The organism is Ottowia sp. oral taxon 894 (assembly GCF_001262075.1).
GTDB lineage: Bacteria > Pseudomonadota > Gammaproteobacteria > Burkholderiales > Burkholderiaceae_C > Ottowia > Ottowia massiliensis.
This window is the reverse complement of the sequence record NZ_CP012073.1, coordinates 845,783-903,288: the sequence shown is the minus strand read 5'-3', so window position 1 is coordinate 903,288 and position 57,506 is coordinate 845,783. Positions and strand designations below refer to the sequence as shown.

The 57,506-nt window shown below is 63.9% G+C and carries 47 protein-coding genes, 1 tRNA gene and 1 pseudogene (2 of these 49 running past the window's edge); 16 read left to right on the top strand and 33 right to left on the bottom strand.

The features are described from left to right. A protein-coding gene (locus ADJ79_RS15560; protein WP_050714866.1) for a translocation/assembly module TamB domain-containing protein crosses the window boundary here: on the top strand, positions 1–2,650 show its 3' portion. Its footprint begins 1,853 nt before the window's first position; only the last 2,650 of its 4,503 coding nucleotides appear in the window; its start codon lies off the left edge, out of view; it ends in the stop codon at positions 2,648–2,650. 1,346 nt (positions 2,651–3,996) lie between these two features. Here the strand turns inward: ADJ79_RS15560 and ADJ79_RS13980 are convergent. From ADJ79_RS13980 to ADJ79_RS03810, 6 genes are all read right to left on the bottom strand, one after another. Further along, positions 3,997–4,749 (bottom strand): hypothetical protein, encoded by a 753-nt coding sequence (locus ADJ79_RS13980; RefSeq protein ID WP_156304011.1) that lies wholly within the window; start codon positions 4,747–4,749, stop codon positions 3,997–3,999. Between the two features lie 457 nt (positions 4,750–5,206). Then, positions 5,207–5,902: a hypothetical protein gene (locus tag ADJ79_RS13975; protein WP_156304010.1), complete on the bottom strand. Its 696-nt coding sequence runs from the start codon at positions 5,900–5,902 to the stop codon at positions 5,207–5,209. A 293-nt stretch (positions 5,903–6,195) separates the two neighbouring features. Continuing rightward, positions 6,196–6,783, bottom strand: a complete 588-nt coding sequence (locus ADJ79_RS03825; RefSeq protein ID WP_156304009.1) for a hypothetical protein — start codon at positions 6,781–6,783, stop codon at positions 6,196–6,198. Continuing rightward, the gene (locus tag ADJ79_RS03820; RefSeq protein ID WP_050714864.1) at positions 6,774–14,252 is read right to left on the bottom strand and encodes a putative Ig domain-containing protein; all 7,479 of its coding nucleotides are present in this window, start codon (positions 14,250–14,252) and stop codon (positions 6,774–6,776) included. Before ADJ79_RS03820 ends, ADJ79_RS03825 begins: the two co-directional genes overlap by 10 nt. After that, positions 14,141–15,103 carry a hypothetical protein gene (locus ADJ79_RS03815; protein WP_050714863.1) on the bottom strand — a complete coding sequence of 321 codons (963 nt, stop codon included), beginning with the start codon at positions 15,101–15,103 and terminating at the stop codon, positions 14,141–14,143. Before ADJ79_RS03815 ends, ADJ79_RS03820 begins: the two co-directional genes overlap by 112 nt. Positions 15,104–15,376: 273 nt before the next feature. Beyond that, positions 15,377–16,873: a helicase HerA-like C-terminal domain-containing protein gene (locus tag ADJ79_RS03810; protein WP_050714862.1), complete on the bottom strand. Its 1,497-nt coding sequence runs from the start codon at positions 16,871–16,873 to the stop codon at positions 15,377–15,379. A 113-nt stretch (positions 16,874–16,986) separates the two neighbouring features. Between ADJ79_RS03810 and ADJ79_RS03805 the strand changes: the two genes are divergently transcribed. From ADJ79_RS03805 to purD, 4 genes are all read left to right on the top strand, one after another. Further along, positions 16,987–17,712 (top strand): YebC/PmpR family DNA-binding transcriptional regulator, encoded by a 726-nt coding sequence (locus ADJ79_RS03805; protein WP_050714861.1) that lies wholly within the window; start codon positions 16,987–16,989, stop codon positions 17,710–17,712. 104 nt (positions 17,713–17,816) lie between these two features. Continuing rightward, positions 17,817–18,389, top strand: coding sequence for a hypothetical protein (locus tag ADJ79_RS03800; protein ID WP_050714860.1), 573 nt, complete (start codon positions 17,817–17,819; stop codon positions 18,387–18,389). Next, positions 18,386–18,664, top strand: a complete 279-nt coding sequence (locus ADJ79_RS03795) for a hypothetical protein (RefSeq protein ID WP_050714859.1) — start codon at positions 18,386–18,388, stop codon at positions 18,662–18,664. The genes ADJ79_RS03800 and ADJ79_RS03795 overlap by 4 nt, the downstream gene beginning before the upstream one ends. Beyond that, positions 18,661–19,965: a phosphoribosylamine--glycine ligase gene (gene purD, locus ADJ79_RS03790; RefSeq protein ID WP_050714858.1), complete on the top strand. Its 1,305-nt coding sequence runs from the start codon at positions 18,661–18,663 to the stop codon at positions 19,963–19,965. Before ADJ79_RS03795 ends, purD begins: the two co-directional genes overlap by 4 nt. Positions 19,966–20,236: 271 nt before the next feature. Here purD and ADJ79_RS03785 read toward each other — a convergent pair whose 3' ends face one another. From ADJ79_RS03785 to efp, 5 genes are all read right to left on the bottom strand, one after another. Further along, positions 20,237–21,244: a L,D-transpeptidase family protein gene (locus tag ADJ79_RS03785; protein WP_050714857.1), complete on the bottom strand. Its 1,008-nt coding sequence runs from the start codon at positions 21,242–21,244 to the stop codon at positions 20,237–20,239. A gap of 2 nt (positions 21,245–21,246) precedes the next feature. Next, positions 21,247–22,680 (bottom strand): bifunctional UDP-N-acetylglucosamine diphosphorylase/glucosamine-1-phosphate N-acetyltransferase GlmU, encoded by a 1,434-nt coding sequence (gene glmU, locus ADJ79_RS03780; RefSeq protein ID WP_050714856.1) that lies wholly within the window; start codon positions 22,678–22,680, stop codon positions 21,247–21,249. A gap of 71 nt (positions 22,681–22,751) precedes the next feature. Continuing rightward, a tRNA-Pro gene (locus tag ADJ79_RS03775) sits at positions 22,752–22,828 on the bottom strand. A gap of 44 nt (positions 22,829–22,872) precedes the next feature. After that, positions 22,873–23,727 (bottom strand): TIGR00730 family Rossman fold protein, encoded by an 855-nt coding sequence (locus ADJ79_RS03770; RefSeq protein WP_050716383.1) that lies wholly within the window; start codon positions 23,725–23,727, stop codon positions 22,873–22,875. A 132-nt stretch (positions 23,728–23,859) separates the two neighbouring features. Continuing rightward, on the bottom strand, positions 23,860–24,414 hold the full coding sequence (gene efp / locus ADJ79_RS03765; RefSeq protein ID WP_050714855.1) for an elongation factor P: 555 nt from the start codon (positions 24,412–24,414) through the stop codon (positions 23,860–23,862). Between the two features lie 222 nt (positions 24,415–24,636). On the opposite strand from efp, the gene ADJ79_RS03760 reads away from it, so the two are divergent. Beyond that, complete coding sequence (locus ADJ79_RS03760; RefSeq protein ID WP_050714854.1) at positions 24,637–25,653, top strand: cell division protein ZipA C-terminal FtsZ-binding domain-containing protein; 1,017 nt, start codon at positions 24,637–24,639, stop codon at positions 25,651–25,653. Positions 25,654–25,976: 323 nt separating this feature from the next. Here ADJ79_RS03760 and ADJ79_RS03755 read toward each other — a convergent pair whose 3' ends face one another. The 10 genes and pseudogenes from ADJ79_RS03755 to lysM all read right to left on the bottom strand — a co-directional run bounded on the left by ADJ79_RS03755 (position 25,977) and on the right by lysM (position 33,464). Beyond that, the gene (locus ADJ79_RS03755) at positions 25,977–27,260 is read right to left on the bottom strand and encodes a hypothetical protein (RefSeq protein WP_050714853.1); all 1,284 of its coding nucleotides are present in this window, start codon (positions 27,258–27,260) and stop codon (positions 25,977–25,979) included. A 13-nt stretch (positions 27,261–27,273) separates the two neighbouring features. Then, on the bottom strand, positions 27,274–28,038 hold the full coding sequence (locus ADJ79_RS03750; protein WP_253273863.1) for a TIGR02391 family protein: 765 nt from the start codon (positions 28,036–28,038) through the stop codon (positions 27,274–27,276). Positions 28,039–28,114: 76 nt separating this feature from the next. Further along, positions 28,115–28,417, bottom strand: a complete 303-nt coding sequence (locus ADJ79_RS03745; RefSeq protein ID WP_050714851.1) for a DNA-binding transcriptional regulator — start codon at positions 28,415–28,417, stop codon at positions 28,115–28,117. After that, positions 28,401–28,784 carry a type II toxin-antitoxin system RelE/ParE family toxin gene (locus tag ADJ79_RS03740; RefSeq protein ID WP_050716382.1) on the bottom strand — a complete coding sequence of 128 codons (384 nt, stop codon included), beginning with the start codon at positions 28,782–28,784 and terminating at the stop codon, positions 28,401–28,403. Before ADJ79_RS03740 ends, ADJ79_RS03745 begins: the two co-directional genes overlap by 17 nt. 139 nt (positions 28,785–28,923) lie before the next feature. Next, entirely contained in the window at positions 28,924–30,138 is a 1,215-nt protein-coding gene (locus tag ADJ79_RS03735; RefSeq protein ID WP_050714850.1) for a site-specific integrase, read from the bottom strand. Between the two features lie 225 nt (positions 30,139–30,363). Further along, positions 30,364–30,645, bottom strand: coding sequence for a DUF3567 domain-containing protein (locus ADJ79_RS03730; protein ID WP_050714849.1), 282 nt, complete (start codon positions 30,643–30,645; stop codon positions 30,364–30,366). 134 nt (positions 30,646–30,779) lie between these two features. Further along, positions 30,780–32,000, bottom strand: a complete 1,221-nt coding sequence (locus tag ADJ79_RS03725; protein ID WP_050714848.1) for a hypothetical protein — start codon at positions 31,998–32,000, stop codon at positions 30,780–30,782. Positions 32,001–32,377: 377 nt separating this feature from the next. Then, entirely contained in the window at positions 32,378–32,722 is a 345-nt protein-coding gene (locus tag ADJ79_RS13025) for a transposase (RefSeq protein ID WP_082202887.1), read from the bottom strand. After that, positions 32,689–32,859, bottom strand: a pseudogene (locus ADJ79_RS13020) (transposase); the annotation flags it as partial. The pseudogene ADJ79_RS13020 and the gene ADJ79_RS13025, both read right to left, overlap by 34 nt. A 119-nt stretch (positions 32,860–32,978) precedes the next feature. After that, positions 32,979–33,464 (bottom strand): peptidoglycan-binding protein LysM, encoded by a 486-nt coding sequence (gene lysM / locus ADJ79_RS03715; protein WP_050714846.1) that lies wholly within the window; start codon positions 33,462–33,464, stop codon positions 32,979–32,981. A gap of 67 nt (positions 33,465–33,531) precedes the next feature. Between lysM and ADJ79_RS03710 the strand changes: the two genes are divergently transcribed. Further along, positions 33,532–34,338: a type III pantothenate kinase gene (locus tag ADJ79_RS03710; protein WP_050714845.1), complete on the top strand. Its 807-nt coding sequence runs from the start codon at positions 33,532–33,534 to the stop codon at positions 34,336–34,338. Positions 34,339–34,445: 107 nt separating this feature from the next. Here the strand turns inward: ADJ79_RS03710 and bamE are convergent, their stop codons facing one another. Next, positions 34,446–35,024, bottom strand: coding sequence for an outer membrane protein assembly factor BamE (gene bamE / locus ADJ79_RS03705; protein ID WP_050714844.1), 579 nt, complete (start codon positions 35,022–35,024; stop codon positions 34,446–34,448). A gap of 86 nt (positions 35,025–35,110) precedes the next feature. On the opposite strand from bamE, the gene ADJ79_RS03700 reads away from it, so the two are divergent. The 5 genes from ADJ79_RS03700 (at position 35,111) to lspA (ending at position 41,680) form a co-directional block, all read left to right on the top strand. Further along, on the top strand, positions 35,111–36,058 hold the full coding sequence (locus tag ADJ79_RS03700; protein WP_050716381.1) for an alpha/beta fold hydrolase: 948 nt from the start codon (positions 35,111–35,113) through the stop codon (positions 36,056–36,058). After that, positions 36,055–37,110 carry a bifunctional riboflavin kinase/FAD synthetase gene (locus tag ADJ79_RS03695; RefSeq protein WP_050714843.1) on the top strand — a complete coding sequence of 352 codons (1,056 nt, stop codon included), beginning with the start codon at positions 36,055–36,057 and terminating at the stop codon, positions 37,108–37,110. Before ADJ79_RS03700 ends, ADJ79_RS03695 begins: the two co-directional genes overlap by 4 nt. A 162-nt stretch (positions 37,111–37,272) precedes the next feature. Next, positions 37,273–40,155 (top strand): isoleucine--tRNA ligase, encoded by a 2,883-nt coding sequence (ileS, locus tag ADJ79_RS03690; RefSeq protein WP_050716380.1) that lies wholly within the window; start codon positions 37,273–37,275, stop codon positions 40,153–40,155. A 308-nt stretch (positions 40,156–40,463) separates the two neighbouring features. Continuing rightward, positions 40,464–41,174 carry a DUF3800 domain-containing protein gene (locus ADJ79_RS03685; RefSeq protein WP_050714842.1) on the top strand — a complete coding sequence of 237 codons (711 nt, stop codon included), beginning with the start codon at positions 40,464–40,466 and terminating at the stop codon, positions 41,172–41,174. Further along, a complete protein-coding gene (lspA, locus tag ADJ79_RS03680; protein ID WP_050714841.1) occupies positions 41,171–41,680 on the top strand; it encodes a signal peptidase II in 510 nt (169 codons plus the stop codon). The genes ADJ79_RS03685 and lspA overlap by 4 nt, the downstream gene beginning before the upstream one ends. Positions 41,681–41,698: 18 nt before the next feature. On the opposite strand, the gene ADJ79_RS03675 is transcribed toward lspA, so the two are convergent. Beyond that, the gene (locus tag ADJ79_RS03675) at positions 41,699–42,415 is read right to left on the bottom strand and encodes a TetR/AcrR family transcriptional regulator (protein ID WP_050714840.1); all 717 of its coding nucleotides are present in this window, start codon (positions 42,413–42,415) and stop codon (positions 41,699–41,701) included. 251 nt (positions 42,416–42,666) lie between these two features. Between ADJ79_RS03675 and ADJ79_RS03670 the strand changes: the two genes are divergently transcribed. Beyond that, entirely contained in the window at positions 42,667–44,865 is a 2,199-nt protein-coding gene (locus tag ADJ79_RS03670) for a TonB-dependent siderophore receptor (RefSeq protein WP_050714839.1), read from the top strand. Positions 44,866–45,140: 275 nt separating this feature from the next. On the opposite strand, the gene ADJ79_RS03665 is transcribed toward ADJ79_RS03670, so the two are convergent. From ADJ79_RS03665 to ADJ79_RS03625, 10 genes are all read right to left on the bottom strand, one after another. Further along, positions 45,141–45,413 (bottom strand): hypothetical protein, encoded by a 273-nt coding sequence (locus tag ADJ79_RS03665; protein ID WP_156304008.1) that lies wholly within the window; start codon positions 45,411–45,413, stop codon positions 45,141–45,143. Then, on the bottom strand, positions 45,389–45,808 hold the full coding sequence (locus ADJ79_RS13970) for a hypothetical protein (protein ID WP_156304007.1): 420 nt from the start codon (positions 45,806–45,808) through the stop codon (positions 45,389–45,391). Before ADJ79_RS13970 ends, ADJ79_RS03665 begins: the two co-directional genes overlap by 25 nt. Further along, the gene (locus ADJ79_RS03660) at positions 45,809–46,378 is read right to left on the bottom strand and encodes a pesticin C-terminus-like muramidase (RefSeq protein WP_050714837.1); all 570 of its coding nucleotides are present in this window, start codon (positions 46,376–46,378) and stop codon (positions 45,809–45,811) included. 441 nt (positions 46,379–46,819) lie between these two features. Next, on the bottom strand, positions 46,820–48,133 hold the full coding sequence (locus ADJ79_RS03655; RefSeq protein WP_050714836.1) for a dihydroorotase: 1,314 nt from the start codon (positions 48,131–48,133) through the stop codon (positions 46,820–46,822). Positions 48,134–48,194: 61 nt separating this feature from the next. Continuing rightward, positions 48,195–49,157, bottom strand: a complete 963-nt coding sequence (locus tag ADJ79_RS03650; RefSeq protein ID WP_050714835.1) for an aspartate carbamoyltransferase catalytic subunit — start codon at positions 49,155–49,157, stop codon at positions 48,195–48,197. A 46-nt stretch (positions 49,158–49,203) separates the two neighbouring features. After that, the gene (gene pyrR / locus ADJ79_RS03645; protein WP_050714834.1) at positions 49,204–49,704 is read right to left on the bottom strand and encodes a bifunctional pyr operon transcriptional regulator/uracil phosphoribosyltransferase PyrR; all 501 of its coding nucleotides are present in this window, start codon (positions 49,702–49,704) and stop codon (positions 49,204–49,206) included. Next, positions 49,701–50,129, bottom strand: a complete 429-nt coding sequence (ruvX, locus tag ADJ79_RS03640) for a Holliday junction resolvase RuvX (protein WP_050714833.1) — start codon at positions 50,127–50,129, stop codon at positions 49,701–49,703. Before ruvX ends, pyrR begins: the two co-directional genes overlap by 4 nt. Further along, complete coding sequence (locus tag ADJ79_RS03635) at positions 50,126–50,728, bottom strand: YqgE/AlgH family protein (protein ID WP_050714832.1); 603 nt, start codon at positions 50,726–50,728, stop codon at positions 50,126–50,128. The genes ruvX and ADJ79_RS03635 overlap by 4 nt, the downstream gene beginning before the upstream one ends. Before the next feature lie 352 nt (positions 50,729–51,080). Further along, positions 51,081–52,217 carry a PilT/PilU family type 4a pilus ATPase gene (locus ADJ79_RS03630; protein ID WP_050714831.1) on the bottom strand — a complete coding sequence of 379 codons (1,137 nt, stop codon included), beginning with the start codon at positions 52,215–52,217 and terminating at the stop codon, positions 51,081–51,083. A 47-nt stretch (positions 52,218–52,264) separates the two neighbouring features. Next, a complete protein-coding gene (locus tag ADJ79_RS03625; RefSeq protein WP_050714830.1) occupies positions 52,265–53,308 on the bottom strand; it encodes a type IV pilus twitching motility protein PilT in 1,044 nt (347 codons plus the stop codon). 588 nt (positions 53,309–53,896) lie between these two features. Here ADJ79_RS03625 and ADJ79_RS03620 point away from each other — a divergent pair. The 3 genes from ADJ79_RS03620 to ADJ79_RS03610 all read left to right on the top strand — a co-directional run. Beyond that, on the top strand, positions 53,897–55,087 hold the full coding sequence (locus tag ADJ79_RS03620) for a porin (RefSeq protein ID WP_156304006.1): 1,191 nt from the start codon (positions 53,897–53,899) through the stop codon (positions 55,085–55,087). A 582-nt stretch (positions 55,088–55,669) separates the two neighbouring features. Next, positions 55,670–57,121, top strand: a complete 1,452-nt coding sequence (locus ADJ79_RS03615) for an NAD-dependent succinate-semialdehyde dehydrogenase (protein ID WP_253273862.1) — start codon at positions 55,670–55,672, stop codon at positions 57,119–57,121. 48 nt (positions 57,122–57,169) lie between these two features. After that, a protein-coding gene (locus tag ADJ79_RS03610) for a Fur family transcriptional regulator (protein ID WP_050714827.1) crosses the window boundary here: on the top strand, positions 57,170–57,506 show its 5' portion. Its footprint extends 179 nt past the window's final position; only the first 337 of its 516 coding nucleotides appear in the window; it begins with the start codon at positions 57,170–57,172; its stop codon lies off the right edge, out of view.

The following is a 57,506-nucleotide window of genomic DNA, read 5'->3' as shown; positions in this document are numbered from 1 at the left end:
GCGCCAGCTCACCGCCCAGGGCACATGGCAAGCCGGCCCGCAAGGCCAGGCCAGTGCAGGCCGGCTGGAGCTGCCCACGCTCACGCTGCACGCCGCCGATGCGCAGCTGCACGCCAGCGGCGTGCAAGTGCGCCTGGCCGATCAGTCCGGCCAGGGCCAGCTGGCGCTCACGGCCCCCGGCCTGAAACTGGCGCTGCAAGGCAGCGCCGCCCCGGCCAGCGGCAAAGGCCAGGCCGAAGTGCAAGCGGCCAGCCTCGCGCAAACCCTGCAATGGCTGCAAACCCTGCCCGCGCTGCCCGCCAGCGTGCGGCAGGCGCTGGCAGACACGCTGCTCACAGGCCGCGCCAGCCTGCAAGGCCAGTGGCAAGGCGGCTGGCGCGACCCGGCCGTGAAACTCACGCTCGCCGCGCCTGAGCTGGAGTGGCGCGCCAGCGCTGACGCCGCCCCGCTCAAGCTGCAAGGGGCCGAAGCGCGCGCCACGGGCCGCCTGCAAGACGCCAGCGTCTTTCTCAAAGGCGCGGCGCGGCAGGCGGACCGCCGCGCCACTTTGCAAACGCAGGCGCGCGTGCGCTCCGTGCCATCCCAATCTGCCTCCAAAGCTGTTTCAGGCTGGCAGGCCGCCTTCAGCCAGCTTGACATCACGGCGCAAGACCCCGATTACGCCCCCGCCGCATGGCGCGCCGCGCTGAAGTCGCCTTTCACACTCACGCTTGAAAACGGCCCGGCGGGCGGCCAGCCCAACGCCGGAAAAGAGGCAGGAAAAACCGCCCCGCTGTCCGTGGCCGCCAGCGCGGGCGCGCTCGCGCTCTCGCCCGCCAGCGCGGCGCAGCCCGCCACGCTCTCGTGGGATCACCTGAAATGGGCCGATGCGCGCTGGAGCGCCAAGGGCAAGCTGCAAAACGTGCCGCTCGCCTGGGCCGCGCTCATCCCGGGCGCAGAGCTGCAAAAAAGCCTGGAGCCGGTGCTCGACATCGCTGGCAGCGCCATCCTGGCCGCCGAATGGGACGCCGAATGGGCGCGCGGGCAGCCCTTGCGCCTGCAAGCGGCCGTGGAGCGCACGCAAGGCGACCTCATCCTGCCGCCGCTGCCCGGCGCGCCCCAGCGCCAAAGCGCGGGCCTGCAAGCCGCCCGCGTGTCGCTCAACGTGCAAGGCCAGGACGCCACCGCCCGCCTGCTGTGGCAAACCCGCCAGATCGGCCAGGCCGAAGGCCAGCTGCAAACCCGGCTGGCCGCAGGCGACGCCCCCTGGAGCGCGCCCGAGCCGTGGCCCGCCGATGCACCCCTGCAAGGGCATCTGAGCGCCAAACTGCCCCGCGTGGCCGCCTGGTCGCTGCTGGCGCCGCCCGGCTGGCGGCTGCGCGGCGCGCTTGATGCCGACTTGCGCATCAGCGGCACCCGCAGCGCCCCGCAATGGAGCGGCCAGATCGGCGCAGACGGCCTGGCCCTGCGCTCCGTGGCCGACGGCTTTGAACTCAAAAACGGCGAACTGCGCGCGCGCCTGCAAGGCGAGCAGCTCGTCATCGAGCGCCTCACCCTCCAAGGCGGCGGCAAGGCCCCCGGCAAAAAAGCCGCCGAAAACCAAACCGCCCAGCTCGCCAGCGCCTTGGCGGACGGCGGCTCCGTCACCGCCAGCGGCCAGGCCGGCTGGGCGGGCGGGCAATGGAGCGCCCGCATCGACGCCACATTAAGCGGCCTGCGCCCCAGCATCCGGCCTGACCGCCAGATAGCCCTGTCCGGCAAGCTGCAAGCGGCCATGCAAGGCAGCGCCGCCACGCTCGATGGCCAATTGCGCGTGGATCAGGCGCACATCGAACTGCCCGACGACAGCGCCCCCACGCTGGACGACGACGTGGTCATCCACCGCGCCGATGGCCGCCGCGAAAGCGCGCAAGACGCCGAAGCCGAAAAAAAGCAGCAGCAAGCCAGCCAGCGCGAAGCCAAAACCACCCTCGCCGCCCGACTCGGCCTGGACCTGGGCAACGCCTTCACCCTGCGCGGACAAGGCATCGACACACGCCTGACCGGGCGGCTTCAGGCCACGGCCAGCGGCCCCATCGGCACGCTGCCGCGCGTCAGCGGCGAAATCCGCACCGAAGGCGGCACCTTCCGCGCCTACGGCCAGCAGCTGCAAATCAGCAAAGGCGTCGTGCGCTTCAACGGCGCGGCCGACAACCCCGTGCTCGACATCCTGGCCCTGCGCCCCAACTACCAAAGCGACCAGCAAGCCGGCGTGCGCGTGACCGGCACCGCCCTGCTGCCCAGCGTGCGCCTGTATTCCAAGCCCGAACTCTCCGACAGCCAGACGCTGGCCTGGCTGCTGCTGGGCCGCGCCGCCCCATCCGGCGGCGCAGAAGCCGCCATGCTCCAGCAAGCCGCCCTGGCCGCCTTGAGCGGGCGCGACGGCAAAAGCATGGCCTCCCGCGTGGGCCTGGACGAACTCTCTTTAGGCGAAGGCTCCGGCAGCGGCAGCACCAGCCTCACCGTCGGCAAGCGCCTCTCAGACAAGCTCTACACCACCTACGAACAAACCCTGGGCAGCGCCATGGGCACCCTGTTCATCTACTACGAACTCTCGCGCCGCTGGCTCGTGCGCGGCCAGGCCGGCGAGCAAGCCGCCCTGGACGTGATCTACCGCATCTCCTACGACTAAGCGCCCGTTCAGAGCCTGGCCGCGAGGGGCGAAAGAGCCGACCGGAATCGCTGCAAGGCGCCATCCGCAGACAAGCCTTGCAGCTTGCCAGGAACCTGTTCAAAGCCTGGCCATGAGGAGCGAAAGCGCAGGAATCAGGCTGAACGGCAAGGCGCCAACCGCAGACGGACCTTGTGACCCGGCAAGGACTCGCAACGCCGCAAACCGCCCCAATCCCCCCTTTTGCCCCCCGCAGACAGATGGCAAACAGGCTCCAAGCCCGCCACCCACCCGCAAACCGGCCCCAAAACAGACGCGGAAACAGACCTGAAAACAGGCTTTCAGCACGAAAGACAACCGGGTTTTACGTCAAAAAACGGAGCGAATTCAAGAGCTTAAAAACGGCTCTCGCGCAGTATCCACTAGGACCTAATGCTATCGTTCAAGGAGCGAAATAGAAGCAAAACGCAAGCGCCGGCCAAGCAGGCCGCCCGGCCCCTCACTTGCGCCCCATCATGCTGCCCAGCACGCCGCGCGGGACTTGGCGGCCCGCCGGATCGCCGTAACGGGGCAAGGCGTGCGGCTGGCTTGTGCCTTCATGGCCGTGCAGTCCGCTTGCACGCAGCCTGGCGCCATGGCGGCAGCGTCGTATCGCCAGCTTCTGTTCGCGGTTTAACTCGCGCCCCGGCCGCCGATTTTTTCCGTGGCGCGGATCAGCCGGCCTTTGGCGTCGCGCTGGTAGCTGTATTGGGCCAAGGCGCTGCCGTCGGCTTTTGGTGGCAGATTGGGGCCAGGCGTCCGGCAGCGTCATGGCTGAATTGGGCGCTGCCCGGGTTTGCAATCCGCCGCCTGCATTCCAGCGGGCTTGAAGGCTGTGTTCGCCTGGGTCGGCAAAGCTTGCGCTCAGTTGCGTGCGCTGGCTGGCTGCATATCAACCACCATCTATATTCATATTGCATACAGAACAAACCAGCAATAAGCCGGAAACAGACCCACGCATATCATGGCCCAATACCAGCTCTTTCCATATATCCATCAACCCTGAACAAAGCCAGTATATTCCTGCCTGCCATGATTTTAAAATATTCACCCCTCGGAAAGATGGAAAAAATATCTTTTCCATAATAATCTTTTAGATATGCCTGCGTAAACGGAAAAATGACTGACTCATAAATTCCATCCGGCTCCAAATGATTGGATACCGATCTGATTTCCAATATCCTTATTTACAGAAGATCGCCATTGAATATTTGTATCAGCAGCGTCCAAGATGAAACAATATCATCTACACAGTCATCTAGAAAAACTATTCGCCTGCTGAAGACAGGCCTGTCAAATTATAAATCATAAGATGCCTCAGCAGTATTTCAGTTAGAACGCCAAACGCTTCTCAATGAAATCTTCCTTAAACCGCATAGAAATATCATCATTACAAGATAGATGCTTTCTAAATCCCTCATCCTCCTGCCTTCCATGTTCACACCAATATGAACCTCCTTGTTGCATCGATTAGAAATCAATATCGTCATGCATGATGATATTAAAAGCATCATATATACGCCGCAATCCTGCTGCAATTTTCTTATTGGTTGACGCAACCACGATGCAGTGTTCGTGAGTTTTCTTTGACTCAATTGAGGTAAATACTGCAAGATCAATACTTTTTTTAGGCTGATCAAATCCAGCAACATATTTTGTTCAACAAAATCATTCCTAAAAGCCCAATCCTGAATAACATGATTCAAAAACTCATCCGGCAACGTCCTTGGCAGCAGCATGAATCTACCATTGCCAAAAATAGTTGCAACCAGCATCCATATATTTGACTCATTCAGTCCCTTGGCAATACCTATTTCGCTACTGAGTCTCCCATAACATGCCGTCTTGACATGATATTCTTCAGGCATGGCATACCCAGCCTTTGGCAGAAGGTCAATAAAATCAAGCCGCCCTATGCTTTTGTAATAATCAACAGTTGCAAGAAACTCTTCTCCGGAAAATAATGAATCATCAACTATCGCAACCAAATCGGAAGCATGTGTCGCATGCCATAAGATGCGATGAACATCAACGAAATTTGCTTCCTCATAAGGCAGAACAAATAAATGTGGAGTACGCATGGTTTTACCAACGGTAATAATGCGACAGGCTCACCAGCTTTTCATTCCTCGCGCCATGAAGCTTATGCCAATCTTGACGGAACCATTGCGTATAACCTGAAAAGCTTGCGTCCAACACACGCCCTCCCTGGTTACCCCCCCAAGTTCAAGCTTGATTTTCCGCTGCGACTTGCTCAATAAAATTGTTCCCGGATCTATCCGCATAGAACCAGGCCAAGGCGTTCCAACCCCGGGGCTGGCCCATAAATCAGCAAAGAATTCTTTTGGTTCGATAAAAACCGTCTTGCTGGATTATCAGGTTTCGCCCTATTCCATTAAATATATTCACAAGATGAGATGCGGGGCCAGCCAGGACCGAATCAAAATCAGGCATGGCTGTCAATAATGTCTGTGTAAGCGGAAAGATGACCGATCTATAAGTCCCATTCGGCTCTAGACGAACCAATATAGGCTCAATTCACTCCAGGAATCCTAAACTGGGACCGTCGAATGGATTTCCAAATACAATTTTATTATCATAGTCAGCGACTTTTCCTTTATTCAATGGCAATGCCTTTACAGCATCAAGCAGCATTTCGTCGTCAGCCAATAACAGTGAAACACGATTGCACTCCCCCCATAACGGCATCACCAACAAAAAATCCATTGAGATTGAATGTATCTTTTTCATATATGCGACCAGACATTGATGAAGCGAGCATCCGTCCTCAAAAAAATCATCACTAAAGAGTTCTGCAATTTCCTCAATCTCGCTATCGCATATTCCTTTTGGCGTTGCCATATAATAGCAGCTATCGTATAGACACATAGACGCCACCACCACCCAGAGGGCCGTCTTTGATTCTTTGCTGTCATTATTTATCTCCATGATGGAAATGTTGCTTCCAGAACCCGAATCGACAGTCTCAATGCATTTTTCAAAGCCAATGCATTGAAGATATCTTAATTGATTTCTTTGTTCTGCCCCCAATTCATTCAAAAGTATAAATCGCTCAAAAACGTCATCAGCAAAGACATCCCAACCTTCTTGTGGCGTGGTTGCAAAAATATTAAGCCCCTTATATAAATCCATTATGCACGAGAGCAGATGAAATCTTTGCTCCACATCGTCGCAATTAATTAATAAGCCGAGAGATTTCATACTTGTCGTCATGAGCAATGATAAGACGCACCTGCTTCTACGAGACAGAGGTCACCCGCTCTGCGTGGAGAATGCCGATCTTTTCTAAACCACCGCTTGGACATACCTTTTCCTCCCAAGGATGACCGTCCCCCCTTGATTGGATCCCCAAATTGCTCCAACCGGCCGCACGGCAAAAGGTAAAGAGTGCCATGCCAGCAGACAAAGCGCCATCAACACTGGCAAGTGTGGCAAAGGCTGTTTTTATTCGCCGTCATTGCGGCAGCTACTTCAACAGCATCCAGGTTCAGCGCTGAATAGACAGTTTATGAGAAATCATCTTTTGGAAATGATTCGATTATAACCTCGAGAAACTCTATATAATTATTCGCCACCACCTTTATTTCCTTGGGCCCTGCGCAAATAATTTGCCCATAAACCCCTTTTTCTGGAGGGTTCAAATCGACAAACCAATAAAATTCATCATCTGCGCCTACCATCATCAAGTCTTTGTGCCAAACCACATGACGCAAAGCGCCAGAATATTTTGGCGCATCCGGCAGCAAACTATAGACATACCGCATTTCCTTTCCGATTTCGCTATCGCCAACAATAAAATCAGCAGCCAGATTCATATTATTTATTGGGACAGCGCCATCTGAAAAACCAATATCCAAGGCATATTGCGGAGATATGCGAAATTCAAACAAGCCAAGGGCGATGCGCTGTTCATCAGGAATGTTTTTCTCCAATCGCTGCTCAAGCGCAAGCAACTCATTTTCTGATAATCCTTGTTTCTTCCAGCTTAGATAGTCTCTTGACGAACAAGTCATCCTATAGATAGCATCCAGCCGCCTGACCTGATCTTCGATGATCATACGGATACGTTTTTCTTCATTAAAATTTAAAGCCATGACGCTTTCCCATATTTGTCGATATAAAATCCTGGTGCATAAGGCACTGCTAAATTCAAGAAAGGCTTACCAATGGTATTCACCTTGGTTGCTGAATAGAATTTCGACAACAACCCTCCTTGCTTTGGGCCTTCTGCGCTAGGCACTAATCTCAATGAAACACTATCAAAAAAGTAATTAATATCTCCTCCTTGCAGAGTACTTCCATATGGATACTCATCACATACTGCGGAAATTAGCATCCCATTCGTTCCCAAGTATTTTGCACGTGCAGTGTTATTGCATTGTTGTGACGCATTACGAGTCGAATATTTAACTTCATTTTTCCTGGATTTTGGCCCTCGTAGCAGAAGAAACGGTAGTGGCTTGGAAATGCCTGATATAGTATCACCATTCCCCATCAAAGAGTCCAAAATATGCTGTGACGTATAAAACGTCTGGAACCCATTAACCATTGTCGGTATTCTTAGATAACACTTATTCTTTGAGATTCGACAATGTCCAGCCAACCCTGTTAATATCATGGCGATACCTGAATTACCAAAAGAGGGAATCTGACCACTATGACTCACAGAATTAACAGCGGCTTCAATAATAGGCGACAGTAGTGCACTGGAGAACATGTCTGCCACCTCCATTCTGATCCACGACATTGCCATCATGCTGGCCATATTTCCAATACCACTCATCATTCCTCCCAGCGAGAAATTTCCGCCCGGATCCACATGATTGACCGGATCCGCATTGCCATACAGATACTTGTTCAGCGTCAGCGGAATGCTCTGGCTGCCCGGGTGTTCGTCCATCGAGATGAAGCGCCCCGTTTTCGGGTCGTAGTCCCGGGCTCTGAGGTGGTATAGCCCCGTGGCGCTGTCGTAGCTCTCGCCCGTGTAGCGGTGCCGGCTTTCTTGCAGGTTGCCTGCCTCTTCGTTGCCGAACGCATCAAAGTCCAGCGTTTCGATGATTTGGCCGCCCTCGTCAGTGATCAGCCTCGCGCTGCCTTGGCCGTCTTCGTAGACGTGCAGCGTTTGGCCTTGTCTTTGTTCGCTGATGAGTTGCCCTACGCCATCGGGGGTGTGCGTGTAGCGCGTTTCTTGCCATGCGCCGCCGTTTTGGCGGTTTCGCTCCAGCACGATTTCGCTGTAGGGGCGGGCGGTGTCCAGGATCCATTGCGTTTCCTGTTTTTGGCCGCCGGTTTCCCGGGTGCGGCTGATGCGCCGGCCTAGTGCGTCGTAGCCGTAGCGGATGCTGGTGCTGCCGTCGCTGGCTTTGAGCAGCCGGTTGTCGCTGCTCCATTCGTAGCGGATGGTTTGCGCGGGGGTGCGCTTTTCGAGCAGGTTGCCCCGGCCGTCCCAGCGGTAGGTGGTTTTGGGGCCTGTGGCCGTTTGTTCTTCTGTGAGCTGGTCCAGGCTGTTGTAGGCGTAGCGGGTTTTTTGGCCGTCGCAGTCTTTTTCTGTCCGGTTGCCTGTGCTGTCGTAGCTGTAGCGGCATGTGCGGGTGATGCCTGCTGCGCTGATGCTTTCCTGGGTGAGTTTGCCGTCGGCGTCGTATTCCCAGCTTTTGTTTGTGGTTTGGCCGCCGGTTTCTTCCGTGGCCCGGGTCAGCCGGCCTTTGGCGTCGCGCTGGTAGCTGTATTGGGCCAGGGCGCTGCCGTCGGTTTTTTGGTGGCGGATTTGGGCCAGGCGCCCGGCAGCGTCGTAGCTGTAGTGGCTGCTGGCGCCGTTGGCGCGTTTGATTTGGCTCAGGCGCCCGGCGGCGTCGTGGCTGAATTGGGCGCTGCCTTGGCCGCTGGCCAGGCTTTGCAAGCGGCCGCCTGCGTCCCAGCGGGTTTGGAGGGTGTGTCCGCCTTGGCCGGCAAAGCTTGCGATGAGTTGCGTGCGCTGGCTGGCTGCGTCCCAGGCGGCGGCGCTTTGGCCGTGCGGGCCGGTTTCGCTGGTTTGGCGGTCCAGCGCGTCCAGTGTTTGCTGGATTAATCCGCGCTGGCTGTCGCTCCAGCTGGCTGCTCTGCCGTGGGGGTCGTAGCCGATTTGCAGTGTGCCGTCCGGGCGTGTTTGGCCTGTGGCGCGTCCTTGGCTGTAGCTGTAGCTGATGGCGGTGCCGTCTGTCTGGCGTTTTTGCACCAAGCGTCCATCGGCGTCGTGGGTGTTGGTTTCCTGGCTGCCGTCTGGCAGGCGGCGGCTGGTTCGGCGTCCGCCCAGGTCGTAGCCGTATTGGGTGGTTCTGCCCAGGGCGTCGGTTTGGCTCAGCAGCTGGCCGGCTTCGTTCCATTCGTAGCGGGTGGCGGCGCCGCTGGGTTGTGTGGTTTGGCTCAGGCGTCCGGCGCTGTCGTAGGCGTAGCGTTGGCTGTGGCCGGTTTCGTCGGTGTCGGCGGTTTTTTGGCCCGCTGCGTCGTAGGCGGCGCTGCTGACGGCGCCGCCTGGCCAGTGGGTGCGCACTTTTCTGCCGGCGCTGTCGTAGTCGTAGGCGGTTTGTTTGCCGTCGGCTGCCGTGATGCTGGCGATTTGGCCCGCTTCACTGTAGGCCGTGCGCTGGCTGTGGCCCAGGGGGTCGGTGGTTTTGACGATGCGGCCCGCTGCGTCGTATTCGTAGCGGGTTTTGCGGCCCAGCGCGTCCTGGCTTTCGGTGAGCTGGCCTGCGGCGTCGTACTGGTTGCGGCTGATGCCGCCTGCGGCGTCCACGGTTTCGATGGCGCGGCCCAGTGCGTCGTAGCGGGTTTGCGTGCATAGGCCGCTGTTTGCGCCGCTGGCTGCTTCGCAGTGTTTGGTTTGGCGGCCTTCGCTGTCCCAGGCCCAGGTGTCGATGAGGCCGTCGGGATGTTCGGTTCTGACGGTGCGGCCCAGCGCGTCGTGGCGGTGGACGGTGGCCAGGCCCAGCGGGCTGGTTTGTTTGATGAGCTCGCCTGCGGCGTTGTAGTCGCTGCGGGTGATGTGGCCCAGGGGGTCGGTTTGGGCGGTGATGCGCCCTTGTGCGTCATGGGCGGTGCGGCTTTGCGCTTCTTGCGCGGCCTGGCCCGCTTGCAGCCGGATGGCGGTGCTTTGCGCGCTGATGCGCCCTTGCGCGTCTCGCGTGTAGGTGGTTTTGGCGCCGTCCGGGGCGGTCTGGCTGGCAAGCTGGCTGGCGCCGCCTGTCAGGGCGTAGCCGTAGCGGGTGGCGCGCCCCAGGGGGTCGGAGAGGCTGAGCAGGCTGCCTTTTGGGGTGTAGTTCAGGTGGCTGACGCCGCCGCCGGGCTGGGTGAGGCTGGCCAGCTCGCCTGCGCCGCTGTAGCTGTAGAGGGTGTTCAGGCCGCCGGGCTGGCGCTGTTCGGTGACGTTGCCGCTGGCGTCGTAGACGGTGCTGCTTTGCCGCCCCAGGGGGTCGGTTTCACGGGTGACGTTGCCGTAGGCGTCGTATTCGCGCCGCGTGGTGCGGCCCAGCGGGTCGGTGACGGCGGTTTCGTTGTCGTTGGCGTCGTATTGGTAGCGGGTGATGCCGCCTAGCGCGTCGGTGATTTGCGTGACGTTGCCGCGTTCGTCGTAGTCGTAGACGGTGGTGTGGCCCAGCCGGTCTTTGACGCTTTGGCGCCGCTGGCTGTCTTGGTGGCTGATGCTGACGCTTTGGCCCAGGGCGTCGGTTTGTTTGATGACGCGCCCCTGGCTGTCGTATTCGGCTTTGAGTTGCAGGCGGCCCGCCGGGTCGCTGTAGCGGGTCAGCGCGTGCGGCTGGCTTGTGTCTTCGTAGCCGTAGGCCGCTTGCGCGCCGTCTGGCTCGATGGCAGCGGCAAGGTTGCCCGCCGCGTCGTAGCTGTAGCGCCGCTGCACGCCGCCAGGGCCTGTGATGCGGGTGATGCGCTTTTGCGCGTCGCGTTCAAAGCGCAGGCTCCAGCCGCCCGAGTGGCGGATGCCGTCAGCGGCAAATTGCATGGTGTTGCCTTGCCGGTCTTTGATTTGCTGGATGCCGCCTGCCAAGCCACGGCTGCCGTCCAGAATGAATTCCACGCCTTCGCGCGTGGTGTATTTCCACTGGGTGGGGTTGTAGGTTTCTCCTGAGCCGTAGTCGGTGAGCTGGCCGCCGACGATGCGCAGGTCCAGCCAGCTGCCCAGCGCTTCAAGGCTGGCGCCCGAGTGGCCCCGGCCGCGCGGGCGGTAGGTGATGTGGGCGCTGGGGTTGCTGGCCCACTGGATGAGGCTGACGCATTCAGGCTCCGCACGGGCTTCAAATTGCTCCAGCCGGCCGCCTGGCAGGCGCACGGCCACCACGCGGCTGCCTGCGGGGCGGATGCAAATCTTGCGGCCAAAGCCCGCGCCGCTTTGTTCGGCGCTCCAGCTGCGGCCGACGATGCCGTTGGTCTGGATGGCTACGTCCTGGTATTGCACGCTCCAGCCGTAGCCAAAGTCCAGCGCTTCGTGGCGTCTGAGGCTGTCGTAGGTGCGCACCACTTGCAGCGGCAGGCCTTCGATGTCAAAGCTCAGGTCTTCAAAGGCCAGGCGCAAGGGGGCGGCCTTTTGCTGGCCGCTGATGGCAACGCTGATGCGGGCGCTGGCTTCTTTGCCCGCCGTGTCGCGCACGATCAGGGCAATGTCGTACAGGCCGTTGGCCAGCGCTTGCGGATGGAGCCGCCCCAGCTCGCCGCCGGCGGCCACGGGGGCGTTGCCCCGCTTGAGGCGGTTCCACTGGTTTTGCCCGGCTGCGCTGATGAGCAGCTCGTATTCGGCAAAGTGGCTGTCCGTGGCCTGGCCCAGGATGGCCGCCGGCTCCGTGACGTCTGCCACCACGATGTCCGCAGAGTCGCCCGGACTGCTGATGCGCGCCACCGGCTCGTCTGCGTCCAACGGGTCTGTCACGGCATACCAGTCTTGCGCCGTGACCGTGGCGCCTTGGCTGTCGCGCAGCACGGCGGTGACATCGTGGCGGCCCATGACGCTGGAGACCAGGCTCGCTTGCAGGCTGCCAGCGCTGACGGGGTGCGCCGTGCCATCCACGTGCAGGCTTTGCAGCGTGTAAGGCGGCTGGCCGCCCGTGGCCGCCACGCTGACGATGGTGGCGCTGCCAGCAGCCACATAGCGCGCGCTGAAGTGCAGTTGCGCAGCCAGCGGGGCAACGGCTGGCGGCGTGGGTGTCGGCGTGACAGTCGGCGTCGGGATGACGGTTGGCGTGGGGGTCGGGCTAGGCGTAGGCGTCGGTGTTGGCGACGGGCTGGGCGTGGGCGTTGGAGTGACGGTTGGCGTTGGCGCAGCTGCCGTGACGGTGATTTGCCAGGACTGCTCGGCGTAGGCCTGCCCGTCGTTCACGCGCAGGGCCACGGGCACATTCGCGGCGGCGGCCGTGGGCGTCCATTGCACGGTGCAGCCGTTCAGGCTCATGCCTTGCGGAGCACGCGTGAGGCTGCACGTCAGCGGCGCGCCTTCAGGGTCGGTGGCTTGCAAGGCGTAGCTGTAAGCGCTGCCCACTTGTGCTTGCGTGGGCGGCGTGCTGGTGATGCGCGGCGGCTGGTTGGCAGGCGGCGTTGGTGTCGGTGTCGGCGTCGGCGTCGGCGTGGGCGTCGGTGTCGGCGCAGCTGCCGTGACGGTGATTTGCCAGGACTGCTCGGCGTAGGCCTGCCCGTCGCTCACGCGCAGGGCCACGGGCACGTTCGCGGCGGCGGCCGTGGGCGTCCATTGCACGGTGCAGCCATTCAGGCTCATGCCTTGCGGGGCGCGCGTGAGGCTGCACGTCAGTGGCGCACCTTCAGGGTCGGTGGCTTGCAGGGTGTAGCTGTAGGCGCTGCCCACTTGTGCTTGCGCAGGCGGCGTGCTGGTGATGCGCGGCGGCTGGTTGGCAGGTGGCGTGGGCGTTGGGGTGACGGTTGGCGTCGGGGTTGGCGTGATGGCGCCGACCACCAGCGTGACGTTCTGCGTGGCGCGCGCGCCCTTGGCGTCTGCCACGGTGAGCATCAGCGGCCAGCGGCCCGGTTTGGGCTGCGGCCAGGTGATGAGGCCGCCTGCGGTGATGTTCATGCCTTCGGCTTGCGTGCCCAGGGTGTAGGTGATGGCGTCGCCATCGGGATCGCTGGCCTGCACCTGGTGGCTCAGACGCTGGCCTTCCTGGCCCGTGGCAGGCAGCCTGTTGCTGATGACGGGCGGGCGGTTGCGGCTGTCGCTGATTTGCAGCGCATAGCTCTGGCTGGCGATCAGCCCCGTGCGGTCGGTGGCCGTGAGGGTGACGGCGTATGTGCCGGCCAGGCCAGGTTGCGGCCAGGCGATGAGGCCGCTGGCTGCGTCCACGCTCATGCCGGCGGGCGATTGGGAAAGGGCGTAGGTGACGGCGCCGCTGCTTGCGTCATCAGGGTCGCTGGCGTGCGCGGCGTAGCGGTAGGGCTGGCCCGTCTGGCCTGTCAGCGGCGGCTGGCTGTCAAAGCGCGGCGGGCGCGTCAGCGGCTGGCCCGGCTGCCATTCGGGCGGGGCAGAGCTGGCGATGGGGGCGGAAGAACAGGTTTCCTCGCCTTGGTCGTTCAGGGGGCGGACGCTGTAGTACCAGGTCTGTCCGGCGCTCACGCCTTCATCCAGCCAGGTGCTGTAGCGCGAGGCGGTCTGCCCCAGCCGCTGCCAGGGGCCTTGCGGCAGGGCGGCGCGGTAGATGGCGTAGCCGTGTGCACCGATGTCGCTCCAGACAAGCTGCACCTTGCCGGGCTTGGCGCGGGCGCGCAAGTCCGCCAGACAGACGGCCTGCGGGGGCACGCGGGCTGAACCAAAGGCGTCCACATAGACATAGCCGCCATGTCCGCCATGCGCGCAGTCGGCGGCAAGCACACGCACTTCCACGGTGTGGCCCAGGCGGCTGTCAGGCACTGGAATATCCACGTCGATGAAAGGCGTGGCGCGCCAGGTGCTGCCCCAAAGAAGGGTGGTGTGGGTGATGCGCCCGGGCTGGCCTGACCAGGCGAAGTCGTCATAGATGACTTCGTCTGTTGTCACATCCTTGAGCTGCACATGAAAGTAGGGCTGCGCCGCAGGCGAGTGGCCGGGGTCTTCCAGCACGGCGGCGTAGGCAAAGCGCACGTGCAGTTTGCCGTCTTGCGGGTCGCGGTCGGCGGCGGTGATAACAGCGCTTTGATTCAGGGCGTTGATGTGCTGCCCGCCCTGCTCGTCATTGACCTTGGCCGTGTAGTGGCCCGCGCGCGGCAAATCCAGGTGCGGCGCGCGCGGATCAAACGTAGCGCCCAGAACACCGCCCAGCCGCTGGCCGCCCGTGTGAATGACGATGCTGCTGGCGCTGAAAGGCTGACTGCCCTGCAGGCCGTAGTTGAGGCCGTGGCTGCTTTGCCAGCCGCTGGTATCGCCCGTCTCGAAGCCACCGTTGTCAAACAGGGCGTGAGCGGGCTGCACGGGCGCGAGCCAGCCCGTCAGCAAAACAGCGGCGCAAACCAGCGCAGGCAGCACCGCCAGCAGGCGGCGGGCAGAACCGGCAGAACCGGCCTGACGGCTGTCTTGCGTGCGCCGCCGGCTGCGGCCCAAGCCGTCAAAGCGCCCATAGCACGCGCCCAGCAGCAGCGACAGTGCGCCCAGCGCAAGACCGCCGGGCCTGGGCCTGGCGTCGGAGTCGGAGTCGGAGTCGGAGTCGGAGTCGGCGTATTTGTTTGCAGCTTGGCACGCAAGTCAAAGCTCAGGCTCTGGCCGCTGGCCGCGTCGGTTTGCAGCAGACTGGCATCGGCCACAGCCGCCGGAGTCAGCGTGGCGGTGACGCTCAGGCGCTGGCCGGGCTGCCATTCGGGCACAGGCAGCGATAGCGCCAGGGCGGCATCGTCAGGGGCGCTGGCGCTCAATGCGCTTTGGTTGCCCAGCTGCCCCGTGGCAGCGCGCGCGAGCAAATCGCCCGTGTGGTAGCCCGGCTCGGCCGCCTCCCAGCGATCGGCGCGGATTTGTCCGGCTGGCGTGCCCAGGCCTGTTTGCTGCCGGGCGGTTTCGTTGAAGAAGGTGTTTTGTGCCGCTTCAATGTCGGCATCGGCCAGCGCCGTCAGGCGCAGGCCGCGTATGGGCTGGCCGCTGGTATTGACCAGCTCCCAGGTCCAGGCCGTGCCGCCTTGCGGCGCGCTCTGGCGCTGCATGGTGGCGGCAATACCCAGAGCGTTCAGGTTCAGCGCCGTCTGCGCCGCGCCTTCGGCCGTGTGTGCCGCCTGCTGGCCGCCCAGGCTGGCAAACAGGGTCAGCCGCTCCACGCTCACGGGCGCCGTCTGTGCTTGTGCCGCCACGCCCGCCGCCAGCAGCGCCAGCGCCGCCAGCCCGCCACGGGCGGCGCCCGCTTCTTGACGCAGCTTGCTTTGCGGCACGCACTGGCGCAAATGTGCAGTTTCATCTTGTTTCATCATCAACCCTGAGCAGAAATATTTGTAGACATTCGTAGCAACCAATTTACCCTGCCTGCAATACCCCACCAAAACACGGGGATATAGGCCCTTCAGAAAGACAGGCGGCGTGCCTTTGGTTGAATGAAGTCCGCTCCGCATCAAAAAGCGGAGCAAATTTAAGGTCTCAAAAACGGATCTCGCGCAGCATCCACTAGGACCTATTGCTATCGTTTGAGGAGCGAAAAATAAGCAAGACGCAAGCGCCTGCCAGGCATGCCGCCCGGCTCCGGCCCCTCACTTGCGGCCCATCATGCTGCCCAGCACGCCGCGCAGGATTTGGCGGCCCAGGTTGTTGCCGACGGTGCGGGTGGTGGATTTGATGAGGGTTTGCACCAGCCCGTCGTGTTTGCCGCCGCGCGGGCCGGTGGTGCCAAAGAGCAGGTCGCGCGCCATGCCCATCAGGCCGCCGCCGGCCTGGCCGTCTGCTGCGCCGCCTGCCGCTGCTGCCGTCTGGCCTGCGCGGGCCTTGAGCACTTCGTAGGCGGATTCGCGGTCTACGGCTTTTTCGTAGTGGCCTGCGACCAGGGAGTTTTGCAGCAGCGCCTGGCGTTCGGCTTCGGTGGCGGGGCCGATGCGGCTGGCGGGCGGGATGACGAAGGCGCGCTGGGTGATGCCGGGGCGGCCTTTTTCATCGAGCAGGCTGATGAGCGCTTCGCCTACGGCCAGGCTGGTGATGGCGCTTTCCACGTCAAGCGCGGGGTTGGCGCGCATGGTTTGCGCGGTGGCCTTGACGGCTTTCTGGTCGCGCGGGGTGAAGGCGCGCAGGGCGTGCTGCACGCGGTTGCCCAGCTGGGCGAGCACGGTGTCGGGCACGTCCATCGGGTTTTGGGTGACGAAGTACACGCCCACGCCTTTGCTGCGCACCAGGCGCACGACGAGTTCTATGCGCTCCAGCAGGGCTTTGGGTGCGTCGGCAAAGAGCAGGTGGGCTTCGTCGAAGAAGAAGACCATCTTCGGCTTTTCGGGGTCGCCTATTTCGGGCAGGCGCTCGAACAGCTCGGAGAGCAGCCACAGCAAGAAGGTGGCGTACAGGCGCGGGGCCTGCATGAGTTTGTCGGCGATGAGGATATTGACGATGCCCTGGCCGCCTTCTGCGGTTTGCATCATGTCGTCGATGTCGAGCATGGGTTCGCCGAAGAAGCCGTCGCCGCCCTGGCTTTCGATCTGGAGCAGCGCGCGCTGGATGGCGCCGATGCTGGCGCTGCTGATGTTGCCGTAGGCGGTGGTGAATTGCTTGGCGTTGTCGCCCACGTGCTGGAGCATGGCGCGCAGGTCTTTGGCGTCGAGCAGGAGCAGGCCGCTGTCGTCGGCAATCTTGAAGACGATGTTGAGCACGCCCGCTTGCGTGTCGTTCAGGCCCAGCATGCGGCCCAGCAGCAGCGGCCCCATGTCTGAAATGGTGGCGCGCACGGGGTGGCCTTGCGCGCCGAACACGTCCCAGAGCGTGACGGGGCAGGCGCGCCCTTCCGGCACGGGCAGGCCGCGCTCTTCCAGGGTGGCGGCCAGCTTGCCTTCGATATGGCCGCTTTGGCTGATGCCGGTGAGATCGCCCTTCACATCGGCCAGGAACACGGGCACGCCCATGTGGCTGAACGATTCGGCCAGTTTTTGCAGCGTGACGGTTTTGCCCGTGCCGGTGGCGCCGGTGATCAGGCCGTGGCGGTTGGCCATGCCGGGCAGCAGAAAACACGATTCGCCGCCGTGCCGGGCAAGCAGGATGGGGTCGGCCATGAAAAGGGTTCCTTCCGAGGGGTGAAAGAGGGAAAAAGGCCCGTGAAAAGTGGGCGAAACGTAGAATCAGCGCGGATTTTCATGGATTCTTTTGACTGCGAAGGACTTGGTTTATGGCTGGCCACAGCAAATGGGCAAATATTCAGCACCGCAAGGGGCGGCAGGACGAAAAACGCCAGCGCGTGTGGACGCGCGTGGTGCGCGAGATCATGGTGGCCGCGCGCACGGGCGGGGGCGATCCGAATGCCAATCCGCGCCTGCGCCTGGCCATAGACAAGGCCAAGGCGGCCAACATGCCTGCCGACACCATCAAGCGCAACATTGACAAGGCCACGGGCAACCTGGAAGGCGTGAGCTACGAGGAAATCCGCTACGAGGGCTACGGCATCGGCGGCGCGGCCATCATCGTGGACGCCATGACCGACAACCGCGTGCGCACCGTGGCCGATGTGCGCCATGTCTTTTCCAAGTACGGCGGCAACATGGGTTCCGAAGGTTCGGTGGCCTTTCAGTTCAAGCACTGCGGCCAGCTCATCTTCGCGCCCGGCACGAGCGAGGAAAAGGTGATGGAGGCCGCGCTGGAAGCAGGCGCTGAAGACGTGATCACCGGCGAAGACGGCGCCATTGAAGTCATCACCGCCCCCGGCGACTTTGAAGCCGTGAAAAACGCGCTGGAAGCCGCCGGCCTCAAGCCCGAAATCGCCGAAGTGACCATGCGCGCCGAAAACACCATCGAGCTGGGCGGCGAAGAAGCGGCCAAGATGCAAAAGCTGCTGGACATGCTGGAAGACCTGGACGACGTGCAAGACGTGTTTCACAACGCCGAGCTGGACTTTTGAACACGCTCTTTGGTTCTTTTTTGCTCCTGATTCAATAGCTTGAGGTCCCCGTCAATCCAGCGGCCAACGCCTTTTCACACCCCCTGAATTTGCTCCTTTTTTCAATGTCAGACCGCCCGCCCGCCCCTCACGCCAGCGCCCGTACACAAGCCGCCCGCACACAAGCCGCCTGCACTCTGGCTGCGCCGTTGCTGGCCGCGCTGTGGCTGGCCGCAGGCAGCGCCCAGGCCGCCAGCGGCGCGGGTGCGGCAGGCAAGGCACTGGATGCACTGCTGGCCCAGGGCAACCTGGCGTTTGACAACCTCGCCGCCGCCTGCCAGACGGCCGCGCCCGGCATGGCTTCCACCTGGCAGGCGCAAGCGCCCGCCGTGCGGCAAAAGCTCACACAGGCCGCGCACATGGCTTTTGTGAACGTGCCGGAACTCCAGCGCCCCTTGAGCCGCTCGCCGCATGACGAAACGCGCCAGACGCTCCAGCGCGCCGCCAGCCAGATGAAGCAGGCCGCTCCGCTGGCGCTCGTCACGGGCCAGCCGTTTTGCCAGTCCATGCTCAATCAGGTGCAGCAGGCCGACGTGGCGGCGCTGGCGCGCCACATGCGGCAAAACTACGAGCGCATCCGCCAGCAGGTGCGCGCCCAGTTGCTGCCCCACAAGCGAAGAAAGGCTGCTTCCTCATGACTCCCGCCCGCTCCGCTGCCACTGCCGCCGCAAGCCTCGCGGCGCTGGCCGTCCTGCTGCTGACTGCCTGCGGCGGCGACGTATCGTGGTGCGGCAGCAGCGGGCGCGATGGCGGGCACGTTGCCATTGGCTACAACACCGACCCGCCCCACTGCCCGCAGCCCAGGCGCGAAGAAGTCAAAGAAGCCAGCCTGGCTGCGCTGACGGCGGGCCTGCGCATCTCCGCCGCCCCCCTTTCTCCCACACCCGAACCCACCTCCGAATCCGCTCCATGAAAGTTCTCGTTATTGGCTCCGGCGGCCGCGAACACGCGCTGGCCTGGCGGCTGGCCCGCTCGCCCAAAGTGCAACAGGTCTATGTGGCCCCCGGCAACGGCGGCACCGCCAGCGCGCCGGAGCTGAAAAACGTGCCCATCACCAATCTGGCCGAACTGCGCGAATGGGCGCAGGCCGAAAAAATCGGCCTCACGGTCGTTGGCCCCGAGCAGCCCCTGGCCGCCGGCGTGGTCGATGACTTTCGCGCCCACGGCCTGCGCATCTTCGGCCCCACCAAAGCCGCCGCGCAGCTGGAAAGCTCCAAGGCTTTCAGCAAAGACTTCATGCAGCGCCACGGCATTCCCACCGCCGCCTACGAGACTTTCACGGATGCCGCCGCCGCCCGCGCCTACGTTGAAAAAACGGGCGCGCCCATCGTCGTCAAGGCCGACGGCCTGGCTGCGGGCAAAGGCGTGGTCGTGGCCGCCACCAAGGAAGAAGCCTTTGCCGCCATTGACGACATGCTCGGCGGCAACACCCTCGGCGTGGCGCACAACGCGGGCGCTGACGGCCAGGCCGTGCCCCGCGTGGTCATCGAAGAATGCCTGCAAGGCGAAGAAGCCAGCTTCATCGTTTTGTGCGACGGCAAAAACGTCATTCCCCTTGCCACCAGCCAGGACCACAAGCGCCTGAAAGACGGCGACCAAGGCCCCAACACCGGCGGCATGGGCGCGTATTCGCCCGCCCCCGTCGTCACGCCCGACGTGCACGCCCGCGCCATGCGCGACATCATCCTGCCCACCGTGCGCGGCATGGACAAGGACGGCATCTCCTACACCGGCTTTCTGTATGCCGGCCTGATGATCGACGCGCAAGGCCGCCCCAAAACGCTGGAATTCAACTGCCGCATGGGCGACCCCGAAACCCAGCCCATCATGCTGCGCCTCAAATCCGACCTGCTTGAAGTGCTGCTGGCCGCCACTTCCGGCAAGCTGGGCGAAGTGCAGCTCGAATGGGACCGCCGCCCGGCCCTGGGCGTGGTGATGGCCGCCGCCGGCTACCCGCTTGCGCCCAAGAAGGGCGACCTCATCACCGGCCTGCCCAAGCCGCAGGACGACGCCGTCGTCTTCCACGCCGGCACCACGCTGGACGAGAGCGGCCAGCTCAAAACCTCCGGCGGCCGCGTGCTCTGCGCCACCGCCCTGGCCGACTCCCTCAAGCAAGCCCAGGCCCGCGCCTACGACCTGGCCCGCGCCATCCACTTCGACGGCGCGCAATACCGCCGCGACATCGGCTACCGCGCCCTCAAGTCCGGCAGCTGACCCGTGCCAGCCGCGCGTTGCCAGTCTTTGAATCTGAAGTGGCGCGGCCTCGCAACAAAGTCATGACGGCCTTGAAAAAGGCCGTTTTTCTGGCGAGGCCAGAAGCCCGTGCGGGCCTGCCAGAAAGCAACAAAAACAGGAGCGAATTCAGGGCGTTAAAAATGCCGCTTCGCGCAATATCCACTAGGACATCATGCTATGAATGAAGGAGCGGAAATGGTGCGCTGCGCCCGGCTCTCCGTGCATTCCCGGCCGCTCCTTGCGCAGGCATTCAAAGCTTCCAGGCGGCCAGGTGCAGATCGCCCACGGCGGGCAAGTCGCTGAGAACGAGGGTGCTGCCGGGCGTGATGCGCGCGCGCAGGCGCTGGCTGAAGGCGGCGTCAGACGGCAGCACGGTCTGCCACAGGGTGGCGTCAGCCGCATTGCCGCTTTGGCCGGGCGCTTGCCAGTGGCCTGGGGGCTGCCAGCTCAAGGGCGCTGCAGCGAGCGGCAGAGCTTGCTGGCGCGCGCCGGGCGGCAGGGGCGCGGCGGCGGCCACCTGGCCCGCCTCCAGCACGAACAGGCGCTGCTGGGGCAGGCTGGCGAGCAGCGCCAGGGGCGGAGCGGCCAGGCTGGCGGGCGCGCCTGTCAAAAGGCTGGCGGAAACCGGGCTGGCGGAAACCGGCGCTGCGCTGGCGGCGGCTTCTCTCCACCATGCCGTGGCGGCGAGCATTTCAGGCTGTAGCAGGGGGCGGCCCAGCGGGTCGATGGGGGCCAGGGTGGTGAAAGCGTCGGCAGGCTGGTTGAGCACGGCCACGGTGTCGCCCAGCGAGAGCGCGCCGAAAAGCTGCGGCGCGAAGCTGACGGGCAGGCGGATGCAACCGTGCGAGGCGGGAAAGCCCGGCAGCGCGCCGGAGTGAAAGGCGATGCCGCTCCAGGTCAGCCGCACCATCCACGGCATGGGGGCGTTGCCGTAGGTGCTGGAGCGGTGAAAGCGCCGCTTTTCCAGCACCTGAAAGCGCCCGGTGGGCGTGCCATAGCCGCGCTTGCCCGTGCTCACGCTGGTGTAGCCAATGGCGATGCCGTTGCGGTAAATCTGCGCGTGCTGCGTGTACAGATTGACAACGGCGACCACAGGGCCGGCGGGCGAGAGTTCCGGCAGCCAGAAAGACCGGCCCGGCGCGATGGGGTAGGCGCTGCGGCGTTTGCGCTGGCTGCGGGCTTGCGCGCGCGCCAGCGGAGCGGCAGCGGCCAGCGCGAACGCGGCGGCCTGCAACCAGCGGCGGCGGGGCAGCGGCATGGTCAGCCTTTGGACGGCTTGGCGGGGCGCTGCCAGCCGGGCAGGCTGCTTTGGCGGCCGCGCGCAATGGCCAGCGCGCCGGGGGCGGTGTCTTGGGTGATGACCGAGCCGGCCGCCACGGTGCCGCCCGCGCCCAGGGTGACGGGGGCCACGAGCACGCAGTTGCTGCCCACGTGCACGTCTGCCCCGATGGTGGTGCGGTGCTTGCGGGCGCCGTCGTAATTGGCGGTGATGCTGCCTGCGCCGTAGTTCACGCGCTCGCCCACAGTGGCGTCGCCCAGATAGGCCAGGTGGTTGGCCTTGGCGCCTGGGGCGAGGGTGGAATTCTTGACTTCGACGAAGTTGCCAATGTGCACGTCAGCGCCCAGCTGCGCGCCGGGGCGCAGGCGGGCGTAGGGGCCAACCAGCGCGCCAGCGCCCACGCGCACGCCTTGCGGCGCGCCGCCGTCAATGTGGGTGAAGGGGTGAATGCGCGCGCCCGCTTCGATGCAGGCATTGGCGATGACGCAGTGCGCGCCGATGCGCACGCCGTCGCCCAGGCTGACATGGCCTTCAAACAGGCAGCCGATGTCGATTTCCACGTCTTGCCCGCATTCGAGCGTGCCGCGCACGTCCAGGCGGGCGGGGTCGGCCAGGCGCACGCCTTGCGCCATCAGGGCATCGGCCATGCGGCGCTGGGCTTCGCGCTCCAGCGCGGCCAGCTGGGCGGGGCTGTTGACGCCCGCCACCTGGGCGGCATCTGCCGTTTTGAGGGCCGTAACGGCTTCGCCCGCCGCCACGGCGTGACGCACCACGTCGGTCAGATAGAACTCCTGCTGGGCGTTGTCGCTGGACAGCAGCGGCAGCAGGCGGCGCAGCAGGGCCGTGGGCGCAGCCATGATGCCGCTGTAGCACTCGCGCACGGCCAGCTGGGCGGGCGTGGCGTCTTTTTGCTCCACGATGGCCTGCACGCTTTCGCCGCTGCGGATGACGCGGCCATAGCCCGTGGGGTCTTCAAAGTCAATGGTGAGCAGCGCCAGCCGCCGGCCGCCGCACGCCTGGGCCAGCGCGCCCAGCGTGGCGGGCTGAATGAGCGGCACATCGCCCGAGAGAATGAGGGTGATGCCGCCGTCATCCAGCAAGGGTAGGGCCTGCTGCGCGGCATGCCCCGTGCCCAGCTGCGGCTGCTGCAAGGCGGTGAGGCACTGCATGGCGCCCGCCCGCTGGTTTGCCTGCGCGCTGGCCTGCGCGTGCCATTCGGCGCAAAAGGCTTGCACTTCTTGCGCGCCATGCCCCGTGACCACCACGCAGCGGCGCGCGCCCAGCTGTGCGGCTGCATCCAGCACGTGCTCCAGCATGGGCCGCCCGGCCAGGCGCTGGAGCACTTTGGGCAGGCGGCTTTTCATGCGCGTGCCCTTGCCCGCAGCCAGAACGATGATGTCAAGCGGTGTCGTCATTTGCAAAATGTATCAAAAAGGGCGAAAAAAAGCCGCCAAGCGCATGGCTTTGGCGGCTTTGGGTGTGGGGATGGTCGGCGTGGCGGGATTCGAACTCGCGACCCCTTGCACCCCATGCAAGTGCGCTACCAGGCTGCGCTACACGCCGAACAAGCTGCAAAGTATAGCCTGAAATAGCCGGTTGAAGCCGGCCTAGAGGTTGTAGAAACGCCTGATCTGGTTCCAGGCTTCCTGGGGATCGTCCACGGTGCAAAACAGCTCCAGGTCTTCGGGCGAGATGGCGCCTTCTTCGGCCAGCACGTCCAGGTGCAGCAGGCGGCTCCAGTAGTCGCTGCCAAACAGAATGATGGGCACGGGCTGGGCCTTGCGCGTTTGCACGAGGGTGAGCACTTCAAACAACTCGTCCAGCGTGCCAAAGCCGCCCGGAAAGGCCACCATCGCCTTGGCGCGCATCATGAAATGCATCTTGCGCAAGGCGAAGTAGTGGAACTTGAAGGCCAGATGCGGCGAAACATAGGGGTTGGTCGATTGCTCGTGCGGTAGCGTGATGTTCAGCCCCACCGAAGGCGCGCCCATGTCGTGTGCGCCACGGTTGGCCGCTTCCATCACGCCGGGGCCGCCGCCCGTGCAGATGTAAAAGCGCTCGCCGGGCGGCTGCGTCAGGCCGTAGCGCGCGACGAGACGGCCAAACTCGCGCGACTGTTCGTAGTAGCGCGAAGTGCGCACGGCGCGCTCGGCCAGCGTGATGGCCTGGGCGTCGCCCTTCTCGCGTGCGGCTTGCAGGCGGCGGGCGGCTTCGTCCGGCGGCAGAAAACGCGCGCTGCCAAACACGACGATGGTGTGATGCACGTGCGCCTGCTGCATGCCCAGATCGGGTTTGAGCATTTCAAGCTGAAAGCGGATGCCGCGCGCTTCGCGGCGCGAGAGAAATTCGGGGTCGTCAAAAGCCAGGCGGTAGGCCTCGGCCTTGAGCAGATCGTCTTCCGGCAAGGAAGCAATGGCGTTTGAGTGGCGCAAGGCGTCTCTGAGGTCTGGTGTGGATTGCATGGGCGGCGATGGTAAGGGCGCGTCTGCGCGCTGATCGGGCAGCAAAGCGGCCATGCCACCGGCAAGAAAAAAGCCCCTTGCTTTCAGCGGCAAGGGGCTTGGCAAGCGGCGCAAAAGCAGCGCGCAGGCGGCTTACACGCGCTTGCGGTATTCGCCCGTGCGGGTGTCGATTTCAATCTTGTCGCCCTGGTTTACGAACAGCGGCACGGCCACTTCAAAACCGGTTGCAATCTTGGCAGGCTTGAGCACCTTGCCGGAGGTGTCGCCCTTGACGCCAGGCTCCGTCCAGGTGATTTCGCGCACCACGGTGGTGGGCAGCTCCACGGCAATGGCCTTGCCGTCGTAGAACTCCACTTCGCAGGACATGCCGTCTTCCAGGTAGTTCAGCGCGTCGCCCATGTTTTCGGCTTCCACTTCGTACTGGTTGAACTCACCATCCATGAAAACGTACATGGGATCGGCGAAGTAGGAATAGGTGCATTCCTTGTGGTCGAGAATGACCTGTTCCATCTTGTCGTCAGCCTTGAACACGACTTCGGCGCCCATGTTGCCCAGCAGGGCCTTGAGCTTCATGCGCACCGTGGCCGCGCCACGGCCGCCCCGGGCGTATTCGGTCTTGAGGACGATCATCGGATCTTTGCCGTGCATGATGACGTTGCCGGCGCGGATTTCCTGGGCGATTTTCATAGTGAGGCTTTCCAGAGAACGGGCAGGCTTGAACAATGATCCGCCTGCAAACGAACAAAGCCCGCCTGCTAGGCGCGGGCGGGCGGGAAGAAGAAAACGCGCGATTCTAGCCTTGCCAGCCCGTCCTGCCAAACCGCCTCGTCTGCCGCGCTGCATGATGGAAGATGGCGGCGGCAGGCCCGCCCCTAGAATCCGGAAACATCCTCAAGCATTTGAAACCCCATGGACTCTTTGCAAGCTGAGCTGGCCCTTGCGGGCGGCGCGATATTGCTGGGCATCATCGCCTACAACGCCTGGGTGGTGCGCCGCAACACGCCCCGGCAGGCCGAGCGGCTGGAGCCTGAGGGGCCGCCAGAAAGCGGCGAAGCCGCCGACCCCGCGCTGGATGCCGCCAGCCTGCCCGCCGCGCCCCCCGTGCAAGGGCGGCTGGACGAGCGCATCGACAGCATCATTCCAATCGCGCTGGACGCGCCCGTGAGCGGCGAAGAACTCATGGCCCGCCTGCCCGCCACGCACCGCATTGGCAGCAAGCCTTTTGCGATCGAAGCGCACCACCGCATGACCGGCAAGTGGGAGCCGCCCCAGCACGGCTGGCTTTATGACGCCTGCCGCGCTGGCGTGCAGCTGGCCAACCGCGCTGGCGCGCTCACGCAGGTGGAATTTTCCGAATTCGTCATCAAGACGCAGGCCTTCGCCGACGCCATCGGCGGCGCGGCCGACAGCCCCGACATGCTGCAAGAAGTGGCCCGCGCCAAGGAACTGGACAAATTCGCTTCCGAACACGACATGCAGCTCGTGCTGGACCTGCGCGCGCGCGCCACGCCGTGGAGCCTGGGCTTCGTGAACCAGCAGGCCGCCAAACTGGGCTTCGTGGCCGGGGCCGTGGCAGGCCGCATGGTGCTGCCTTCGCCCAAGGCGGGCATGCCGCATCTGGTGGAGCTGAGCTACGACCCGCAAATAGCCCTGTCCGACAACAAAGACAACATCCCCCTGCACCAGATCGCCCTGAGCCTGGATGTGCCCCAGGTCGCGCCGGAAGAAAACGCCTTTGACAGCCTGCTGCAAGCCGCCTCGGCGCTGGCGCAAGCCATGGACGGCATCATCACCGACCCCGCAGGCCATGCGCTCTCGGAGCAGGCCATGTCGGAAATCCGCGCGGGCCTGCGCACCTTCTACAAAGCCCTGGTCAAACACAAGCTGCCCGCAGGCTCGCCCGTGGCGCGGCGGCTGTTCAGCTGAAAGCGCGCCCGCAGCCCGCCCGCCAGCGCGAAAAAAGCGAGCCGGCATGCGCGTGGCCAGGCTGGCGCGGTCAAGCCGGGGCAAGACGCAAAGCAGGGCGCTATTTCGCTCCTCTATCCATAGCATGACGTCCTAGTGGAAACTGCGCGGAGCACTATTTCAACCGCCTTGAATCTGCTCCTGTTTCTGATGCCTTCCGGCCAGCGCGATCCATTCCGGGCGTCTGTTTCGCCAACCCGCCGCAAGCGCCGCGCGCCCACAAAAAAAGGGCGCATAACTCCGCAGGAATGCTTGCCTATCGGCTGACTTCCGACAGAGGATGGTCACGCCTCTTGGCTGGCGGCCGTGTGATTCCGATGCAGGTCCGACACCACTGCGATCAACCTGTTGATCGGTTCGGCCAGCCGCTTTGGCAATACGCGGTGCTGGGTATGGGTTTTCAGGTCGGCGATCCAGCGATGCGCAATCCACACGTCTTCTTCGGGATGGTTGTTGTCGACGCCGTTGCAATATTTGTAGCCAACAAGTGCGTCAGTGTGCGACAGCAGGATGCGCGCCATCGTCATGTGGAAGCGATGGGCCTGGAGATCCGCCGGGCCTTTGGGGCGCGGCAGGGTCAGCCGTAGGCATCGCTGGTCGTTGAACTCACTCCAGTCGGGGCCAACGACCTGTCCCGCGCGTTCCAGCATCTTACGCGACTGTTCGTTCTTGCCATTGACCAGGGCAACGGCGACCGTACCTTTCGGGTGCTCCAGCTTTTCGGCGAGCAGGTTCATCCAGCGCACCAACTTGTTCAAGGTCTCATCGTCGGCAAACACAAGGAACTGATGGCGTTGCTCGTCATCCAGAAACGCCGGCAATTGCGCGTAGAGGGGGTACAGCAGGTCGTGGAGATAGATGTAGGTCTGCCGGCGTCCTTGCTCGTGGCTCCGCGTGGTTGCGGTCAGTACCCGCTGTGCCCACTCGGGCGTGAGTTCGTCCAGTGTCATCTCGGTGATGTCGATGGAGATCAGCGGGAATCCTAGCGACTTTCCGATTAGCGCCTTCCGCCCGTCAAAGGCGTGGCCGAGTTCAATTTCAACGCCGCCCAGCACCATCGGCTCGGCCTGGACCGGCGGCCCGAGCACAGCCACGTCAAGCCGGAATGTGCTGCCGAATGGCGTCTCCAGGGGATGCTCGGTTGCCACCTGGTCGGCGCCGAGCAACAAGTTGCCTTCCAGCGGATAGTCCGACGCATCCGCATCCTTGAACGCCCACGGCATCGCATGCCCGGCATGCAGGCGTCGTGAGAGTTCAGCCGCGACAAGTTCTTTCGCCCGCCGGTGTTCAGGGCTTTCCTGCACGGCGCGCCACCGGCTGGCCTCTTCATCGTCGAAGTGCGCTTTGGGGTTGAAGGTGTGCTGGGTGGGAAGCACCCGGAAATGGGAGCGCCGACGCAACTTCCCACTCTCGAAGGAAGGGCTGACCCACGTCACCATCTGCCGTGATGCGCTGGGAGATACCAGGGGCCACAGCTTGCGCGCATGTTCCCGACTGCGAACGTCGCGCGCGGCGATCGTGGTCTGGAAAATCCCTTTTCGAGAGAAGACAACGATCGCCTCGTCCATTCCTGTCTCTCCCTTACGGCGATACGGCCGCTAATTTCGTGGTGCCATCCAGCTTGCGGTGAATCAGCGATACCAGCGTCAGGATGTCCAGTGCGTCCTGTTCGGACATGGGCCAATTCGTCTTGGGCGCATGGGCCAGCGGATTGCGCACGGCACCAAATAGGCCGATCAGCAAGTTGGCAAAGCCTTTCTGCTCGCTCTTTTCGGACTCGGTGGTGAGCGGTCCCAAGGCGAGAACGGGTTGCTGGCCTGCGAATGCCTTGTTCACCAAGTCCGCGCCATCGCCGTTCAGGCCCGACAACAGGCGAATCCGCTCCGCAACACCTTTCGTTGCCTCGAACACGGCATGGAAGTAGTTTTCGTCCACCAACTCGGCGCGGCAGTAGTTCAGCACTTCCGCATGGACGACGCGGCTTTCCAGCGCGGCCTTGAGTCGTCCCGCGCGGGCGCGAGCGGCATCAAGCGTCGTGGCCTTGTCGGCGTACCCGACCTTGCCGTCGTCGCGCACGTAGAAACCGGAGAAGGCAAGGACGACATTGAGTTCGTCGCGCCGCCAGGCGAACGTCGCGGGATCGCGGGCGTAGTTCACCGGGTTCATCGCGCGGTTGATGAACATGATGAGATGGTTGCCAATCTGGTGCTGGTTTTGTGCGTCGGCCAACGCATTGAACAACCGCTTCCACTTGGCGGTGCCGGGCGATGTGTCGGCAACCTCGATTTCCTTCAGTAGCCGCTCGATCTGTGTGCCGCTCAGACCGCGTTTGGTATCGGCGAGCACGCGGCACGCAGCTTCAAGATGCTGAGAACTGAAAGGGGTAATTCGCGTCGCCAATGCCTGTCTCCCTCGTCAGGCATCAGATGATGGCCTGCAAGCCCTTGTCGGCGATGACGTTGAGCAGCTTGAGGGCCGGCCCCGTGGGATGGGTTTCGCCTTGCTCCCACTTGCGCACGGTCGAGGCCGACGTGTGCAAATGAAGCGCGAACACCGGCTGACTGAACTTCAAGGCTTCGCGCAGGCGTTTGATGTCGACAGCACTGAACTCCCGCACCGGCGGCGGGCAGATCGCGTCGAACTCGCGCATCGTCACCTTGCTGATCGCTCCCGCTTCGTGGAGCGCGGCCAGGTCGCCACGCAGGGATTCAATGATCTTGCTCACAATGCACCTCCAATAACACGCCCGACTGCAACGCCTTAGCCAAAGCCTCGGTGGACAGTTCCAGGAACACCTTGCCGGCGAACTGCAGCGCCTTCTTCTCGTCCTGCGTGATGTTCGCCTTGTCGCTCTTGGGGAACCCGTGCAGGAACACGTAGCGGCTGCCGATCCGGGCCGACAGCAGCGTGCGGTAGCCGCCACTCTTGCCGCCGCCGGGGCGGGCAACCCGCTTCTTGTAGAGGAAGCCGCCCAAGTCCGCGTCAATCAGACCGCTTTCCATCTCCTGAACTGCCTTGCACAAGGCGGCATCGGACAGCTTTTCGCCCGCCTGCCACCGCGCAAAATCCTTTCGCTTGAGGATGTGCGTCATCTCGACCTCCAAACTATACCCGTAACGGGCACACTTTTCAATCCCTTACCGTGGTGCCACCCTGGAAGGGGCGGCATGCCCGATTGGCGTGACAGCGACACGACAACCGGGGCGGGAAAGGCGGGATGGTAGCCGCCGGTCACGCCGTGGCTTCCGTAGGGCGCGACGCGCCAGTGATTGCCAACCGCCGACTCGCCACCAGATCGGCCGCATCCCGCACCGGCTTGTCCTCGGTGTGGACGTAGTGCATGAACATCGCCACGGTTTTGTGGCCCGTCAGCGCCATGCCTACCTTGGTCGGCACGCCCGAATTGGCAATGTCGGTCGCGGCGCGGTGGCGAATGCCATGCGTGCCGATATGGGGCACGCCAGCAGCCTTGAGCACCCGACACCAACCGCCGTAATACTCGCCGTGGGTCAGATGCTTGGCCGGATCGTTGGGCGATGGCAGGACGTAGGGGCAGCCTTCCCGGCGCGGAGCTGTCGAAAGCAGCCGATGGGCTTCCTTGCTCATGGGTTTGGAAATGCCGCCGGTCTTGCTGTCGGGCCACACCACGCGCCGCCTCTCGAAGTCCAGCCAATCCCATTCGAGTGGGCAGATTTCGGAGCGACGGCCGGAGAACTCGAATTGCAGGCGGATCGCCAGCGGGATGACGTAGTTCTCGGTTTTTTCCAGTTCCAACTCTCCCGCCTCCATCTTCTCCAGGTAGCGAAAGAGCAGCACCAGTTCATCATCCACGATCAGCCGGGTTTCCTTGCCGGGCGGGTACATCGGAACGTGGCGGCACGGATTCGTGCCGTCCGGGCGCAATCCCCACACTTCGGCCAGGTTGAACATCTTGCGCAGCACACCGAAGGTGCGATTTGCCTCGGCTGGCTTGTAGGCCAGCTTCTTCATCAGCGCGGCCACGTCCGGGCGCTTCACGTCCTGCACCTTCATCCGGCCCATGATGGGGATGATGCAGCGGTCGATGACGCCCTGATAGCCGCGCTGGGTGCTGGGCTTGTTGCGCTTCTTGGAGTAGTCCTCCATGAAGGTGGCGCAATACTCCTTCATGGTCGGGGCTTTGCGGGCGGCGGCCTTGGCCGCGCTCGGATCGCCGCCCTTGCGCACTTCGGCCAGCCACTCCTGCGCCATGAAGCGGGCCTGCTCGACGGTCAGTTCCCCAAACTGGCCCAAGGCTGGCTTGCGGCGCTCGCCAGCGTTCGTGCGGTACTGGAGCATGAACACCCGGCGGCCCGCCGGAGTAATCTTGCACAGGAAGCCGGGCACCACGGTATCCCGCAGTTCGACGGCCTTGGCTTGGGGTTGTGCCGATTCCACGGCGGTCTTGGTGAGCTTGATTTTTGCCATGATGACTCCTCGGAAACCCCGGTTTCCAAGAGCCGCATGGGAGCCGCGCGAGGGAAAACCGGGTCAAGTTTCGGAAAGCACCGGCATATGTTGAACTCGCCTAAGTTATTGATAAACCTGCTGTAGCAGGCTTCGGCGCAGTCCAGCGAAGTGCCGGGCTGGAGTCATGCTGAAACAAAAAAACGCCTCGGCGAGGCGTTTTTTTGTGGCGGGCGGACGCCCGGCTCAATGCACGATCACCGGGTTCTGCGCCAACTCGGCGTAACCCTCCAACGCATCTTCCACCTCTTCCTGCGTGGGCGTTCTCTCCTGCCAGGCTTCAATGCGCTGCTGGAACATCTCGGCCCACAGCCCGTCCAGATACAGCTCCTTGCCCGAGCGCTTGTCCACAATCTCGAAGCCGTGGCGGGCCAGCCGGGGGGCATCCTCGGGCAGGCTGCCGTCGTGCGGCACGTCTGACAGCAGGTGCAGCACGGCAAAGGATTCAGAGTCGTAAAGAGTGCGCATCGTGGTTCCTTGAAACGGTCCGAGTATGGGGCCTTGAGCGCCTGTCTGCGGCCAGACAGTGCAGGCAAGGGCCTCTACATGCCCGCTGCGCGGCTGTTTTTCAATGCCCCGCCCGCGCTTGAAGGCGCGGCCGCTCAACCGCCCGCCTTGCCGCTGGCCGCCTTGCGCTCGCTCAGAGGCAGCCAGCCGGCGGGCGCGGTTTCGGGCTGGCCCGCTTCGCGCAGGCGCTGGCGCATGACTTCGGCTTCAGGGCGCAGCAGCGTGGCGCGCAAGTCGTATTTGTATGAATAGGCGGGCAGCCAGCCTTCCATCAGCCAGCGGCGCTGGCGCAGCTCTTCTTTCCAGCGGGCCTGTTGCGGCTCGCCTTCGGTGAGCTGAACCAGCAGGAAAAGCGCTACCGTCTGGCGCAGCACGAGATTGTCCGGCTCGGCAGCCACGCGGGCGGCAATGGCGCGGCACTGCTGCTGGCGCAAGGGCGTGGTAGCGGCGGCAGGCGGCTTGCGGCCAGCCGGGCCGGTTTGTCCGCACATCTGCCGCATCTCCATGATGCCGTGGTAGGGCACGGCGGCCCACAAGCCCACGGCGTAGGTGTCTGAAACGCGCTCCTTTTCGCTCAGGGTCAAGAAGGAGTCCGGCAGGAACAGGCCCGCCAGTTCAAGCTGTTTGGGCGGCTCGGGCCAGGCCACATTCTGAAACGCTTCTTGCAGCAGCGGCCCCAGGCGGCGTTCGTAAAAGAGCGCCCTCGGGGCCTCGGCGGCGCGTTGCAGGGCCTGCTCGCGCCCGGCGCTGCCTTCGGGGTGCAGCGCGGCCAGTGCCAGCCAGGGCGCGGCGTTGTCAGGTTCCTGCTGCGCCAGGCGCTCCAGCAGCGCTTGCGGGTCGCAATCGGCCTGAAGGCTGCGAAATTCACCGGGCTGCGCAGCGGCGCCCGGCTTGTCAGCAGGCGCTTTCTTGCCAGCGCACAGGCCTTGCGACAGCCACAGCGCTACAGGCTCGGCTGGCTGGCCCTCGCGCACGGCCTGCTGGTAGAACTGGCGCTGCTTTTCTCTGTCGCTGGCGGACTGGCTCTGGTCCGGCGGGTCGGCGTCAATGGCGCGCATCACATACATCGCCATGAGCTGGCTGCGCGAGTCGCCGCGCGCAGCCAGCGCCTTGGCGTGCTCGCGCAGGGCCTGGGCGGCTTCGCGCGACCACTGCGCATAGGCCTGCTCCAGCGCGCTTTCATCAATGGCAGCGCATTCGGCAGGTTCAGCCGACAGGGCAGGCGCGGCGCAGGCCCCTGCGGCCAGGCTCGCCAGCAGGCCGCCCAGCAGCCAGCGTGCGGCAGATTGAGAAAAAGCAAGGCGGAGAGCGGACATGGCATTTCCTTTCTTGGGTTCGGCCCCGCATTGTGAAATGCGGCCACAGCGCAAGGCAAGCCGGATGCAGCCCGGCGGCCCCGGACGAAGCCCGAAAAGCGCCTGCGCGAAGGCCGCTCCCGCTTTTTGAAACCGCTGGGCAAAGAAGCTTATTTGCTCCTGTATAAATAGCGATTTGTCCTAGTGAAAACTAGCGCAGAAAGGCATTTTTGATACCTTTAATCTGCTCCTGTTTCTGATGATCTCTAGCAGACAATTTCGCCCTGAGAGACTGTTCTCAAAACTATCCCAAAAGCCTGGCCACGCGCCGAATGCAAGCAATCTTGACGAATGCTTCGGCTGAAGCCACGCTGACCTCGTAGTCCTTGCTCATTCTTCTAGAGCATGTTCCAGCCAAACATGCTCAGCGCCCAATTGATCAGGCTGCCCGAGTAGCTGCCATCGACAAAGATGGTCTTCAGACTCTCAAAGTACAAGAACAGCCTGATCAGCAAAGCCCAGGCTCCTGCCCGGTCTTGAATGCCAGCCGAGTGCACCACCACGGCCAGCAGCAGCACCATTGTGTCTGAGGCTATGTGGCGCTTGTGCCCTTTGACTCTTTTGCCTGCGTCATATCCGTGCTGCCCTCTTTTGAGACGGTCTTGAGCGATTGGGAGTCGATGATGGCCACGCTGGGCTTGACGCGTACTTACTGGCGCAGCAGCGCCAGCAGCGCATCCCATACGCCGCGCTGACGCCAGCGGGCAAAGGTGTTGTAGACCTGTTTGCAGGGCGGGTAGTCCTTGGGCAGTGCGTGCCACTGGCAACCCGTGGCTTGCACATGGAAGATGGCGTTGATCATGTCCCGGGCGCTGCGTACCCGGGGTCTGCCTGCGCGTTACCTGCCGGAAAGCGCTTTTGCACCTCACTGTTCGTCGGTCATGTCACTTGGATACATGACGATCGTTTGCCGTAAATTCTCTCTTTGAGGACAGGCGCTTAGAGCGGCGGAATGCGCAGTTTCTGGCCGGGGTAGATTTTGTCGGGATGGGTAAGCATGGGTTTGTTGGCCTCGAAGATCACCGGGTATTTGCTGGCGTCGCCGTAGTATTTCTTGGCAATGGCTGAGAGGGTGTCGCCCTTGACCACGTCATGAAATTGCGAGGGCTTTTCCTGCGGGAACTGCAAACCGTTTTCCACGCTGCTGACGCTGCCGACGTTGCCTGCCGCCAAGGCGGCCTTTTCTGCGGCGGCCTGGCTGGGAGCCTGGCCCGTGAGGGTGACTTTGCCGCTGGCGCCGTCAAAGCGGACGGCCAGGTCCGTCAGGCCCAGGCTTTGCTGCTCAATGTAGGTTTTGATGGCGGCGCTTGCCTTGGCATTGAGATCGTCCAGGGTGGCCGTGTTGTTCGCAGCCTTGGCTTCTTCGACTTCCTTGCTGCCGAACAGTTTTTCGCCAGCGTCCTTGATGAAGCTGAACAGTCCCATATCAGTGCTCCTTTGCTTGGGGTGAGAGAAGCGGGCATTGTGCCTTGCGCCGCTACCATCGCGGCCCATGAGTTTTTTGGCCATTGATGTAGGCAACACGCGTCTGAAGTGGACGCTGTATGAGCGCCCGGCCCCGGGCGCGCAGGCGCTGGCGCGCGGCGTGGAATTTCTGGAGCAGATCGACCGCCTGGCTGACACCGGCTGGGCGGGCCTGCCGGAGCCGCAGTCCATGCTGGGCTGCATCGTGGCCGGGCAGGCCATACGCCACCGCGTGCATGAGCAGATGGAAATCTGGAGCGTGGAGCCGCACTGGGTGGTGGCCAGCAGCGCCGAGGCGGGTCTGATCAATGGCTATGACTACCCTGCGCGGCTGGGGGCTGACCGCTGGGTGGCCATGATCGGCGCGCGCCACCATGTGCTGGCCCGGGAAGGCCGGGCGCGCCCCATTTTGCTGGTGATGGTGGGCACGGCCGTGACGGTGGAAGCCATTGACGCCGAAGGCCGCTTTCTGGGCGGCCTGATCCTGCCGGGCCACGGCATCATGCTGCGCGCGCTGGAATCGGGCACGGCCGGCCTGCACGTGCCCACGGGCGAAGTGTGCGAATTTCCCACCAATACCAGCGACGGGCTGACCAGCGGCGGCACCTACGCCATCGCAGGCGCTTGCGAGCGCATGGCGCAGCACCTGCGCGCGCGCTGCGGGGAAGAACCCGCTTGCATCATGACGGGCGGCGCAGGCTGGAAGATGCTGCCCAGCATGGCGCGCCCCTACGAGTTGGTGGAAAGCCTGATCTTCGATGGCCTGCTGGTCATCGCCCAGGCGCGGGGCCTGGGCGCGGCGAACGGGGCTGCTGCCCGTTTGCTTCATTTTTGATAGCTGCCCGCGCTGATTCCACGGGGACTTGAGGCCGATTTGGCCCTGATTGGCAAGAGCGCAGGCGTTGCGCCCGGCCCCCGCGTTCCGGAACAGGCGTTCAGGCGTCAGCGCATGAGCACGCGCGCCAGCGTGCCGGGCGCGCCTGAAACTTCGCGCACTTTGCCAGCGGCGTTGAAATGCACTTGGTATTCCTCAAAGCTGCCCAGCCAGTAGCGCCAGGCGTCCGTGTCCAAAGCAGGGTTCTCGCTGCTGACCGGGTAGCCCAGCGCCATGATGACCTGCTCGCGCGTCATGCCCACGCGCACCCGGGCTGTGCGGATGGCCTCTTGCACTTTCTGCGGCCAGCGGGCCAGCGCCTTGGCCGGATCGGTTCTGACGATGTAGCGCTCGGTGAACTGGGCATCGTCCAGATCGCGGCTGTAGTCGTTGCCCAGGCGATAAGGCTCGCCCTTGATGGTGATGTGTACCCGGTAGCGGCCATGCCCGGTGATTTGCACGGGCGTGCCTGCCTGGATCAGCCGCGTGCCGTTGCCCGTGTAGTTGATGTCGCTGATCCAGTCGCCGCTGACCCGCATGGTGCAGCACAGCCAGCCGCTATAGACCGGCTGGGCCTGCGCCGGAGCGCAAAAAGCCGCCGCGCAGGCCAGGGCGGCGGCGCGTGAAAGGCTTGCAAGGTGTGTCATGGTGGCCTCCTGTTTCAAATCGTGAACGGGTCGCATTTTGCATGCTCATCCAGGCGCGGCAAGGCCATGCCGGAAAATGGCCGCCCATGAACGCATCCGCTTACACCCCTTTGCGCCCGCTGCGCTCGCGCCACGTGGCGCTGCGGCACATCAGCATGCACTTGAGCGAATGGGGCGCGCCGCCGGGCGATGCGGACGCGCCGCTGCTGGTGCTGCTGCACGGGTGGATGGATGTGGGCGCGTCGTTCCAGTTCGTGGCCGATGCCTTCAGCGACGGTTTTGCGCGCTCGCGCCGCATGGTGGCGCCCGACTGGCGCGGCTTTGGCCTGACGCGCCAAAGCGGCCCGGTGGACCACTACACGATTGCCGATTGCCTGGGCGATCTGGACGCGCTGCTGACGCTGCTGGCGCCGGATGGCGCGCCGATCGATCTGGCGGGCCACAGCCTGGGCGGGCACATTGCCATGCTGTATGCGGGCGCGCGGCCGCAGCGCGTGCGGCGCGTGGTGAATCTGGAAGGCTTCGGCCTGCCCGCTGCGGCGCCCGGGCAGGCACCCGCGCGCATGGCGCAGTGGCTGGATGAGCTGGCCCGGCTGCATCAGGGCCAGGCGGGGCTGAAGCCTTATGCCAATGCCGCCGCCGTGGCCGAACGCCTGCGGCAAAACAACCCGCGCCTGCCCGCCGACAAGGCGCTGTGGCTGGCCGGACATTGGGCGCAGCCGGACGGGCAGGGCCTGTGGCGCGTGCTGGGCGATCCGGCGCACAAGGTCATCAGCCCTTACCTTTTCCGGCTGGAGGAGACGCTGGCGGCCTATCGCGCCATCACTGCGCCCGTGCTGGCCGCGCACGCGCTGGATGAAAAGGGGCGCGACAGCCTGGGCCTGCTCTGGCGCGGCCAGTACACGCTGGCCGAATACCTGGAGCGCATGCGCAGCGTGCCCGATTGCCGCATTGAGGCCGTGCAGGGCGCGGGCCACATGCTGCACCACGACCAGCCGCAGGCCGTGGCGCGGCTGATGGAGTCCTTTCTATGAAGATTTTTCGCGGGCTGCGCCATCCGGGCATTGCGCCGGGCTGCGCGCTCACCATTGGCAATTTCGACGGCGTGCACCGGGGCCATCAGGCCATGCTGGCGCGCCTGTGCAGCGAGGCGGCGCAGCGCGGCGTGCCCAGTTGCGTGCTGACTTTCGAGCCGCACCCGCGCGACTGGTTTGCCGCCGCCACGGGGCAGCCTGATCTGGCGCCGCCGCGCATCAGCGCCTTGCGCGACAAGCTGGCCGAGCTGGCGCGCTGCGGGGTGAATCAGGCGGTGGTGTTGCCATTCAACGCGGCGCTGGCGGCGATGCCCGCGCAGGATTTCATTGACGACGTGCTGCTCAAGGGCCTGGGCGCGCGCCATGTGCTGGTGGGCGACGACTTTCGCTTTGGCGCCAGGCGGGCAGGCGACTTCGCCTTGCTGCAAGCGGCGGGCGCGCGGCGCGGGTTTGACGTGGCGCGCATGCCCTCTTACGAAGTGCAGGGGCAGCGCGTGTCATCCACTGCCGTGCGCGAGGCGCTGGCGGCGGGCGACATGGCCGCCGCCGCCAGCCTGCTGGGGCGGCCCTGCGCCATCAGCGGGCATGTGGTGCATGGCCGCAAGCTGGGGCGCGCGCTGGCCGAGAGCGCGCCGGGGCGGCAAGACGGCTTTCGCACGCTGAACCTGCGCTTTTCGCGCCGCGCCTGTGCCTGGCAGCCGGCGGCCAGCGGCATTTTTGCCGTGCGGGTATCGGGGCTGGGCAGCGCGCCGCTGCCGGGCGTGGCCAATCTGGGCGTGCGCCCTTCGCTGGATGCGCACGACATCAACGGCGGCCGCGTGCTGCTGGAAACGCATGTGTTTGACTGGCCTGCCAGTCTCGGCCCCGAGGGGGGCTACGGTAAGATTATTTGCGTGGAACTCATCTGGAAACTGCACGAAGAAAAGCGCTATCACAGCCTGGCGGCACTGGCCGAAGGCATTGCGCGCGATGGCGCCCAGGCGCGCGCGTGGTTTGAGCGCCATCCAGCGGCAGCAGCGGCAGCGGCCCATCCGGCCACGGGCCGAATTTGAAGGGGCGGCGGGCCGTCCTGAAGACGCGGCCTGCCACTGGCCCCGCCCCGCTTCTCTCCCCCATCCGTTTCCCCTTTTCACTCATTTTTTGATAGCTGCCCGCGCTTGTGCGGCGGGCGCTGGCGGCCCTTTCAGGCCGGAAAAAACCTGACCCACTCCACCATGAGCAACGACAGCAAGCAAGCAAGCCAAGCCAAGAGCTACCGCGACACCCTGAACCTGCCCGACACGCCTTTTCCCATGCGGGGCGAACTGCCCAAACGCGAACCGGACTGGATTGCCAGCTGGGAAGGCAGCGAAAAAAGCGGCGGCCTGTACCAGCGCTTGCGCGCCGCGCGCTGCGGCCACCCCAAATTCGTTCTGCACGACGGCCCGCCCTACGCCAACGGCCAGCTTCACATGGGCCATGCCGTCAACAAGATTCTGAAAGACATGATCAACAAGGCGCGCATGCTCGATGGCTTTGACGCGCAATACGTGCCCGGCTGGGACTGCCACGGCCTGCCCATTGAAAACGCGGTGGAAAAAAAGTTTGGCCGCAAGCTGGGCCGCGACGAAATGCAGGCCCAAAGCCGCGCTTACGCCACGGCGCAAATCGCCCAGCAAAAGCAGGACTTCAAGCGCCTGGGCGTGCTGGGCGACTGGGACAACCCCTACCTGACCATGAACTTCGGCAACGAAGCCGACGAGCTGCGCGCCTTCAAGCGCGTGATCGAGCGCGGCTTTGTCTATCGCGGCCTCAAGCCCGTGTATTGGTGCTTTGACTGCGCGTCTTCGCTGGCCGAATTTGAAATCGAATACCAGGACAAGCAAAGCGGCACGCTGGATGTGGCCTTTGAGGCCGACAACCCGCAGGCGCTGGCCGCCGCCTTTGGCCTGGACAGCCTGCCCGGCCCCGCCTACGCCGTCATCTGGACCACCACGGCCTGGACGCTGCCCGCCAACCAGGCGCTCAACGCCAACCCCGATCTGGAATACGCGCTCGTCAGCACCCCGCGCGGCGTGCTCCTGCTGGGCCGCAAGCTGGTAGAGCAGGCGCTGGAGCGCTACGGCCTGAAGGGCGACATCATCGCCACCGCCAAAGGCCAGGCGCTGGCCGGGCTGGCCTTCCGCCACCCGCTGCATGACGCGGCCGACGCCGGCAGCGGCCCCTACAGCTACCGGCGCCTGTCGCCCGTGTATCTGGCCGACTACGTCAGCGACAGCGACGGCACCGGCATCGTCCACTCCGCGCCCGCCTACGGCGTGGACGACTACCAGTCCTGCATGGCCCACGGCATGCGCACGGACGACATCCTCAACCCCGTGCAGCCGCACGGCAGCTACGCGGACGAGCTGCCCCTGTTCGGCGGCCTCAATATCTGGAAAGCCTGCCCCGTCATCGTCGAGGCGCTGAACCAGGCCGGCCGCCTGCTGGCTTCCAGCCCGCTGCAACACAGCTACCCGCACTGCTGGCGGCACAAAACGCCCGTCATCTACCGCGCCGCCGCGCAATGGTTCATTCGCATGGACGAAGGCGAAGGCGTCTTCACCAAAGACAAGGCCCCCAAAACCCTGCGCCAGCTTGCGCTGGAAGCCATCGACCACACCAGCTTCTACCCCGAAAACGGGCGCGCCCGTCTGCGCGACATGATTGCGGGCCGGCCCGACTGGGTCATCAGCCGCCAGCGCGCCTGGGGCGTGCCCATTCCCTTTTTCCTGCACAAGGAAACGGGCGAGCTGCACCCGCGCACCATGCAAATCATCGACCAGGCCGCCGACATGATTGAAAAAGGCGGCGTCGAAGCCTGGAGCCGCGCCAGCGCCGAAGACATCCTCGGCCCGCAAGATGCGCCGCACTACGTCAAAAGCACAGACATCCTGGAAGTGTGGTTTGACTCCGGCTCCACCTTCTGGCACGTGCTGCGCGGCTCGCACCAGGCGCTGGCGCACGACAGCGGCCCCGAAGCCGACCTCTACCTGGAAGGGCACGACCAGCACCGGGGGTGGTTTCACTCCTCGCTGCTGCTTTCCTGCGCCATTCATGGCCGCGCGCCCTATCGCGGCCTGCTCACCCACGGCTTCACGGTGGACAGCCAGGGCCGCAAGATGAGCAAATCGCTGGGCAACGGCATCGACTTGCAGCAAGCCTTCAAAAAGTGGGGCGCAGAAATCATCCGCCTCTGGGTCGCCGCCAGCGACTACTCCGGCGACATCGCGGGCGACGACAAAATCATGGCCCGCGTGATCGACGGCTACCGCCGCATCCGCAACACCCTGCGCTTTTTGCTGGCCAACGTCAGCGACTTTGACGCGGAAAAAGACGCCGTGCCGTTTGAGCAGCTGACTGAAATCGACCGCTGGGCGCTCACGCGCGCCGCCGCGCTGCAAGCCGAATTCATCCAGCACTTTCGCGTGTATGAATTCCACCCCGTCGTCGCCAAGCTCCAGCTCTTTTGCTCCGAAGACCTGGGCGGCTTTTATCTCGACATCCTCAAAGACCGCCTCTACACCACCGCCGCCACGGGCCACGCCCGCCGCAGCGCGCAAACGGCGCTATGGCACATCACCCAGGCCATGCTGCGCTGGATGGCGCCCTTTTTGAGCTTCACCGCCGAAGAAGCCTGGCCCTTCATCGGCAAAACCGGCCAATCCATCTTCTTTGAAACCTTCCACAACCTGCCTGCGGGCGACGACGCCCTGCTGGCCAAATGGCAGCGCCTGCGCGAAATCCGCGACGTGGCCAACAAGGAAATCGAATCCCTGCGCGAAGCCGGGCAAATCGGCGCTTCCCTGCAAGCCGAAATCGCCGTCACCGCCGCGCCCGAAGACCACGCCCTGCTCGCCAGCCTGGGCGCGGAGCTGCCCTTTGTCTTCATCACCTCCAAAGCGCAATTGCAGCCCGGCAGCGCCCTGGGCGTGCAAGTGCGCCCCAGCGCCCACGCCAAATGCGAACGCTGCTGGCACTACGAGCCTGAAGTCAGCCCAACGCAAGCCATCTGCCAGCGCTGCGCCAGCAACATCAGCGGCGAAAGCGCACGGCAAGAGCAGCGCGCCTTTGTCTGAAGCGCTCCGGCAGCGCGGCGCTTCGCAATTCGCTACCGTCACTTTGGAAACAGGAGCAAATTCAGGTCCTCGAAAATGGCGTTTGCGCCCGTTTCACTAGGACATCTTGCTATGAAAGAAGGAGCTGAAATGCTTTATTCAATCTTCCGGCTCTTTCAGCGGCATGGCGTTCAACGGGGCCGGTAGAATCAGCGCCCTTCAGGGTCAGGAGCACCGCCTTTTCTGCGGGGCGTCGGGATTCAGCCCGCCTGCCCCTTCTTTTTTTGCGGGCCGCCATGCAGCGGCCCGCTTTCGTATCCCACTCCCGCATGTATCTGTTGTACCTGGACGAATCGGGCAACGACCCGCGCCTGCCCTGGTTCGTGCTGGCAGGCGTCAGCGTGCCAGAGCGGCAGGCCCACTGGATCGAGCAGGACCTCAATGACATCGCCGCGCGTTTCAGCGCCGATGAGCCTCACGCGGTGGAATTGCACGGCAATCCCATGCACAAGGGCAATGGCCGCTGGCGGCGCGTGGAACGCGCACGGAGAGAGCAGGCCATTGCCGACGCGTTGCATGCCGCCATCAGCCAGCGCCACGGATACGGCGTGCGCCTGTTTGCCGCCGTCATCCAGCGCGAAAAAACGCCCGCCGGCAAACAGCCCATTGACTTGGCCTTCGAGCAAATCAGCGCCCGCTTTGACCAGATGCTCACGCGCCTGAACCGCAAGGCGGCCATCCGCAAGCAGCCCGCGCAGCGCGGCCTCATTCTGTTTGACAAGGCCAGCAACGAACTCACCATTCAATCCATCGCGCGCGAATTCAAATACAGCGGCCACCAGTGGGGGCGCACCCGCAACTACGCGGAAGTCCCTTTCTTTTTGGACTCGGCCAGCTCGCGCCTCATTCAGCTGGCGGATCTGGTGGCCTACGCTGTCTATCAGCACTTCGCTCACCAGAACCCGCTTTATTTCCGGGCCATCAGCCGCTGCTTTGACTCTGACGGGCTGCGTGAACACGGCCTGTACACACTGCCTTGAAAAACGAATCAACCTCCCTGGCCTTCTGGCTCCTGCTGGCCGCGCTCGTCATCGTGCTGGACCAGTTCACCAAATGGCTCATCGTGGGCCATTACCGGCTGGGCGATGTCACGTCCGTCACCAGCTTTTTCAACGTCGTGCGCGCGCACAACACGGGCGCGGCCTTTTCCTTTCTGGCGCAGGCGGGCGGCTGGCAGCGCTGGCTGTTCACCGGGCTGGGGGCGGCGGCGGCGCTGTTCATCGTGGCCCTGCTGCGCGGGCATGGCGGGCAGCGCCTGTTTGCCTTTTCGCTCAGCATGATTCTGGGCGGGGCCATTGGCAACGTGATTGACCGCGTGGTCCACGGCTACGTGGTGGACTTTCTGGACTTTCACTGGCGTTTTCTGAACGGCCTGTTCCACCACGGCCACTTTCCGGCCTTCAACGTGGCCGACATGGCCATCACCGCTGGCGTGGCGGGCCTGCTGCTCGATGAGCTGCTGCGCGTGCTGCGGGGGCGCAAGTAGCGCGGGCGGCGGGCCAATTCAATCTGGCGGCGCGGCAGTGCGGCCCAGCCGCAGCAGCGCGCCGGCAATGAGCGCGCGCATGCCGCGCTCGAAATCGGCTTCGATCTCGGCCCTGTCCGCGCTGTTTTCCTGCGCGCTGGCGTGCGGCGCTTCAGGCGTGGCGCAGACGGTGTCGGCCACGGCGATGCAGTGAAAGGCCACCATCGCCAGCGTCTGGCGCGCGTCTTCCTTGGAGATGCCGAAAGCGCGCGCCACCTGGGCGTGGTGCTCGTCAATGCGCGCCGTCATGGCGGGCGTGGCGGCGGCGCGGCGGATGAGCCAGGGCGCCAGCCCCGGATACGCCCGGGCCAGTTCACGCAGCGAGTGGGTGAAGGCCAGCAGGTAGGCCTCCAGATCACCGCTTCCCTTGCCGCTTTCGCCCTTTTCGCCCTTTTCGCCCTTTTCGCCCTTTTCGCCCTTTTCGCCCTTTTCGCCGTCCGCGCCGCCGCCTTCTGCGCCCTCTTGCGGCAGCGGGGGCATTTGCCAGCGCTCAAAAATTTCGGCGGCCACCAGGCGCTTGAGTTCTTCCAGATTCGGCACGTGCTTGTAAAGCGCCACGTGGCTCACGCCCAGCGCGCTGGCCACGCCGGTGAAGGTAAGGGCGGGCAGGCCGATTTGCATGCCGGCTTCGGCAATGCGTTCGCGGGTCAGGGTGCGGGGGCGGCCCCGCGCGGGGGCTGGCGGCTCGTTGCTCATGGAATGCCTTCTTTGCTGGGCCATGCCGCTGCGGCATGGCGGGGCGGATTGTCCACGGCAGCTTGAGGCGCCTCGAAAAAAGGAGCGGATCCAGGCAGCGAAAAACAGCTTCCGCGCAGATTCCACCAGGACATCACGCTATGGATAAAGGATCGAAATCAGGCCCGTTTCGAGAATTAGTTTAATATGATGCAACTAAATCAGTCCGCAGCCCTGACGGGCTGCTTTCGTTCACGTTGCAGGAGCATCACATGAAGCCATTCCATTCCAAATCGACGCGGGGCAAAAGGGCGCTGCTGTCCGCCCTGGCGCTGGCGGCGGCGGCCGCATCGGCGCAGACGGCGCAAACAGCGCAAACAGCGCCAGCGGAGAACGCGAAGCAGCCCGCCACGCTGCCCGAGGTGAAAGTGCAGGAAACCGCCGCTGCGCCCGTTTACGCGGGCGGCCACGTGGCCACGCGCGCCCGCCTGGGCCTGCTGGGCGGCAAAGACTTCATGGAAACGCCGTTTTCCACCATCGCCTACACCGAAAGCTTCATGGAAGACAGCCAGGCGGGCGACGTGAGCGAAGTCATCGCCCGCAATGATCCGGCGGTGTTTGCCAGCGGCGCTCCGGGCGAGAGCAACGAGAGCTACACGATTCGCGGCCTGCCTTCGCTCGTGGCCGACGTGATGCTCAACGGCCTGCCGGGCATGGCCGCCTACTTCCGCAACGCGCCCGAGATGCTGGAGCGCGTGGAAGTGCTCAAGGGGCCATCGGCCCTGCTCAACGGCATGCCGCCCAAGGGCACCACGGGCGGCGCGGTCAATCTGGTTCCGAAGCGTGCGGGCAGCGAGCCGCTGGCGCGCGTCAAGGCCATTTACCAGTCGGACAGCCACTTCGGCAGCCATGTGGATGTGGGCCGCCGCCTGGGCGAACAGCAGCAGTTCGGCGTGCGCTTCAACGGCGTTTGGCGCAACGGCGAAACCGCCGTGAACACGCAGCGCAAGAAAGCCACGCTGGCCTCGCTGGGGCTGGACTGGCGCGGCGCGGGCGGGCGCGCCCGCGTCTCGGCCGACCTGTACCGCACGCAAGACCGCGTCAAGGGCATGACGCGCGGGCTGACGCTTGCGCCCGGCCTGGCCGTGCCCGCGCCGCCCCGGCCCGATGTGTCATGGAACCCGCCCTGGGCCTATTACGACAGCGTGGACAAAGGGGCCATGCTGCGCGGCGAGTTCGATTGGGGCCAAAACCTGACGGCCTGGGCCGCAGCGGGCGCCAGCCACACGGCGTTTGACACGCTCATGGGCATCGGGCAAGTCATCAACGCAGCGGGCGACATGCGCCTGAACTTCGGCGGCGTGGCCGACACGGCCCGAAGGCGCTCCGCCGAAGCGGGCCTCAAAGGCCGGCTGCACACGGGCGCCGTGGGCCACCAGCTCGCGCTCCAGCTCACGCACTACAGCGAAAACTACCGCCTCAACGGTGCCATGGGCCTGCTGCCCGGCGGCTGGACCACCAGCCTCTACCACCCCGCGTGGGGGCCGCAAGTGGCGCTGTCCAGCCCCGCCCCGGCCATCACCCGCACCGACACGCGCCTGTCCAGCATCGGCGCAGCCGACACGCTCTCCTTCATGCAAGAGCGCCTGCAAATCACGCTGGGCGCGCGCCGCCAGCAGGTGAAAAGCGCCACCTTCAGCGGCGCAAGCGGCGCGCGGCTGGGCGCGCGCTACAGCCAAAGCGCCACCACGCCCTCTGTCGCCATCCTCTACAAGGCCGGCAGCCGCATATCGCTCTACGCCAACTACGCAGAGGGCTTGAGCCAAGGGGCCATCGCGCCCGCCACCGCCGCCAACGCGGGCCAGGCTTTCCCGCCCTTCAAAACGCGGCAAAAAGAAGCGGGCCTCAAGCTCGACCTGGGCGAATTCGCGCACACCTTCAGCGTGTTTGAAATCAGGCGGCCCGGCAGCTACACCGACTTGCTCACCAACTTCTTCTCATTCGGCGGCATGCAGCGCAACCGGGGCGTGGAATGGGGCTTTTTCGGGCAAGCCCGGCCCGGCCTGCGCCTGATGGGCGGCCTGGCCTGGACGCAGGCTAAGGTGATTCACGCCGCCCAGGCCGCCCACGAAGGCCGCCAGGCTACGGGCGTGCCCAGGTGGCAGGCCAAGCTGGGCGTGGAATGGGACGCGGGCACGGCCTGGCCCGCCGCGCAGGGCCTGACGCTCACGGCCCATGCCGCCGCCGCATCGCGGCAATACCTCAGCGCGGACAACGCGCTGTCCATCCCCGGCCGCGCCGTCATCGACCTGGGCGCGCGCTACGCCACGCGCGTGGCGGGCCGCCCGCTCACCCTGCGCGCCACGCTGTCCAACGCGGCCAACCGCGCCTACTGGACCAAGCCCTACTTCGCCAGCCTGGCCATGGGCGAGCCGCGCACACTGCGGCTTTCGGCAACGATGGATTTCTGAACAGGACTGAATGCAGCAGGAGCTTTAGCTCCTCTATCCATAGCATTATGTCCTAGTGGAATGTGCGCGGACTGGTATTTTGACGTGCTCGAATTCGCTCCTGTTTTGGATGCAGGCTCCAGGGCAAAGAGCCATTCCCGGAGCCTGTTCGCAATCTGTCCGTGATGCGAAAAACGCAGAACCGGGCGCCCTGCGGCGTTTGCCAATCCTCGCCGGGCCGCAAGATCCGGCCGCGCCTTGCGCCCCGCTCCGGTCCGCGCTTTCACGGCCCCAGCTCACCGCCCAGACGGTTTCTTTGCGGCCGGAACGCGGAAATCGCCATCCCAGGTTTTGACCGTGGAGCTGGTTCTTCTGAAAATCTGGACGATGCTGGTGAAATGCTCTTTCCCATCTTTCTCCTGCTTGCGGTACGTTGAATTAATCAGTATGTCGCGGCCGGCGAAATAAAAGGTATAGCCTGAGCCTGAACCTCCAGTGAAACTGACCATGTAGTTTTGCCGCTCCGGAGTGATGCCATAGGGCTTCAATAGCTTGCTGATGGCCGCCAAGTCATCATCGTCAGCGTCATAGATAATAACGCCGATATTTCTCTGTATGAGATTCTGCGGCATTCGCCGATGTTCATCCCTGCACCAGTGATACCAAGTTGTCTGGCGGCACATCGAGTCGGAAAATGGCGGATAAAACAGCATCTCGTGATTGCTTCTTTCCTCCCTGGTGTGCGGATAATATTCAAAAAATCGTCATGGCGTACGAAGGATATTTTCTGCCCTTCAAAGAAGGTTGAGTCCGATATTTCGGCATCGTCTGTCGGAGGGGGAATGCTTTTGACCATGACATAAGTGCCTTCCAGGCGTGGATAATAAAAATGCGCCTTCTTGCCCTTTGCGGCGGCGCCGCAGCACGCCAAGGCAAGCAGCATGGCCCAAAGCATTCGTTGCATTTACTTTGCCTCCTGTCCTTCAGGCTTTACCTTGTGTCTTTCTTCATGTATGCAAGACAGCCAGGCTTCAAGATAATCATGCTCCTTGTCGATTCGTTTTTCCTGCCCCGGATAATTGGCAGGAACCAGCTTGTCAAGCGCGTCCCGAACCAGGCCCAGAGAGAAAGATCGGGCGATGGATTGTGATGCTGCAGGTCTCAGGCTTCCGTTCTGCCATTTTCTCGAAAACAAAATGGTTTGCTCCTCAATGGCGAGTTCCTTGAAATCCCTGTGCTTTTTTATATCTGCTGTCAGATCTTTATATTCCCTGACAAGGTCTTTGAGCATTTCATTTTTCATTTCCGCGACAACCTGCTCCACTTCCTGCTTGCTCAGGCTCAGCGGTTTTTCCTTCAGCTTTTCTATGGCCTGGCCCCGGATCAGCCCCATGTAAGGCTCCAGCTTGGCTATCAGCTCTTGCTTGATGCCGAAATTGCGCAGTCGGTCTTTATAAGCTTCCGGGGCCTGCTGCCCCAGATCCACGCCCACGCCAATCGTGACGCCCGAGCGGTTGTTTTCGCCCTTGAGCATGTTGCGGCCATTGATTTCCTCTGTAGCCCTGTCAATGGAAATGGCCCCGTCCTTTGAAACCACCAGATCGGCGGGCCGCCAGGTAGAGCACGGCGTCCCAATCGGCGGAGTCTGGCCGGGCTGCTGATGGGAAATGAACGCCTGTCGCCGTGATGAAAAAACTCACTTTGGGTCAAGTGAAACGGGAGCGCACATCGTGGCTTTGCGGCAGGCGTTCGGCAGTAGAGCGCTTATATGCGCTTACATACTGGTAGTTGTATTTATTTTATGGCTGAACGCGCATCAAAAAAGGAGCAAATTCGAGGGGGCCGAAATGCCTCTCTGCGCTTTCTGCACTAGGACCCAATGCTATGAATGAAGGAGCGAAAACAGAGCGGCGGACGGCTTATCTCGCTTCATGCATTCACGGCCGCGTCTGCGGGCTGTCTTGCGGCCGGGTTTTCAGGCTTCAAACGCCACTTGCCCGCCGACCAGCGCGAAGCGCACCTGGCCTGTGGCTTCTTGCCGGGCAAAGGGCGTGGCTGCGCCCTGGCTGCGCAGTTGGGCGGGGTCGATGGGCCAGCGCGCTTGCGGGTTGAAGACGCACACGTCGGCCATGCCGCCTTCGGTGAGGCGGCCCAGGCTGGCTTGCAGCGAACCCAGGGCGGCGCCCAGCACGTGGGCCGGGCCGCTGGTGATGGCTTGCAGCGCGCGCCGCAGGCCGGGGCCGCCCGGGGCTTGCCCCCAGCGCAGGGCCAGGGGCAGCAGCAGCTCCAGGCCGGCGGCGCCGGGCTGGGCCTGGGCAAAGGGCAGGGTTTTGGCGTCGGCGGTGACGGGGGTGTGGTCGGAGACGAGCGCGTCGATCGTGCCGTCGGCCAGGGCGTCGGACAGCGCCTGGCGGTCGGCCGGCTGGCGCAGCGGCGGCAGCAGGCGGGCGGCGGAGTCGAAGTAGCCCAGGTCTTCGTCGCTCAGGTGCAGGGAGTTGATGCTGACGTCGGCGGTGATGTTCAGCCCTTCGGCCTTGGCCTGGCGCAGCAGCGCCACGCCTTTGGCGCTGGAGAGGCGGCAGATGTGCACGCGCGGGCTGCCCGCGTGGCCGGCGCCGAAGGCGCGCAGCAGCTCCAGCAGGGTTTGCAGGGCGATGGTTTCGGCGGCGGCGGGGATGCCGGCCAGGCCCATGCGGCTGGCGATGGCGCCGCTGGCGGCCACGCCCGCGCCCAGCCAGGCGTCTTGCGGGCGCAGCCAGACGGCGTAGCCGAAGGTGCTGGCGTATTGCAGGGCGCGGTGCAGCACTTGCGTGTTGATCAGGGGGGCGTCGGCCTGGCCGAAGGCGATGCAGCCGGCTTCGGTCAGTTCGGCCATTTCGGTGAGTTGCTCGCCGGCCAGGCCGCGCGTGAGCGCGCCCAGCGGCAGCACGCGCGATTGGTGCAGGCGCTCGGCGCGCATCTTGAGCATTTCAACCAGGCCCGGCTCGTCGAGCACGGGGTCGGTGTCGGGCGGGCAAACCAGGCTGGTGACGCCGCCTGCAATGGCCGCGCCCACTTCGCTTTCCAGCATGCGGGCGTGTTCGTTGCCCGGCTCGCCCAGGCGCGCGCACAGGTCGATCAGGCCGGGGACGACGATGCAGCCTGCGGCGTTCAGGCGCCGGTCGGGCGTGAAACTGCCGGGCGCTTTGCCGATGGCGACGATGCGGCCTGCGGCAATGGCGATGTCGGCCACTTCGTCGCGGCCGCTGGCCGGGTCAATCACACGGCCTTGTTCAATGAGAAGTTTCATGGTGCTGCGAAGAAAGAGGGGGTTGCGGGCGCTTCGGAGAGCCTGTTTTCCGAACAGGTTTTCAGGCGGCGTTGCCTGCCACGATGCTCAGCGCCGCCATGCGCACGGCGATGCCGAAAGTCACTTGCGGCAGGATGACGCTTTGGCCGCCATCGACCACGGCGGAGTCGATTTCCACGCCCCGGTTGATGGGGCCGGGGTGCATCACGATGGCGTCGGGCCGGGCGCGCCGCAGCCGCTCGGGCGTGAGGCCAAAGCGCCGGAAATATTCCTGGCTGCTGGGCAGCAGCGCGCCGCTCATGCGCTCGTTTTGCAGGCGCAGCATGATGATGACGTCGCAGTCGCGGATGCCTTCTTCCAGGTCATGGAACACGCGCGCGCCCATTGCGGCGAAATCGGCGGGCGCGAGCGTGCGGGGGCCGACCACGCGCACTTCGCCCGCGCCCAGGGTTTTGAGCGCGTGGATGTCAGAGCGCGCCACGCGCGAGTGCAGCACGTCGCCCACGATGGCCACCGTGAGGCTGGAGAAGTCTTTTTTGTAGTGGCGGATGGTGTACATGTCCAGCAGCGCCTGCGTGGGATGCGCGTGGCGGCCGTCGCCCGCATTGACCACGTGCACGTGCGGGGCCACGTGCTGCGCCACCAGGTAGGGCGCGCCGCTTTCGCCGTGGCGCACCACGAAGATGTCGGCGGCCATTGCGCTGAGGTTGGCGATGGTGTCCAGCAGGCTTTCGCCCTTGGCGGTGGATGAGCGCGCGATGTCCAGCGTGTAAACGTCTGCCGACAGGCGCGTGGCCGCGATGTCGAAAGTGGTGCGCGTGCGCGTGGAGTTTTCAAAGAACAGGTTGAACACGCTTTTGCCGCGCAGCAGGGGCACTTTCTTGACTTCGCGGTCGTTCACGCTCACGAACTGCGAGGCCGTGTCGAGAATGTGCGTGATGACTTCGCGCGGCAGCCCTTCGGTGGACAGCAGGTGAATCAGCTCGCCGTTTTTGTTGAGCTGGGGGTTGGGTGTGTTTGGCATGGCGGCGCAAGGCAGTGCAGGAAGAAGGGAAGGGGGCCGGTCAGGTTCAGCGCGGGCGCACGTTCAGCTCGAAGCGCCCGTTTTCATCGCGCGCCAGCGCCAGGGACTGCGCGGCAGGCAGGGCCACGCGGGCCGCAGCGGCGTCAGCGGCCACGGGCAGCTCGCGGCCGACGCGATCGACCAGCACGGCCAGGCGCACGCGGGCGGGGCGGCCATAGTCAAACAGCTCGTTCAACACGGCGCGGATGGTGCGGCCCGTGTGCAGCACGTCATCAAGCAAAAGGATGTCGCTGCCGTCCACTTCAAAGGGCAGGCGCGTCTGGCCGCTGCTGCTCAGGCCCCGGCTGGCGAAATCGTCGCGGTGCAGGGCGGAAGACACCGCGCCCGGCTCGCCCTCGCGGCCCAGATCGGCATGCAGGCGCTCGGCCAGCCACCAGCCGCCGGAGATCACGCCCGCCAGCCGCGTGTGCGGCCCCATGAGCGGCTGCACGGCGCGGCGTAGCTCGGCGTAAAGCGATTCGGCATCGAGTGCCAGGCTTGCGGTCATGGAAGGCTCCTCAAAAACTGTTCCAGGATGATGGCGGCGCTGGCCGCGTCCACGTCTTTCGCGCCCATCGTGTGCATTTCTTCGCGCGCCTCCGTGGTGCTGTAGCGCTCGTCCACCTCATGCACGGGCAGGCCAAAGCGCCCGCGCAGCTGGCGCGCGAACTGGCGCGCGCGCGCGGTGTTTTCATGCGGCGCGCCATCGGGGTGAAAAGGCACGCCCACCACCAGCGCGTCGGGCTGCCACTGGGCGATGCGCTCGGCCACCAGCGGCCAGCGCGCCTTGCCTTCGGCGCGGATCACGCCTTGCGGCGTGGCGCTGCGGGTGATGCGGTTGCCCGTGGCCACGCCCGTGCGCTTGAGGCCGAAATCAAAGGCCATGAAGGAAACGGCGCAGGCCGCCACGGGGGAAGAAGCGCCGCCGCTCATGCGTGGCCTGCGCCGGGCGTGATTGACCATGCCTGCAAGCCCAGCAGGCCCAGCGCCTGCTCGTAGCGCTGCTCGGCAGGCGCGTCAAAAATGATGTCGGGCGTGGCCTGTACCGTCAGCCAGCTGTTGTCAGCCATCTCCGATTCGAGCTGCCCCTCATCCCATGCGGAATAGCCCAGCATCACCATCAGCCGCCGGGGGCCGCCGCCCAGGGAAACGGCTTCCAGCACGTCGCGCGAGACGGTCATCTCCAGCCCGCCGGGCACGATCAGCGTGGAGGAATAAGCCGTTTCGTCGGCCTTGAGTTCATCCGCGCGCACCGGGTCGTGCAGCACGAAGCCGCGCTCGGTTTGCACCGGCCCGCCCATGTAAACCTGCCGCGCGCCCATGCCGGCGCTGGGCAGGGGCAGATCCAGCTGCTCGAACAGGTCTGAAAGCGTGACATCGCCCGGCTTGTTCACCACCAGCCCCAGCGCGCCTTTGGCGCTGTGCTCGCACACATAGACCACGCTGCGCGAGAAAAAGCGGTCTTCCATGCCCGGCATGGCAATCAAAAAATGGTTGGTGAGGTTGAAAGACTGCGGCGCGTCGTCGGGCATGGGGCGGATTCTAGGGCGCGGCGCCCGTCTGGCGGCCTGCCCGGCGGCAGGGGTTGCGGCGCTGGCGGCGCGGGTTTTCAGGGCCGGATTGCAAGCAGGCTCTCCGGCAAGGCGCCAGGCGCAGGCGGACGGACAGATCGCGTGCGGGCGGCACAAAAACCGGCTTTATTTAACCGGCTTTATTTGCTACTGCATCCATAGCATGAGGTCCTAGTGCAGCCAGCGCGGGACGGTGTTTTCGCCCCTTGAATCTGCTCCTGTTTTTGATGCCGCCCGTCGGCCTGCGCCGGCCCGTTGCGCAGCGCCTGCCAGCCTTTGGGCGCGGCGGCGCTGGCCAGCAGGCGGGCTGGGCCTACATGATTTCGAGGTGCTCGGTGCCTGCGGCCAGGTCAAGCGTCTTGGCGCGCTGGCTGGAGAGCTTGATTTGCAGGCGCAGGTCATTGGCCGAGTCGGCGTTGCGCAGGGCGTCTTCGTAGCTGATGAGGTGGGCTTCAAACAGGTCGAACAGCGACTGGTCGAAAGTCTGCATGCCCAGCTCGCGGCTCTTTTTCATGATTTCCTTGATTTCAGTGACTTCGCCCTTGAAGATGAGGTCGGAAATCAGCGGCGTGTTGAGCATGATTTCAACGGCGGCAATGCGGCCCTTGCCGCTTTCGCGCGGAATCAGGCGCTGCGAAATGAGCGCGCGCAGGTTCAGCGACAAGTCCATCAGCAGCTGGGCGCGCCGCTCTTCGGGGAAGAAGTTGATGATGCGGTCCAGCGCCTGGTTGGAACTGTTGGCGTGCAGCGTGGCCAGGCACAGGTGGCCGGTTTCGGCGAAGGCCACGGCGTGCTCCATCGTCTCGCGGTCGCGGATTTCGCCCATCAAAATGACGTCGGGCGCCTGGCGCAGGGTGTTTTTCAGCGCGGCTTCCCAGCCTTCGGTGTCCAGCCCCACTTCACGCTGGGTGACGATGCAGTTCTTGTGCGGATGCACGAACTCCACCGGGTCTTCCACGGTGATGATGTGGCCGTAGCTGTTGAGGTTGCGCCAGTCCACCATGGCCGCCAGCGTGGTGGACTTGCCCGAGCCGGTGGCGCCCACCAGAATGGCCAGGCCGCGCTTGGTCATGGCCACGTCTTTCAGGATTTGCGGCATGCCCAGCGTGTCGATGGTGGGCAGCTCCTGCGGAATGACCCGCAGCACCATGCCCACCTTGCCCGCCTGCACGAAGGCATTGCAGCGAAAGCGCCCGATGCCCGCAGGCGAGATGGCGAAGTTGCATTCCTTGGTGGCTTCAAACTCGGCGGCCTGCTTGTCGCTCATGACCGAGCGCACGAGGGTAAGCGTGTGCGCGGGCGTGAGCGGCTGGGCCGAAAGCTTGGTGACCTTGCCGTCCACCTTGATGGCGGGCGGAAAGTCGGCGGTGATGAACAAGTCGCTGCCCTTGCGGGTGAGCATGAGTTTGAGCAAATCGTTGATGAATTTGCTGGCCTGATCGCGTTCCATGTGCGTGCGGGAGAAAGTGGATGAACCGGGAAGGCGGCCGGAGATGATCAGCCGGGGAAGTTTTCAGGAATCTTGGCCTTGGAGCGCGCCTCGGCCGCGCTGATGACGTTGCGGCGCACCAGCTCGGTGAGGTTCTGGTCCAGCGTCTGCATGCCCAGCGACTGCCCGGTCTGGATGGCCGAGTACATCTGCGCCACCTTGGCCTCGCGGATCAGGTTGCGGATGGCGGGCGTGCCAATCATGATTTCATGCGCGGCCACGCGGCCGGAGCCGTCCTTGTTCTTGCACAGCGTCTGCGAAATCACGGCCTGAAGCGACTCGGACAGCATGGCGCGCACCATTTCCTTTTCTTCGGCCGGAAACACGTCAATAACGCGGTCGATGGTCTTGGCGGCGCTGGAAGTGTGCAGCGTGCCGAACACCAGGTGGCCCGTTTCGGCAGCGGTCATGGCCAGGCGGATGGTTTCCAAGTCGCGCATTTCGCCCACGAGAATGGCGTCCGGGTCTTCACGCAGCGCCGAGCGCAGGGCGTTGGAGAAGCTGTGCGTCATGGGGCCGACTTCACGCTGGTTGATCAGGCACTTTTTCGATTCGTGCACGAACTCGATCGGGTCTTCCACCGTCAGCACGTGGGCGTATTCGGTTTCGTTGAGGTGGTTGATCATGGCCGCCAGCGTGGTGGACTTGCCCGAACCCGTTGGCCCCGTCACCAGCACCAGCCCGCGCGGCTTGAGCGCCAGGTCGCCAAAAATCCTGGGGCAGTTCAGCTGCTCCAGCGTCAGAATCTTGCTGGGAATGGTGCGCAGCACGCCCGCCGCGCCCCGGTACTGGTTGAAGGCATTCACGCGAAAGCGCGCCAGCCCTTCAATCTCGAACGAAAAATCCACCTCCAGGTTTTCCTCATACACCTTGCGCTGGGTGTCGTTCATGATGTCGTAGAGCATGGCGAACACTTCCTTGTGCTCCAGCGGCTCCACATTGAGGCGGCGCACGTCGCCATTGACGCGGATCATGGGCGGCAGGCCGGCAGACAGGTGCAAGTCAGAGGCCTTGTTCTTGACGCTGAAGGCCAGCAGCTGGGTGATGTCCACGTTGTGATTTCCTTGAAGAAAAAAGCAAGCGCGCCAAGGCGGTTGCGGTTTGATACGCCGCGCAGATTATGACGACGATTGAAACAAACATAAACCATGCGCGTCGGCAAATAGCCGCAGCGCGCGGCGGCAGACCCGCGTCCGCCTGGCACGGCGGAAGGCCGGAGCAGCGCTTTCAAGCGCCGCGCCACTCGCCAGAACGAAGCAAAAACAGGAGCAGATCAACGGGGCCTGAAATGCCCGTCTGCGCTTATTCCACCGGGACATGCTGCTACGAATAAAGAAGCTGAATCAGCAAACGGCGCCCGGCCCGGCCAGCGCGCGGGGCGCTTGCGTGGCGCGGACGCCCGGATGCCGCCGCCCGGCACTGAAAACTGGCGCGGGAAAGCGGCTTCCCGGAATCCTTTCAGCGCCCGCTCCCAGAGAACCGTCGCTCATACCGCTATTTGTTCGATGGCGGCAAAGCCCGCCAAACCGTGCGGCAGGGGTGATTCCCGGGCCTTGAATTGGCCCGGGTTCCTGCTGTGAAACCGGGGCGCTGCCTGCGCCTGCGGACAGGCTTCAAACGGATTTCCGGCCCTGGCCCGGTTGAAAAAGCGCAACACCTGCCGTGCAGGCCCCGGCGCCGCCCGGGAAAAGAGATTGGCGCGGGCAAATGGCGGCGCGGCTTCGCGTTTTTACGGGCCTGGCCTATTGGCGCGTGAACAAGACTGTGATTTAATGCACACCGTTTTTCGCGCCCTGCAAAGGGTTTATTCACCATTGAACTTGATTGGAAAGGAAATCCAAATGAAAAAGAGTCTGCCGGCCCTGGCCGTTTTGACGCTGCTTTGCAGCGCTGCATACGCCCAATCTTCGGTCACGCTGTATGGCGTGGCGGATGTGGGGATTGGGAAAATGAGTGGGCAGAAAACGGGGATGATTAGCGGTGATGTGGTAAATAACGCAACTAGCTATATCGGTTTCCGGGGTATTGAGGATTTGGGTGGCGGTCTGAAAGCGGGTTTCAGGCTGGAGCAATACGTCAATATGGAAAATGGCGCAACGGCTTCCGCCAACGGATTTTTAAGGCAGGGGAATGAAACCTATGGCCGCGCCGCCCATTTGTGGTTGGAAGGCGGGTTTGGGCAATTCAAGATGGGACGTTCTGAAACGCCCAGCTATAACGCAATAACGAAATGGAGCATTGTGGGCGATGCTAGCTATTCTCCATCTTTGCAACGTTATGGAGCTGCGGGACGTTGGGCACGCTCTAATAGTCAATTTAGCTATAAAACACCCGTATTGGGTGGATTCAGTGCCGAAGTCGCTTTTATCGCCAAAGGCGATCACGGCGACAAGGCCAAATATGACCTGAATTTGACTTATGAAAATGGCCCGCTTGCGGCGGGTATTGCATACAACAAGATTCAGGATGCCAAGGCTAATTATGCCTTGGGTGCTAAATATGATTTTGGTATGTTTGCCCTGTCGGCTGGATATTATGATACCCGTAATGCACAGCTTGCCACGCCACTTCCTGGCGGGGGTAATATTAAATTGGCCGGTTTCAGTATTGGTGGTTCTGTTAAGTTTGATAATATTTCGCTGGCAATTGAATTGCAACGCCAGCGCAAGAGTGAAGTTCACTATCAGAATATGATCCAGAAATACAAGAAATACACAGAGGGCGTGGTGGAGGCAAAATATGCCTTGTCCAAGCGCACTTTTGTTTACGCCGATTACCTTCGGCTGGGGAACAAAAACAACTACGGCCTCGGCATTCAACATCGCTTCTGATGCTTGAATAGATATTGCGCAAACGGCCTGATGGGGAATTGAAGGGCCTGCATGCCGTATGGACTGCGGCCATATGGCCGGGGCAAGCGGGTTTTCTTCCATTCATTCCCCTTTTCACTTGAAACGCAGCGGCCCGGCGCGCCGCCATTCAACCCCGTCAGCCCCGGCGGGGTTGATTTTTTTTGCCGCCGCCTGATGGGCGGCCCCGAAAACCTGCCGAAACGGCCCGGCCCATCCGGGGCAAAAACCGCCTGGAAATGCCGCATGGCAATGCCCCATCACCATGCAGGCATTCGGAAACGTTTCAGGCACCGGGCGCGGCGCATGGAGCTTCTTGCTTGATCCCCCTCTGTTTTGCTCTTTTTCAGGAGCAAATTCAAGGTCCCGAAAAGACCCTTCCTCGCAAGGTTCAACGGGCTTTGCCGCTATTGAAGAAGTAGCGAAATCCGGCGGGCTTCAGGCTGTGCCCGGGCGGCTGGCGCGGCGCGTGAAACGGGCCTGGCCTGGCGGGGCGGATTTCTACAATCCGGGCCATTCCTGCCTCTTGCTCGGCCCCCTTGCCTTCTCTGGATGAAAACTGCCATGCCCCTTGCCCAGCTTCAAGACCCGGCCCTGCTGAAAACCGATGCTTTTATCAACGGCCAGTGGCGCTCTGGCGCGGGCCGCTTTGCGGTCACGGACCCGGCCACGGGGCGGCATTTGGCCGACGTGGCGGATGTGTCGGCCGGGCAAGTGCGCGAGGCCATTGCCGCCGCCGAAGCGGCCTGGCCCGCCTGGCGCGCGCTCACGGGCAAAGCGCGGCACGCGGCGCTGCTGCGCTGGTTTGAGCTGCTCATGCAGCACCGGCAAGACCTGGCCCGCATCATGACCGCCGAGCAGGGCAAGCCGCTGGCCGAGGCGCTGGGCGAGGTGGCCTACGGCGCCAGCTTTGTGCAGTGGTTTGCCGAGCAGGCCCGGCGCGCCAGCGGCGAAATGCCCGCCGCGCCCGCGCCCGGCCAGCGCCTGCTGGTCATGCGCCAGCCCATAGGCGTGTGCGCGGCCATCACGCCCTGGAACTTTCCGCTGGCCATGATCACGCGCAAGGTGGCCCCGGCGCTGGCGGCGGGCTGCCCCGTGGTCATCAAGCCCGCGCAGCTCACGCCGCTGACGGCCCTGGCCGCCGCAGAGCTGGCCGCGCGCGCGGGCCTGCCCGCTGGCGTGCTCAACGTCATCACCGGCACGCAAACGGCGGCCTACAGCCAGGCGCTGTGCGAAAGCGAGGCGGTGCGCCATGTGAGCTTTACCGGCAGCACGCAAGTGGGCCGCGTGCTCATGGCGCAGTGCGCGCCCACGGTGAAAAAGCTGGCGCTGGAGCTGGGCGGCAACGCGCCTTTCATTGTTTTTGACGACGCCGATGTGCCCGCCGCCGTGCAGGGCGCTTTTGCCAGCAAGTTCCGCAACGCGGGCCAGACTTGCGTGTGCGCCAACCGCTTTTACGTGCAGGCGGGCGTGTATGACGAATTCGTCAGCCGCCTGGCCGAACGCGCGCGCGCAGCCAAGGTGGGCAACGGCTTTGAGCCGGGCGTGGAAATCGGCCCGCTCATCAATCAAGCCGCGCTGCAAAAAGTGCAGCAGCACGTGGACGACGCGCTGGCCAAAGGCGGCCGGCTGGCCGCAGGCGGCCACGCGCTGCACGGGCGGTTTTTCGAGCCAACCGTCATCGCCCACGCCCGCGCCGACATGCTTTGCGCGCGCGAGGAAACCTTTGGCCCGCTGGCGCCCGTGTTCCGCTTTGAAACCGAGGCCGAGGCCATCGCCGCCGCCAACGCCACGGAATTCGGCCTGGCCAGCTACTTCTACAGCCGCGACGTGGCGCGCGTGTTCCGCGTCAGCGAAGCGCTGGAATGCGGCATGGTGGGCGTGAACACGGGGCTGATCTCCAACGAAGCGGCCCCTTTCGGCGGCGTCAAGCAATCGGGTCTGGGCCGCGAAGGCTCCGCGCACGGTCTGGACGAATACCTTGAAATGAAATACGTGTGCCTGGGCGGCCTGTAGCCGCAGCCCCCAGGCCCGCGCCCCTTCAAAAAACCACTCTTTCCCCACATGAGCCGCAGCCCCGCCCCACGCCCCGCCCGCCGCCGCGCCATCGCGCTCAACCCCGCGCAGAAAAGCCAGCTGGCCGCCGCCCAGGCGCGCTGCGCCGCGCAAGGCAGCCAGCTCACGCCCGTGCGCACGGAAGTGCTCTCGCTGCTGATCCGCCGGGGCGGCGCGGCCAAGGCGTATGACCTGCTCACCGACATGCAGGCCCGCCAGCCGGGCGTGGCGCCCATGACGGTCTATCGCGCGCTGGACTTTCTGGTGGAGCAGGGCCTGGCGCACAAAGTCGCCGCCAACAGCACCTTTGTTTTGTGCCAGCACGAAGGCCCGCACGCGCCGCACG

Coding starts and splice junctions, on each gene's coding strand:
- ADJ79_RS13980 (WP_156304011.1), bottom strand. CDS start 4,749: ATGCGTACTCCACATTTATTTGTTCTGCCTTATGAGGAAGCAAATTTC.
- ADJ79_RS13975 (WP_156304010.1), bottom strand. CDS start 5,902: ATGACGACAAGTATGAAATCTCTCGGCTTATTAATTAATTGCGACGAT.
- ADJ79_RS03825 (WP_156304009.1), bottom strand. CDS start 6,783: ATGGCTTTAAATTTTAATGAAGAAAAACGTATCCGTATGATCATCGAA.
- ADJ79_RS03815 (WP_050714863.1), bottom strand. CDS start 15,103: ATGATGAAACAAGATGAAACTGCACATTTGCGCCAGTGCGTGCCGCAA.
- ADJ79_RS03810 (WP_050714862.1), bottom strand. CDS start 16,873: ATGGCCGACCCCATCCTGCTTGCCCGGCACGGCGGCGAATCGTGTTTT.
- ADJ79_RS03805 (WP_050714861.1), top strand. CDS start 16,987: ATGGCTGGCCACAGCAAATGGGCAAATATTCAGCACCGCAAGGGGCGG.
- ADJ79_RS03800 (WP_050714860.1), top strand. CDS start 17,817: ATGTCAGACCGCCCGCCCGCCCCTCACGCCAGCGCCCGTACACAAGCC.
- ADJ79_RS03795 (WP_050714859.1), top strand. CDS start 18,386: ATGACTCCCGCCCGCTCCGCTGCCACTGCCGCCGCAAGCCTCGCGGCG.
- purD (WP_050714858.1), top strand. CDS start 18,661: ATGAAAGTTCTCGTTATTGGCTCCGGCGGCCGCGAACACGCGCTGGCC.
- ADJ79_RS03785 (WP_050714857.1), bottom strand. CDS start 21,244: ATGCCGCTGCCCCGCCGCCGCTGGTTGCAGGCCGCCGCGTTCGCGCTG.
- glmU (WP_050714856.1), bottom strand. CDS start 22,680: ATGACGACACCGCTTGACATCATCGTTCTGGCTGCGGGCAAGGGCACG.
- ADJ79_RS03770 (WP_050716383.1), bottom strand. CDS start 23,727: ATGCAATCCACACCAGACCTCAGAGACGCCTTGCGCCACTCAAACGCC.
- efp (WP_050714855.1), bottom strand. CDS start 24,414: ATGAAAATCGCCCAGGAAATCCGCGCCGGCAACGTCATCATGCACGGC.
- ADJ79_RS03760 (WP_050714854.1), top strand. CDS start 24,637: ATGGACTCTTTGCAAGCTGAGCTGGCCCTTGCGGGCGGCGCGATATTG.
- ADJ79_RS03755 (WP_050714853.1), bottom strand. CDS start 27,260: ATGGACGAGGCGATCGTTGTCTTCTCTCGAAAAGGGATTTTCCAGACC.
- ADJ79_RS03740 (WP_050716382.1), bottom strand. CDS start 28,784: ATGACGCACATCCTCAAGCGAAAGGATTTTGCGCGGTGGCAGGCGGGC.
- ADJ79_RS03735 (WP_050714850.1), bottom strand. CDS start 30,138: ATGGCAAAAATCAAGCTCACCAAGACCGCCGTGGAATCGGCACAACCC.
- ADJ79_RS03730 (WP_050714849.1), bottom strand. CDS start 30,645: ATGCGCACTCTTTACGACTCTGAATCCTTTGCCGTGCTGCACCTGCTG.
- ADJ79_RS03725 (WP_050714848.1), bottom strand. CDS start 32,000: ATGTCCGCTCTCCGCCTTGCTTTTTCTCAATCTGCCGCACGCTGGCTG.
- ADJ79_RS13025 (WP_082202887.1), bottom strand. CDS start 32,722: ATGGGATGCGCTGCTGGCGCTGCTGCGCCAGTAAGTACGCGTCAAGCC.
- lysM (WP_050714846.1), bottom strand. CDS start 33,464: ATGGGACTGTTCAGCTTCATCAAGGACGCTGGCGAAAAACTGTTCGGC.
- ADJ79_RS03710 (WP_050714845.1), top strand. CDS start 33,532: ATGAGTTTTTTGGCCATTGATGTAGGCAACACGCGTCTGAAGTGGACG.
- bamE (WP_050714844.1), bottom strand. CDS start 35,024: ATGACACACCTTGCAAGCCTTTCACGCGCCGCCGCCCTGGCCTGCGCG.
- ADJ79_RS03700 (WP_050716381.1), top strand. CDS start 35,111: ATGAACGCATCCGCTTACACCCCTTTGCGCCCGCTGCGCTCGCGCCAC.
- ADJ79_RS03695 (WP_050714843.1), top strand. CDS start 36,055: ATGAAGATTTTTCGCGGGCTGCGCCATCCGGGCATTGCGCCGGGCTGC.
- ileS (WP_050716380.1), top strand. CDS start 37,273: ATGAGCAACGACAGCAAGCAAGCAAGCCAAGCCAAGAGCTACCGCGAC.
- ADJ79_RS03685 (WP_050714842.1), top strand. CDS start 40,464: ATGTATCTGTTGTACCTGGACGAATCGGGCAACGACCCGCGCCTGCCC.
- ADJ79_RS03675 (WP_050714840.1), bottom strand. CDS start 42,415: ATGAGCAACGAGCCGCCAGCCCCCGCGCGGGGCCGCCCCCGCACCCTG.
- ADJ79_RS03670 (WP_050714839.1), top strand. CDS start 42,667: ATGAAGCCATTCCATTCCAAATCGACGCGGGGCAAAAGGGCGCTGCTG.
- ADJ79_RS13970 (WP_156304007.1), bottom strand. CDS start 45,808: ATGCAACGAATGCTTTGGGCCATGCTGCTTGCCTTGGCGTGCTGCGGC.
- ADJ79_RS03660 (WP_050714837.1), bottom strand. CDS start 46,378: ATGCTCAAGGGCGAAAACAACCGCTCGGGCGTCACGATTGGCGTGGGC.
- ADJ79_RS03655 (WP_050714836.1), bottom strand. CDS start 48,133: ATGAAACTTCTCATTGAACAAGGCCGTGTGATTGACCCGGCCAGCGGC.
- ADJ79_RS03650 (WP_050714835.1), bottom strand. CDS start 49,157: ATGCCAAACACACCCAACCCCCAGCTCAACAAAAACGGCGAGCTGATT.
- pyrR (WP_050714834.1), bottom strand. CDS start 49,704: ATGACCGCAAGCCTGGCACTCGATGCCGAATCGCTTTACGCCGAGCTA.
- ruvX (WP_050714833.1), bottom strand. CDS start 50,129: ATGAGCGGCGGCGCTTCTTCCCCCGTGGCGGCCTGCGCCGTTTCCTTC.
- ADJ79_RS03635 (WP_050714832.1), bottom strand. CDS start 50,728: ATGCCCGACGACGCGCCGCAGTCTTTCAACCTCACCAACCATTTTTTG.
- ADJ79_RS03630 (WP_050714831.1), bottom strand. CDS start 52,217: ATGGAACGCGATCAGGCCAGCAAATTCATCAACGATTTGCTCAAACTC.
- ADJ79_RS03615 (WP_253273862.1), top strand. CDS start 55,670: ATGCCCCTTGCCCAGCTTCAAGACCCGGCCCTGCTGAAAACCGATGCT.